We start from the raw sequence: 55,191 nt of genomic DNA, 5'->3' as shown, positions 1-55,191 counted from the left end.
CCCCGCGATCAACCGATCCCAGGGCTCAGTGGCTGTGCGCCTTCGTGGCCACGACGGGCGCGCCATCCGACCACTTGCCGAGGCCGACCATGAAGATGGTCTCCGGTTCGGGCATCTGCACATGGTCGGTGTCCAGCATCACCGGCGAGCCCGGCAGGTTCGCGCCCCAGCTGGCAGCCTCGGCCTTGGGCACGTGGAACATCAGGTGCGGATGCCAGGCGCCAGCCGCGTCGTTCAGATACTGCTGGCGCGACATCATGTAGGACATGGCGCCCGGCTCCGGCGTCGGCAGCTCCTTGCGGGCGACGGCGGCCTTGGTGGCCTCGAGCATCTGGGCCTTGGACTGACCGGCCAGGGCCAGCGCCGTCCGCTTGACGGTGTAGGGCAGGATGGATCGCGCGGCCGGCGGATTGTAGCAGATCGGACCTCGCATCCGGGCGTTCCAGAACTGCGGGAAGTCGAACGGCGACATCCACGACCGCTCCACCAGGCAGACGAAACCGTTCTTGCCCTTGACCGCGGTCTCGTAGCCGCCGCGCCCGAGCACGAGCACCGTCGCGGCGTCCGAAATCGCCGGCGGGGCGGCGCTGCGGGCCATGGCGATCTCGGCGTTGCGGTCGGCCATCAGATACTGCGCGACCGGCGCCATGGTCGCATAGGCCGCGGCGTGGCCTTCAGTCCAAGCGCCGAGCGCCAAGGCCGCCAACAGACCTCGCCCGATAGCACCCTTGGTGTTCCCGATCATCGCGTCCTCCCCGTCCGGATTCGCGCCCGGATGTTCGGACGCAACATCTACAGGACGAACGGCAGGCCGGTCTTCCGACAACGCCGCGCTCAATATCGACGCGCGCTGAGGTCTCAGGCCCAATCGGCGTATCGCGCGGGGAATGAAAAATCATTCACCTTCGAAAGCGTAGACACCGCGGCCCCAAGCCCTAGGTTGCCGCGCATGAAAACACCCTTGCTCCCCGCCGCCGCCGCGCTGGCCCTCATGACCCTCCCCGCCGCCGCCCAGCCGGCCTTCCCGCCGGGCATCGACCTGGCCGGCATGGACCGCGCGGTCGCGCCCGGCGACGACTTCTTCGCCTATGCCAACGGCACCTGGCTGAAGACCGCCGAAATTCCCGCCGACCGCTCATCGTGGGGCACCGGCGCGCAGCTCACCGAGAAGACCACGGCCGAGGTCGCCGAGCTGGTGAAGACGGCGCGGGCCGCAAAGCCCGGCACGGAGGCGCGCAAGGTCGGCGACGACTACACAGCCTTCATGGACCAGGCGCGGATCGACCGGCTGGGGCTTGCGCCCCTGCGGCCCACGCTGGCCCGCATCGCGGCGATCAAGGATAAGCACGGCCTCGCCGCCGAGTTCGGGCGCGAGCTGCGCGCCGACGTCGACCCGGTCAACAACACCAATTTCAAGACCGACCACCTGTTCGGCCTGTTCGTGGAGCAGGATCTGCATAAGCCCGGCGTCTATGCGCCCTACCTGCTGCAGGGCGGCCTGGGCATGCCCGACCGGGAATACTACCTGGCCGACACGCCGCGCATGGCCAAGGTGCGCGAGGCCTACAAGGCCCACCTCGCCAAGGTGTTCACCCTGATGGGCCGCAAGGATGCCGACGTCGCAGCGGCCCGTGTCTTCGACCTGGAGACCAAGATCGCCCGGGCGCATGCGCCGCGCGCCGATTCCGAGGACGTCCTGAAAGCCGACAACCGCTGGCCGCGCGGCAGCTTCGCCAGCCAGGCGCCGGGCCTCGACTGGAGCGCCTTCTTCGCCGCCGCCAGCCTTTCAGCCCGGCCCGAATTCTACGTCTGGCACCCGAAGGCGACGGCGGGCGAGGCCGCGCTGGTGGCCTCCGAGCCGCTGGGCGCCTGGAAGGACTATCTGGCGCTGCGCCAAGTGGAGCACCATGCCGCGGTCCTGCCCAAGGCCTTCGACGACGAGCATTTCGCCTTCTTCGGCGCGGTGCTATCGGGCACGCCGCAGCAGCAGGAGCGCTGGAAGCGGGCGGTGACCTTCACCAGCGCGGGCCTCGGCGAAGGGGTCGGCAAGCTCTACGTCGCCAAATATTTCCCGCCGGCTTCCAAGCGAGCGGTTGAGGCCATGGTCAAGGACCTGATCGCGGCGTTCGACAAGCGCATCGACGGGCTCGACTGGATGGCGCCGGCCACCAAGGTCGAGGCCAAGAAGAAGCTGGCGACGCTGAAGGTGGGCGTCGGCTATCCCGACCACTGGATCGACTATTCCGGGCTCAAGATCTCCGCGGCCGACGCGCTCGGCGACCAGGATCGCGCCGAGGCCTTCGAATACCGCCGCAACCTCGCCAAGTTCGGCCACCCGGTTGACCGCGGCGAATGGGCCATGACGCCCCAGCTGGTCAACGCCGTGAACCTGCCGGTGCGCAATTCGCTCAACTTCCCCGCGGCCATCCTGCAGCCGCCGAACTTCAACCCGGCCTCGCCCGTGGCGGTGAACTTCGCCCATACGGGCGCCACCATTGGCCACGAGATCAGCCACTCCTTTGACGACCAGGGGGCGCAGTTCGACAGCCAGGGGCGCCTGCGCAACTGGTGGACGCCGTCCGACTTCGCCCACTTCCAGGCCTCCGGCCATGCGCTGGCGGCGCAGTATTCGGCCTACCGTCCGTTCCCCGACCTGGCGCTCAACGGCGAGCAGGTGCTCAGCGAGAACATCGCCGACATCGCCGGCCTCAACGCCGCCTACGACGCCTATCGGCTGGCCAATGGCGGCAAGGCGGGCCCGGCGGCCCAGGGCCTGACCGGCGACGAGCAGTTCTTCATCGCCTTCGCCCAGGGCTGGCGGGCCAAGTACCGCGAGGCCCAGCTGCGTCAGCAGGTGATCACCGACGGCCACGCCCCGTCCGAATACCGGGCCGACACCGTGCGCAATATGGACGCCTGGTATCAGGCCTTCCCGGTGCAGCCCGGGGAGAAGCTCTACCTCGCGCCGAAGGACCGCGTGCGCGTCTGGTAGCGCCGATCAGCGCGCCGCGGCGGCCGAGGCCTTCTGCGCGCGATCCCAGTCCGGGTGCTCCTTGAAATAGGGGTCGAGGCCGCGGGCGATCTCGCCGATCTGGGCGTCGCTCAGCCTGTCGATCTGGGCGGCGGCCGGGACCGCGGGATCGAAGCCCGCCACCGCCGCCGGGTGGGCCTCCATCCAGGCGGTCAGGCCCTCCATGATCCGGCGGTTGGCGACCCCGTGCGAGGTGGCGCTCTCCACGTCGGAGAGGATGGTGATCAGCGGCATGCGCGGGAACTCGGCGAACTCCAGCTCCGAGAGCTCGGCGCGGTACTCCAGCTCCGGGCCGCCCAGGCCGAACGGATGGTCGAACTCGTCGTGGTCGAGCACATGGCGGCCCTCGTGGATGTAGATCGAGTGGGCGAGCTGCAGGTCGCCATAGGTCTTCAGGAACACCCGCTCGAATGGCTCGCCGCTGGCCGCTGCGACGGCCCGCGCTTTGGCCGCGACCTCGTCCTGGGCCTCGCGCCGCAGCCGCGCCTGCAGGCCGGGCAGGAAGGCCAGCCGTTTGATCGAAAGCGCGTCGCGGTCCTTGGCCTCCAGCCCCGGCAGCTCCTCGGCCGCCTTCGCCGCCGCCGCCGGCGTCAGGTTGGCGAGCACCGTCAACGGGGCTGAGCTGTAGGCGCTGCGCACCTGGACGATGGTGTTGGGCTCGCTCCAGCCGCCGGTCGCGGCCAGACCGTCCCACAGCCAGCTCTGGTAGCCGTTGGAGGCCAGGTTATCGATCGAGAGGAACCGCACCGCGCCGCGGCGGCCGTATTGGACCACCTCGTGACGGGTGTCTTCCACCACATGGCCTATGTGCACGCTGGGGACGCCCGCGGTGTCGCCCGCCGTCCAGTGCAGGCCATAGGCCTCGGCCAACACCGTCTCGGGGGCGCCAGGGCCCAGCTTCGCCGCCGTTTCGGCCAGCAGACGCCTGGCCTCGCCGACATAGTCCACCCCGGCGTCTGTTCCGCGGGCGTGCTTGCGGTCGTAGGCCAGCGTCGCGGCGTCGAACCGCTCGCGGAAGTCGAAATAGGCGGCGACAGGCACGTAGTCCGGCGCGTGGCCGGCGGCCGCGGCCACCCCGTGTTCGCCGTCAAAGGCCTTGGCTTCGGCATAGAAGCCGCCGCGGATCAGCAGGCGCTCGAGGGCGATCTCGTCGGCCAGCGGCGTGCCCGATCCTAGCGCGGCGGCGAACAACCGAGCGACCTCGGCGTCGGCGATCTTGAAGCTGGTCGGGGCGTTCGCATCCGTGAGCCAGAAGAAGTCCTTCCAGGCCTGCAATGCGGCGGTAGAATCGGAAAGCTCGAGGGCGACGCCCAGCCTGAGCTTCGCCGCGGCCGGGGCCAGCGCACTGGTGGGCGTGAACCCGGAGATCGCCTGGCTGGCGGCGGCGATCGCGGCGGTGCGTCCCTCCTGAGGTCCGCCCGTCGCCAGGGCCAAGGCCACGCGGCCCTCCTCGACGAGGAAACCGTCGCGCTGGACGGTGTCGGCGCAGTCGCCCGCCCGCGCTGTCGCCAGGTCCAGCGCCGCCTGCGGCTGATCGGCCTCGCGCAGCACCCGCACCGCCATGGTGGCGATCCGGCAAAGCTCGGCGCCGGTGGACGTTGCGCGGCCCCGCTCCAGCGTCGCCTCGGCGGCCGGCGCGTCGCGGTCGATCAGCCACTGGATGCGGGCGAGGCCGCGCGCGGCGGGCCCCACATCGAGGGCCGGCGTCTGGGAATCCTCCAGCACCGCCCGGAACTGCGGCTCGGCGTCGGCGACGCGCATCTGGAAATAGGCGTCCGAGGCGCTCAGCAGGGTGGGGCGGGCGGATGGCGCGGCGGGCTCGGCCGCTGCGGCCGCGCTTCCGGCCAGGCACAGAAAGGCGGCGGCGAGGAACACGGGTCGGATCATGTGGCGACCATGCCGGGCGCGCCACCGCGGCGCCTAGTTAAAGCGCGGTAACACCGGCGCGGCGCGGCCGCACCCACCACCACAGGCCCAGCACATAGGCCAACACCGCCAGATAGGCGGCGGTGAACACCCAGATCGGCAGCGGCCAGTAGATGACGCTGTTGACCCAGCGCGCGATCAGCGGATCGGCGTGGCCGCCGCCGGTCAGGTCGTCCTGCCAGATCGTCAGAAAACAGGCCCGCCCGAGCGCCGCCTGCAACGCCACCACGGCCAGCGACGCCAGGTGCAGCGCGCGCCACCAGCGCACCCGCACCCACCGCCAGCCGAGCCAGCCGCCCAGCGGTATCGCCACCAGGCCGAAGACGTTGAAGCCGATCACCGCCAGGTGCGCCGCTAGCACGGCCTGTCCGAGCCCGAGGTTCATGGACCGAGCCTAGGCGACCGGCGGGCTCGGCGCATGCGCTTCCAACAAGCTTGACTGTAGTGCCGAAGCCTCCGACATCGCTGACCATCGAAGAGGAGGGCGTTTGATGCGCAAACTGATCGTACTGGCCGCGGCCGCCGCCGCGGTCCTGGTCGCCGCCTGCAACACCGTGTCGGGCGTCGGCAAGGACGTCCAGGCCGCCGGCAAGGCCGTCTCCACCACCGCCGAGGACGCCAAGCACTAGCGTTTCGAGCGGGGGGCCGGGCGCTGGGTCAAGAATAACCGCGGCCGAAGCGCCCAGGCCCTTCCGCCGCGGCGTGGCCGGGGCCATATGGCGGCCATCATGCAAGAGATTTCCCATGCCCTGGCGCCCTCGGTGTTCCGCGGGGTGAAGGGGCGTTGCCCGGCCTGCGGCCAGGGCCGGCTGTTCTGGAAGTACCTGAAGGTCAACGGCCGCTGCGAAGCCTGCGACCAGGACCTCGCCCGCTATCCCGCCGACGACGGTCCGGCCTATCTGACCATCCTCCTCATGGGCCACCTGGTCGTGGCGCCGATGCTGATCTTCCCGATCATCTGGCGCTCGAACCCGCTCTATTCCCTGCCGATCATCATGGGCGGCCTGGCCGCCGTGACCCTGACCGCCCTGCCCCGCGTCAAGGGCGGCTGGGTCGGGCTGATGTATGCGCTCGGCGTGAAGGATACGGACGCCGCGCTGCATACCGCCGACGCCGTGGACTAGCTTTTCTCCGCGCACACCCCGCCGGAACCTCCGCTGTGGGCCGCGGGTTGACTACGGCCAAGTCGGGGCGCGACACGAAGGAGAGCTACGTGGGCCTTGGCACCATCCTGATCATACTTCTGATCCTCGCCCTGATCGGCGCCCTGCCGAGCTGGGGCTATTCCCGCAGCTGGGGCTATTTCCCTTCCGGCGGCCTGGGGCTGATTCTGGTGATCATCCTGGTTCTGGTCTTCATGGGGCGCATCTAAAGGACCTGCTTGGCGCTCGCCCCTTTGGCTTGTGCGCATAGGCCGCTAGCATCCCCCGATTGACGGGGGACGCATGGCGGTCAGCCGAACGGCAAGTGAAGCGGCGCATGGCGCGGGAGCCATGTCGCCGCTTCGTCGCATCAAGGCGATCCTCGGCGGCTCGGCCGGCAACCTCGTCGAGTGGTACGACTGGTTCGCCTATTCCTCGACCAGCCTCTATTTCGCCGCCCACTTCTTCCCCAAGGGCGACGCCGTCGCCCAGCAGCTGCAGACCGCGGCGATCTTCGCGGCGGGCTTCATCATGCGGCCGATCGGGGCCTGGCTGATGGGCGTCTATGCCGACCGCGCCGGCCGCCGCGCCTCGCTGACCCTCTCGGTGGCGCTGATGAGCCTGGGCTCCTTCGCCATCGCCGTCCTGCCGACCTATGCCCAGATCGGGGTGGCCGCACAGCTTGGCCTGCTGCTGGCCCGGCTGATCCAGGGCCTGTCGCTGGGCGGCGAATACGGCGCCAGCGCCACCTACATGAGCGAGATGGCCGGACGGAAGCATCGCGGCTTCTGGTCGTCCTTCCAGTACACCAGCCTGATCGGCGGCCAGGTCGCGGCCCTGCTGGTGCTGGTGCTCATCCAGCACACCCTCTCCAAGTCCGCGCTGGAGGCCTGGGGCTGGCGCATCCCGTTCGCGGTTGGCGGGGCGCTGGCGGTGGTGGTCTTCTGGATGCGGCTGGGCCTGGAGGAGACCCGCGCCTACCTCGCCGAGACGATCGCCAGCGCCCAGCGCGGCCGCACGATGACCCTGCTGCGCGAGCACCCGCGCGAGTTCGCCATCATCCTGGTGCTGACCGCGGCCGGCTCGCTCAGCTTCTATGCCTACACGACCTACATGCAGAAGTTCCTGGTCAATACCGCGGGCTTCTCCAAGGACACCGGCACGGCGATCATGCTGGCGGTGCTGGTCCTCTACATGCTGATCCAGCCCGCCGTCGGCTGGCTCTCCGACCATGTGGGCCGCAGGACCACCATGGCGGTCGGCCTGGCGCTGGGCGGGCTGGCCACCTATCCGGTGATGACCGCCATCAGCCACGCCCACGCCGCGGGCGCCGCCTTCGGCCTGGTGATGATCCTGACGCTCTGCCATTCGGGCTATGCGGCGGTGAACGCGGTCATCAAGGCCGAGCTGTTCCCGGCTCACATCCGTGCGCTGGGCGTCTCCCTGCCCTATGCGCTGGGCAACGCGGTCTTCGGCGGCACCGCGGAATATGTCGCCGAATGGCTGAAGAAGGCCGGCGTCGAGAGCGGCTTCTACATCTATGTTGCGGTCGTGATGCTGGCCGGCGCGCTCACCGCGGCGCGCCTGCGCAACACCAATGTCACCAGCCTGATCGAGGAGGACTGACCTGGCCGTGGCCCTCGCCCTGCGCCCATTGGACCTCGCCGCGCTGGGGCTCTTCCTGGTCGCGTGGCTGTTCTACGAGCCGCTGTTGAAACAGCTCGCCCGGCGGGCCGGCGGCACGATCAACACCGACATGACCGTCATCCGCGCCGCCTGGATGCGCAACATGGTCGGACGCGAGAACCGGTTCATGGACGGCCAGCTGCTGGGCCAGACCCTGAACTCGGCCTCCTTCTTCACCTCGTCGAACCTGATCCTGATCGCCGCCATCTCCGGGGCGCTGTTCGGCGGCGAACGGACCTTCCGGACGGCCTCCAGCCTGGTGGTGATCCAGACCTCGTCGCGGGCCCTGTTCGAGGCGCAACTCGCCCTGGTGCTGATCTGCCTGGCGCGGGGCCTCCTCGACCTGATTTGGGCCATCCGCCAGCTCAACTACTGCATCGCCGCCATCGGCTCAGTGCCGGTGCAGGTGGAGCCGGAGCATCACCACACCTTCGGCGACATCACCGCGCGTCTGCTCAATCCGGCGCTGTCGTCCTTCAACGCCGGCGTCAGGGCCTACTATTTCGCGCTCGCCGCGGCCGCCTGGCTGTTCGGCGCCCCGGCCTTCCTGGTCGCCACCTTCGGCGCGGTGGGATTGCTGGTCTGGCGCCAGCGCCGCTCGCCGGCCGCCCGCGCCGTCGCCGACCTGCGCCGCCTGCTCGAACGGCCCTAGGACCCGAGGCCCAGTTCGACGCGCGCCTTCTTCGTCAGCTTGCCGGAGATCAGCGAGTGGGCGGTGGCCAGCCAGCCCTTGAAGTCCTCGTCGTCGGCCTGGGTGAAATCGACGGCCACCCACTGGCCCTTGGCGCAATAGGGCGCCTGGCGGCCCGGCCCGCCCGCCTCGGTCAGCACCACGAAGCCGATCTCGCTGACCTTGAACGAGATCGCCTCGTCACCGCAGATGCCGAACACCTTGCCGCCCACCTTGTAGACGTCGGAACCGCCCCACTGGACGACCCGCGTCACCGCCGGCAGGGCGAAGGCGATCTGCTCGATCCCCGCCCGGTCCATTTCAGGCGAGCCCCAGCTCATTTTTCTGCGCCTTGGTGAGATTGGCCGACACCAGGTCGTGCGAGGTCTTCAGCCAGCCGCGGACCTCCTCGGCGTCGAGCGCCGCGAGGTCGTGGAAGGTGATCCAGCCGTGGCGGCCGGTATAGCGCGAGGGCGTGGCCCGGCCGCTGGCGGTGAGCGCCTCGAAGGCGATCTCCGTCGCCTTGACGGTCAGGGTCCTATAGGCGCCGTCGCAGCCGACAAAGATCTTGCCGCCCACCTTGTAGATGTGGTCGTCGCCCCACTGCACGTTCATCGTCGCGCCCGGCAGCGCCAGGGCCGCGGCGTGCAGCTCATCCTTCGTCACGCCGCAACTCCTGTTTCAGGCCCCGACCCCCACCCCGATCGGGCAGGTGACGCCGGTGCCGCCGATCCCGCAGTAGCCCCCCGGGTTCTTGGCCAGGTACTGCTGGTGGTAGTCCTCGGCGAAATAGAACGGGCCGGCCGGGGCGATCTCGGTCGTGATCTTTCCGAAGCCCTGTTTCGACAGAGCCTGCTGGTAGGCCTCCCGCGAAGCCTCGGCCTCTGCGGCCTGGGCGTCGTTCACCACATAGAGGCCGGAGCGGTATTGGGTGCCGATATCGTTACCCTGACGCATGCCCTGGGTCGGATCGTGGCCCTCCCAGAACACCTTCAGCAGGGCGCCATAGGTCACCACCCGCGGGTCGAAGACCACCATCACGGCCTCAGCCTGGCCCGTGCGGCCGGAGCAGACTTCCTCGTAGGTCGGGTTGGGGGTCAGGCCCTGCTGATAGCCGACGGCGGTCACCCAGACGCCGGGGACCTGCCAGAACTTCTGCTCCTCGCCCCAGAAACAGCCCATGGCGAAATAGGCGGTCTCCAGACCGTCCGGATAGGGCCCCTTGAGCGGATGACCGTTCAGGAAATGGGTTTCGGCGGTGGGGATCGGGTGCGCGCGGCCCGGCAGTGCGGCTTCCGCCGTCGGCAGCTCGAGCGATTTCTTGGCGAACAGCATGGGGAATAGGTCTCCTGGTCGGCGCGTCCAACATAGGACGTGGCGATCACGTTTGCACCGGCCGCCGCTGGCTAGCTGACGTTCGGGAACTTTCGTGCCAAGGTCGGCATCGAACACGGTTACGGGAGGAGGTCCGCCATGGCGACGACCCTGAAGACGGTTCTGCTGGCGAGTGCGGTTCTGGCCGTGAGCGCGGCCCTGGGCGCGACGACCGCCCTGGCTTCGGGCGGCGGCGGGGGGGGTGGCGGCGGCACGTCGATGCCCAGCGTCTCGGCGCCCCAGTACGACCCGGCCGCCGAGTATGCCAAGGCGGTCACGGCCATGAAGGCCAAGCAGTACCGCGACGCCGCCCGCGCGGCCGAACACGTCACCGACGCCGCGCCGAAGAACCCCGACGCCTGGCACCTGCTGGGAGCCGCCAAGGCCGGCGACAACGACTGGAAGGGCTCGCGGCGCGCCTACGAGAAGATGGTCAAGCTGGCGCCCGACAATGTGGTCGCCCACGCCGGCCTCGGCCTGGCGCTGGCCAACCTCAAGGACGCCAAGGCTCAAGGCGAGGTCGACTGGCTGAAGGCCAAGGTGCAGGCCTGCGGCGACACCTGCGCGGACGCCGCGACGCTGAAGGCCATCACCCAGGAAGTGGAAGGCGCCGTGGGCGGCGCGCCCGTGACCAAGCCCAGCGCGGCCCTGACCGGCCCGATGCTGTTCGGCGGGCCGAAGTCCGGCGACGCGGCCTATGTGCAGGCCGTCAGCCTGATCAACGAGAAGCGCTACGACGAGGCGCTGAGGTCGCTGTCCCAGGCCCAGGCCGCATTCGGCCCGCATCCGGATATCCTCACCTACGAGGGCTACACCTGGCGCAAGAAGGGCGACTACGCCCGCGCCGAGCAGTACTACAAGCAGGCCCTCGCCATCGCCCCCAATCACATGGGCGCCACCGAATACTATGGCGAGCTGAAGGTGGAGCGCGGCGACATCGCCGGCGCCAGGAAGCTGCTCGCCAAGCTCGACAGGATCTGCGCCTTCGGCTGCGCCGACGAAGAGGAACTGCGCCGTTGGATCGAGCTCGGGCGCGATCCGCAGCACTAGGTTTCGGCCTTATCCTGGCCGCGGCGGGCGCGATCGCGCTGGCGGCCAGCCCCGCTGAGCCGCCGATCCGCGGCATGCGCTGGGCGCCCCGGGACGTCGATCCGGTGGCGACCTTCGCGCACGTCCCGACCGAGTGCCTGGCCTTGCCTGCCGATCCAGCCCGGCGCCTCAGCGTCGAGGTCGGCCGCGCGGCGTTCCGCACGCCGGTGCTGCTGGGCGGCCAGGCGGCCCGCGCCGGCGTCAATTGCGAAACCTGCCATAAGGCCGGACGCAGCAATCCGACCTTCCTGTTCCCCGGCGTCTCCGGCGCGCCGGGCACGGCGGACGTCACCGACTCCCTGTTCTCCACCCACCGCGGCGACGGCATCGACAATCCCAAACCCATCCCCGATCTCAGCGGGCCGAAGACCCGGCTGAAGGTCGATCAGAGCCGGGCGAACAGCCGGCTCGAGTACTTCATCCACGGCCTGGTCACCGAGGAGTTCGACGGACCCGAGCCGCCGAAGGCGGTGCTTGCGGGCTTGGCCGACTATGTCCGCGCGCTCAGCCCCGCCGCCTGTCCGAAGGCGGCGACCGAGCCGCTCAGCGTCGCCTATTTCCTCACCGATGCGCGGCGCGCCATAGCCGCGGCAAACGGCGAGCTCGCCGCCGGCGACGGCCCCGCCGCGGTGCTGATGCTGGCCTCGGCGCGCACCCGCCTGGGGCTGATCGACGAGCGCTTCGCAGGTCCTGCGCTCAGCCCCTCGCGCCAGCAGATCCGCGCCGCCGACCGCCGCCTCGCCGACCTGCAGGACGCCATCCGCGCCCACCGGCCGGACGTCACGGCCAGGCTCGATGGCTGGCTCTCGGATTCGCGCAGGCTGGAGGCCCAACTCTCGGCCAAGGCGGCGGCCTCGCTGTTCAATCCGGCCCGCTTGACGCAGGCCGCCCGGCGGCGCTTGCCCGGCTAGCCCTCCTCCTATATTCGCACGCCTTCCGACGGTGACGCCGTGGGGTGAGGTGGCCGAGTGGCTGAAGGCGCACGCTTGGAAAGCGTGTTTACGGGAAACCGTAACGTGGGTTCGAATCCCACTCTCACCGCCACGCAGTCTGGAGGGACCGGCTGCTAGCTACCAACGAAACGACCGGCAGGGCCACCCGAGAATGACCTTCCCGAAGGCACGCTGAACGCGTCCGAAGCGCCGGGATACAAACGGCGGCGCAGCATCGCCGAGTCGCCGAGGCGAAACGGCGCGGATCAAGCCTCCGATGGCCAGGCGCAAAGCGAGCAATCGTGGGGGCGAGGCGGTTCGCCGCCCCCTTCAGAGTTCCACCATCTCGAACTCAACCTTGGTCGCCCCGCAATCCGGGCAGCGCCATGACCCTGGGACCTCGCTCCAAGCCGTGCCGGGCGGCACGCCGCTGTCCGGATCGCCGAGCGCTTCGTCGTAGGTCCAGCCGCAGTTGGCGCACATCCAGCGCTTCATCGCCGGACGTCAGTCGAAAAGGACGTGGATGTGCCGAGGCTTGCGCAGCAGGAAGCCGCGAATCTCCGGCGGCGGCATGTGCGGATCAAGGCGAAGGTTCGGCAGTCGGTCCAGAAGCGCGTTTAACGCCCGGCTCATCTCCACGCGGGCCAGGTGCTGGCCAATGCAGACATGGGGTCCCGTGGCGAAGGCCAAGTGACGCGGCGGCTGCTCGCGGAAGATGTCGAAGCGGTCCGGGTCCGGATAACGCAGCGGATCGCGGTTGGCCGAGCCCAGCACCACGTCGACCACGGTGCCCGCCTTGAGCGCCACGCCGCCCAGCTCCACGTCCCGGGCCACCCAGCGCCAGGTGGAGGTGACCGGTCCGTCCCAGCGCAGCGCCTCGTCGATCGCCTTGGGGACCAGGCCGCGGTCGCGGCGAACGGCCTCCAGCTGCTCGGGGTTGGACAACAGGCAGGCCAGCAGCACGCTGGTCGCGCGATAGGTCGTGTCTCCGCCGGCGTTCATCAGCTGCCGCAGGAAGGAGATCAGGACCTCGTCCGGGATCCGCTGGCCGTCGGCCTCGGCGGTGGCCAGCACGCTCACCAGACCCGCGTCGGGTGAGCGCCGGCGCTCGGTCACCAGGGCTGCGAAATAGTCGCCGAGCTTGCGGCTTGCCTCCAGCCCGCTCTCCATGTCGACCACCATCACGGTGAGGCCGACGGCCAGCTTGTGGAAGGTCTTCACGTCCTCCGCCGGCAGCTCGAGCTGGCGATAGATGATGTTGAACGGGTAGTGCAGGGTGAAGTCCCGCACGAGGTCTGCGCGGCCCCGGCCCTCGAAAGCCGACACCAGTGTCTGCACCACCGGATCGACCAGGCTCTCGCCCCAGGTCGCCACGACTTGCGGCAGGAAGGCCTTCTGGAAGATGCGCCGGTAGGCCGGGTGCTCAGGCGCATCCATGGTGGAGATCGTGCGGCCGAAGCTCAGGCCGAGGTTGTGCTGGAAGGCCTCGTTGGTGAAGGTCTCGGGATCGGTGAGCACGCGGCTCACGGCCTCGTAGCCAAACACGCTGTGGTGGATGAAGCGGCCGAGCGTCGGGTCCGGCCGGTCCGTGAAGAGCTCGCGGTAGGCGCCCGGATGTACCGGCCCCGCCTCGCGAAGGGCAGCGATCCGCGGATAGGGATCGGCCAGGTCGCCATAGACCAGCTCCTCCGCCATGAACGGATCGAAGGCCGGATCGTCCATGTCGGCGATGCGCGGGATCGGCAGGACGGGGGCGTTCATGGCCGTTCCTCGTTTCGGGAGAGCCCCAGGGCGGAGCGGATCGCCTCGCAGATCGGCAGGATCGGGTCCGCCGCGGGGTCGCGTGTGTTGAACATGCGGTTGTGGCAGATCGCGACGGCAAGGCCGGTGTCGGGGTCCGCCCAGCCGATCGAGCCGCCGGCGCCCGGATGCCAGACGGCGCGCGGGCTCCCGACCTTGGGTCCGCCCAGCCAGTAGCCGCCCTGGCTGATCGGCAGCGGGATGCCGAACATCACCGGGTCCGGTTCGTCGCTCATGGCGCGCGGGACGCTGAACGAAGCCACGCGCTCGGCGGAGAGCAGGCGCACGCCGTGCAGTTCACCGCCGCCCGCCAGCATGGCGAAGAAGCGCGCCTGGCTGCGGGCGGTGAAGATGCCCCCGACGCCTGGGATGCAGGCGCGGCGCACGTCGGGCCGTTCGAACACCGCCGGAACCAGGGCGACGGCGGGCGGCATGGAGGCCGCGAACAGGCTGTCGGCCGGCGGCGGCGGATCGGAGGCGTTGGCGTCGCTGAGGCGGGCGATGCGCGGCTCCGCGGCCCGGGGGATACCCAGCCAGAGGTCGGCGCAGCCCAGCGGCTCAGCGATCTCCTGGCGGACGAAATCGGCGAAGGCGCGGCGCCTCGGGTCCGTGCGCCGGACGATCTCGCCCACGATCCAGCCGAAGGTCATCGACTGGTAGGCGGTCGTCTCGCCCACTGGGAACAGCGGCGGCAGGTCAGCGATGGCGATCGCCATGGCGTCCCAGTCGCACATCATTTCCGGGCTCACGCCGGCCGGCATCTGCGGCACGCCGACACGGTGGGTGAGCGCGTGGCGCACTGTGGCTGCACCCTTGCCGTGCGCTGCGAACTCCGGCCAGTAGTCGGCGATCGGCGCGTCGTAATCGACGAGGCCGCGCTCGGCCTGGATGTGCAAGGCGGTGGCGGTGATCGCCTTTGTCACCGAGAAGACGTTGAACAAGGTGTCGCCGTCGACGGGCTGTCCGATGGACGGATCGGCGAGGCCCGCCCAGACGTCCAGCACCTGCCGGCCGCCCAGATAGGCGCAGACCTGGATCCCCGTCTCGCGGCCGGCGGCCACGGCATCCTCCAGCGCGCGGCGCACCAGGAGCGGCGCCTCCGCCACGCGATCAGCCAAGACCTGGACGCCCATGTCGCCTCCTCCCGCCGACGGATTGGCTCCCGCTCGTGGCGATGGCATGACTGTATAGTGGGTGCTATACAACGGCAAGTTCGTCGCCCAATAAGTTAGATGATTAGGGGAGGGCTCCATGGCGGGAAGCGTAGGCCGGTTGGCCGGCAAGGTCGCGGTGGTCACCGGCGCCGGGCGCGGCATCGGCTTTGCCATCGCAAGCTTGCTGGTGCGCGAGGGCGCCAAGGTGGTTGTCAACGACCTGGGCGGCGGACCCGGCGGCGGCGGCCGCGATGAAGGCGTCGCCATGCGCGCGGCCGAGGCGCTGCGCGCGGAGGGCGGCGAGGTGCTGGCCGAGACCTCCAGCATCGATGGCTTCGAGGGCGCCGCCCGCCTGGTGGAGGCCGCGGTCAGCGGCTTCGGGCGCATCGACCTGGTGCTGAACAACGCCGGCATCGCTCGCCCCGGCGGGATCGCGGAGATGACGCAGGCCGACCTCGACGTCGTCCTGGCGGTGAACCTGAAGGGTTACGCAGGCATGATCCATCATGCCGCGCCGCACTTCCTGCGCCAGAAGGCGGGCGTGGTGGTCAACATGGCCTCGCCCTCCGGCTTCGGGCACCGCGGCAACACGGCCTATGCGGCCGCCAAGGAGGCCGTCGTCGGCCTGACCCGCTCTGCGGCTCGCGACCTCGGTCCCTTTGGCGTCCGCTGCAACGCGCTCAGGCCCATGGCGGGCGGCTCGCAGATGTCGACGCCGGCGATGATCGAGTCGCTGGCGACCTCGGCGCGACTGGGCATCCCCCCGCTCTGGAACCGCTGGCCCTCGCCGGACAGTCCGCCACCTGGGCCCGAACAGGTGGCGGCGGTCGCCGTCTGGCTGTGCACCGCCGGCGCTGCGGCAGCCAACGGGCGGGAATTCTATGTCGCCGGACAGGAACTCGGCCTGATGCCGGAGCCGGAGCTGCAGCGGGCAAGCTTCGAGCCGGGTGGCTGGACCCTCGACGCCCTCGACCGGCCGAGCGTGGCGGCCTACCTGCTGGGCGGGGTGCGAAACGCCTTCGCGGGGACTCAGCCGGCCAGCGCCTGAGGCGCTTCCATTAGCTCGCGGAAGGCCTGCAGCAGCCGGGCGCCGGTCGCCCCGTCCACCGCCCGGTGATCGCAGGTCAAGGTGACGGTCATCTGGGTGACGGTTACGACCGCGCCGTCGCGGGGCGCCAGCCGCGGCTCGGCGGCGGCCACCGACAGAATGCAAGCCTGCGGCGGATTGAGGATCGATCCGAAGGCGCGGACCCCAAACATCCCGAGATTGGAAACCGTGAAGGTGCCTCCGGTGTATTCGTCCGGCAGCAGCCGGCGGGTCCGGGCCCGGCGCGCCAGCTCGGCGATCTCGTCCGAGATCTCACGAACGCTCTTGGCCTCGGCGCTGCGCACGATCGGGGTGAGCAGTCCGCCCTCCACCGCCACGGCCACCGCGATGTCGGCGTGGGCGTGGCAAACCAGTCCCTCGGGCGTGTAGCTGACATTAGCCTCGGGGGTACGCGCTAGCGCGAGCGCGCAAGCGCGCACGACTAGATCGTTCAGCGAAATCCGCGTTTCGCCCTCCGCGTTCAGCGCCTGGCGCAGGGCAAGCGCCGCGTCGACGTCGACGTCCATGACGATCGGGAAATGCGGGACCTCGCGCGCGGACTCTGCGGTCCGGGCCGCGATGGCGCGGCGCAGCGGCGTCAGAGGCTCGAAGCGGTACGAGCCCCGGGCGATGCCAGCGGCCTCCAGCGCCGCCGCCTGCGCCTCCGACGGCATGCGAACCTTGGCCGATAGGCCGGCCGCCTGGGTCATGTCAGACTCCATGAAATGGCAATTCGTCAACGTAGGTATATAAGTTATTGCATTCGGTCCATAGCGTCGGTATGTAAAGTGACCGCTTGATAGCGGGCAACGAACAAGCCCGGTCGCAAGCCAGGCACGGAGGAAACCATGGGGAAGACCCTTACCGCGGCGCTCCTGGCGGGGGTGGCCAGTATCGCGTCGACAGCCGCGAATGCAGCGACCGCAGCCGCCGCTGACGGCCCGAGCGCCGGCCAGACCCAGGTAGAGCAGATCGTGGTCACCGCCCGCCGCCAGGAGGAGAACCTGCAGCGGACGCCGGTCGCGGTCACTGCCACCACCGGCGCCAGCCTGGATCGGGCGCAGATCACGCGCGTCGATCAGCTGCAGAACATCGCTCCGGGTCTGGTCGTCCAGCCCGCCGTGGCCCAGCCCGGCTCGGCCGCCTTCTCGCTGCGTGGCCAGGCTTCGCCGGACGGCCTGATCGCCGTCGACCAGTCGGTGGGCGTCTATGCCGATGGGGTCTATGTGGCCCGGTCGTCCGGCGCCCTGTTCAACTTCGTCGACGTGGAGCGCGTCGAGGTGCTGCGCGGCCCCCAGGGAACCCTGTTCGGGCGCAACACCACGGGCGGGGCGATCAACCTCATCTCCAAGAAGCCCACCGCGGAGTTCGAGGGCATGGCCCGGCTGCGCTACGGCAACTTCGGCGCCTGGGAAGCCACGGGCATGGCGAACCTGCCCATCGTCGGCGACCAGCTGGCGTTCCGCGGCGTCTTCCAGCACAGCCAGCACGACGGCTATGGCCACAACCTGGCCTTCAACCAGTCGATTGGCTCGGACAAGACCGACTTCTTCCGGGGCTCGCTGCTGATCGCGCCGCACGACCAGATCTTCCGGGCTCTCATCGAGGGCGACTACACCGACCGCCGGACCGGCGGCGAGATCGTCGGCCTGAAGTCGTTCACTCCCACCGGCACCAACGGCGCCTTGGTGGCGATCTGCTCAGGGCCGAACGCGCGGGCGACCTGCCCCTTCAAGGGGCCGGCCGGCGACAGCCTGGCCAACTATGCGGTCGACGTGATCGGCAAGGGCCACTTCTGGGACGTCTACAACAGCATGCCGGGCATCTACGGCAACGCGAAGACCGGCGGGCTCAGCGCCACGGTCGACATCGACCTGGCCGAGCACCTGAAGCTGAAGTCGATCACCGCCTGGCGCGCGATCCGCACCGCCGCGATCTCCGACAACGACGGCACCCCCTATGTCTTCTCCGGCGGCCTCGCGCTCACCGACGGCAACTTCATCAAGCAAGACCAGATCTCGCAGGAGCTGCAGCTTACCGGCGACATCCTCGACGGGCGGCTGAACTATATCGGCGGCGCCTTCTATTTCGCCGAGCACGGGCTCGACAAGTCGAAGAGCTACTCGGTGTTCCCGCTGAGCGCGGCGCTCGGCTACAACGAGGCCTATGTTCGCAACCGCAGCTCGGCCGTCTATGGCCAGCTGACCTACAAGATCACCGACGACCTGCGGTTCACCGGCGGCCTGCGCTACACGGACGACTATCGCTGGATCAAGCGGATGAACCGCGCCGAAAACCCCGGCAACAGCGGCAATTTCACCTGCAGCATGGCCGCCTCGACCTTGGACCCGGGCGTGTTCTGCCAGGCCACCAACGACAAGAGCTTCAACTACGTCTCCTACACCGCCGGCTTCGACTGGCAGGCGATGGAGGGCGTCTTCCTCTACGCCAAGACCAGTCGCGCCTATAAATCCGGCGGTTTCAACACCCGCGCGGTCACTGGCGGTCCGGCGGTGGGCTTCGCGCCCGAGAAGGTCACCGACTACGAGACGGGCGCCAAGCTCGACCTCCTGGACCGCCGCATGCGGTTCAACGCGGCGGCCTTCTACACCGACTACCAGAACGTCCAACGCAACGTGCCGGTGGTGGTGCCGGGCTCAACGGTGCTGTCGTCGGGCATCCAGAACGCCGCCACGGCCGAGATCAAAGGCCTGGAGGTGGAACTGACGGTGCTGCCGGTCCGCGGCCTGCAGCTCAGCGCCGCGGCGACCTTCCTCGACCCGAAGTACAAGACCTTCAACGTCCCGCTGACGCCCACGACCTCGCTCGATGTCAGCGCCACGCCGTTCAACTACGCGCCGAAGGTCGCCTATACGCTGTCGGCCGACTACACCACGCCGGTCGGACCGGGGGACCTCAACCTGCACCTGGACTACGCCTATCGCGGGACGACCTATTCGGTGGGGCCGCTGGTTGGCGCCGGTCTGTTCGGGGCGACCAACCCGGACACCAATCGCATCCCCGGCTACGGCCTGATCAACGGCCAGGCGACGCTCACCCTGCAGGGCGGGCGCCTCGAGCTCGGCATCTTTGGCCGCAACCTCGGAAACACGAAGTACTACCAGCGCTTCCTGGCGCTGCAGGACACGGCCCTGGGGATCACGGCCTACCTGCCCGGCGACCCGCGCACCTACGGCGCCGAGGTCACCTACCGCTTCTGAGGAGAACGGGACGGTCGGATACCCACCTCCCACCGGCTGTCGCCTGAGGCCGCTCCCGAAAGGAGCGGCCTCCTTTTTTCAGCTTACAGAGGCCGCGCCGTGAGGGGCGGCCTTTTTCTTCGCGGAAACGGTCGGCGGCTCAGGCCGCGGGCGGCGTCCAGACGAGGCGCAGCTCGGTCACGCCATTGACCATGCCGGTGGCGATGCGAGGCCGGGTCCCGGGCTCGATCCCGAACTCCGGGATCACCGCCAGCCATTCCTCGAGGAACACCCTGAGTTCGCGCCGGGCCAGGACCGAACCCGGACAGGTGTGCGGGCCCGCCCCAAAGACGGCATGGCGGATCGGCCGCTCGCGATCGAAGTCGACGGAAAGCGGATCGGCGTTCACGGCTTCGTCGAGGCCATGGAGGCAGTTTGGGACCTGCACCAGGTCGCCGTCCCGGAACCGCACGCCTTGGAAGACGAAGTCGCCGACGATCTGGCGACCGGTATTGGAGAGGCCGTGGCGGCGGATGATTTCTTCGGCGGCGTGCGGGATCAGCTCGGGCTCGGCGACGAGCCGCCGTCGGTGCGCCGGATGCATCGCCAGGAACCGGGCGGCGAAGCCCAGCATGGAGGCCACCGTGTCGAGGCCACCGAACAACAACAGCATGCAGGCGCCGAAGATCTCCTCCCGCGTCGCCGGCCGCTCGCCGATCCGGCCGGCGATCACCTGGCTGATCAGGTCCTCGCCCGGCGCCACGGTGCGCGCGTCGATCCATTTGGCGAGATAGCCCGCCATGTTCCGCTGGGCTTCGGCCCGGCCCTCGACGGAGGGGCCGCGAACCATCTGTTCGGCCCACGGCAGCAGGGTCTCGGCGTCGGACTGCGGCAGATCCACCAGCTCCAGGAAGACCACGATCGGCAGCACCCGAGCGAAGTCGGCGACGAACTCGCAGACGCCCGCGGGCGCGAGGTCGCGGACCCGGTTCCGCGCCACCTGACGCACGCGTTCCTCGAGCAGGTTGACCACCTTGGGCAGGAAGGCCGGCGTGATCAGGCGCCGGTACGGCGTGTGCTCCGGTGGGTCCATGGTCAACATGGTCGGGAACATGTGCGGCTGCGGCGGCAGCAGGATGTTGCGGTGGGAGAAGCGGGTGTGGTCCAGCTGGACCACTTCGATGTCGGCCGCGCGTGTGACGATCCAGTGACCGCCGTTGCGCGGCGTCCAGAAGATCGGCGGCCCACGATCGCGCAGCCGCAGCCAGGCCTCCTGCGCGTCCTCCTCGCCCTCGATCAGGTGGAAGAAGTCGACGTCGCGGACCAGCTCGGCCGGGATGTGCGCGGGACGCGCGGCGGGCTCCAGAACAGCGGCCTGTGACATGCGGATCTCCTCAGCCGACGGAGTAGCCGCCGTCGACGACCAGTTCGTGACCCGTGATGAAGCTGGAGGCATCGCTCGCCAGGAACAGGATCGCGCGGGCGAGTTCGATGGGCTGGGCGATGCGCCCGAGGACGACGCGGCCCGGCATGGTGATGGGCCCCTTCACGACCAGTCCTGACGCCCGGATCGCGGCGCCGCCCTCGGTGTCGACCCCGCCCGGCAGCACCGAGTTCACGCGGACGCCATCGCCGGCGAACTCCACCGCGCAGGCCCGCGTGATGGCGTCGACGCCGGCCTTGGAGGAATCGTAGTGGGTGTTGGCGAACACGGTCGGCCGCTGGGCGCTGACCGAGGAGACGTTGACGATCGAGCCGCCGCCGGAGGTGCGCATGGCGCGCACCGCCTCTCGGGTGCAGAGGAAGGCGCCGCGGGTGTTGACCGCGTGCATGTGATCCCACTGCTCGACGCTCATCTCCATGAAGTCGGCCTTGGGGCGGAACGCGGCGTTGTTGACCAGTACGTCCAGTTTCCCGAACGCCTCCAGCGCCGCGGCGAACATGGCCTTCACCGAGGCCTCGTCGGCGATATCGACGTGGACCGCCAGCGCGCCCGCGAGCTCCTGCGCCACGGCCTCGGCCGCCGGCAGGTTGATGTCGGCCAGCACCACCTGGGCGCCCGCCGCGGCGAACAGGCGGGCGGTGGCCTTGCCGACCCCGGAACCGGCGCCCGTCACGATGGCCGTCTTGCCGTCGAGCGCGAAGGGGGAAAGCGCTTCGGCGTGGGGATCCTCGGCCATGGCCCTACTCGATGGTCCCGACCAGCTCGCCGACCGGATAGATTTCGCCGGGCTCGGCAGAGATGCGCAGCACCCCGCCCACCGGCGCCTCGATCTCGGTGACGGTCTTGTCGGTCTCGATGGCGTAGACCAGAGCGCCGGAGGAAACCTGGGCGCCGTCGGCGGCCAACCATTCGGTAAGTGTGGCCTCGGTCATGCTCATGCCGAGCTTAGGGATGCGCAGTTCGGTGCTCATGGTCAGTCCAGCGTGGCTCGGATGGCGGCTTCGATCTCGTCGGCCTGGTAGATGAACGCCTTTTCGAGGGCGGGCGAGAACGGCACCGGCGCAAAGCGTGAGCCCACCCGGCGCACCGCGCTCTTCAGGTCGCCGAACAGCTCTTCGTGGATGCGCGAGGAGACCTCGGCGCCGACCCCGAAGTTCTTGACCGCCTCGTGCACGACGACGGCGCGCTTGGTGCGGCCGACGGAGTTCAGCACCGTCGTCTCGTCGAAGGGGGCGATGGTGCGCAGGTCGATAACCTCGACGGAGATCCCCTCCCCGGCCAGCTTCTCGGCCACCGCGGAGACCTCGTTCATCGGCCGGCCGTAGGTGATCACCGTCACGTCGTCGCCGGCGCGGGCGATCTTGGCCTCGCCGAGTTTCGCCCGATAGCCGGGCTCCGGCGCCGGCCCCTGGGCGCGGTAGCTGGGGATGTTCTCGATGAACAGGCAGGGGTCGTCGTCCTCGATGCAGGCCATCAAGAGCGCCTTGGCGTCGGCGGGATTGGAGGCAGTCACCACCTTCAGGCCGGCGGTGTGGGCGAACCAGGCCTCCAGCATGTCGGAGTGCTGGCCGCCGTTGCCGGTGCCCGCCCCGGTCGCCGTGCGGATGGTCAGGGGCACGGCCGTCTGACCGCCGGACATGAAGCGGATCTTGGCGGCGTGGTTGACGATCTGATCCATCGCCACGGTGGTGAAGTTCATCAGCATGATTTCGGCTACCGGCCGCATACCGGCCAGCGCGGCGCCGACCGCCGCGCCGATGATCGCCTGCTCGGAGATGGGCGTGGAGCGCACGCGGGCCGCGCCATACTTGGTGGACAGCCCCTTGCTGGCGTTGAACACCCCTCCGCCCTCGCGGTCGGCCACATCCTCGCCGAACAACAGCACCTCCGGATCGGCGGCCATGGCCTCGTCGAGCGCCATGTTGATGGCCTGGGCGAAGGTGATCTTCTCGATCAGCACGGCCGGGTTCACGGGGGCGTTCATGCGGCGAGCTCCGCCTTGAAGACGTCGCGGCGGATCTCCGCGGCGTCGGGGAAGGGACTTTCCAGCGCGTAGGCGACGGCTGCCTCGAGCTCCGCCTCGATCGCGGCTTCCATCGCCGCCAGCTGCGTCTCCGAAACCTGCAGTTCGATGAGCCTGGCGCGGAACGCCGGCACCGGGTCGGCCGCGACGGCGGCCTCCATCTCGGCCTTCGGGATGTAGGCGGAGGGATCGCCGAAGTAGTGGCCCATGAAGCGGAAGGTCTTGGCTTCGATGAGGGTGGGCCCCTCGCCGGCCCGGGCCAGCGCCACCGCCTCGCGGGCGGCCGCGTGCATCAGGGCGGGGTCGTTGCCGTCGACGGTGACGGCCCGCATCGCGTAGCTCACCCCGCGGTCGGCGATGGTCGCGGCGGAGGTGCCGTCGGCATAGCGGGTGGATTCCGCATAGCCATTGTTCTGGCACACGAAGATCACCGGCAGTTTCCAGACCGAGGCCATGTTGAGGCTTTCGTGGAAGGCGCCGATGTTGCTGGCTCCGTCGCCGAAACAGCAGACCGTCACCCGCCCGTCGCCGCGCACCTGCGAGGACAGCGCCAGGCCGTTGGCGATCGGCAGGCCGGAGCCCACGATGCCGGTCGTCACCATGACGCCAGTCTTGGGATGGGTGATGTGCATGGGGCCGCCCTTGCCCTTGCAGGTCCCGGTGGCGCGGCCGGCGTACTCGGCCCAGAGCTCCCGCACCGGGACGCCCTTGGCGAGCTGGTCGTGGACGCCGCGATAGGTGGTCACCAGATAGTCGTCCGGGCGGAGCGCCGTCATCAAGGCGGCCGAGAGCACCTCCTGGCCGCGCGGCGAATAGTAGGCGATCGCCAGCTGGCCGCTCTTGATCAGGGCGCGGAACCGCTCGTCGGTGCGGTTGATCAGCACCGTGCGGCGATAGATCTCCAGAAGGGTGTCGCGGTCCGGGGCCGCGTCTGCGGGCTTGGCCATGGGTTCAGGTCCCCTCAGTTGAGCGCGGCGCCCGCCGCATGGCGGGCCGCGATGTAGCCGAAGACGAAGGAAGCGGCGATGCTGGCGCCGGCCCCGGGATAGGTGCGGCCCATCACCGACGCCGTGGAATTGCCGGTGGCGTAGAGGCCCTCGATGGCCGAGCCGTCCTGCCGCAGCACGCGGGCGTGCTCGTCGGTGACCAGGCCGCCGAAGGTGCCGACGTCGCCCGGATAGACCTGCACCGCATAGAAGGGGCCGCGCTCGATGGCGCCGAGGCACGGATTGGGCTTCACGGTGGGGTCGCCGAACACCCGGTCGTAGGCGCGGTCGCCGCGGCGGAAGTCCTTGTCCTTGCCGGCGCGGGCGAAGCTGTTGAAGCGATCGACCGTGTAGCGCAGCGACTGCGGATTGAGCCCGCATTCGGCCGCCAGGCCTTCGATGGTGTCGGCCCGCTTCATGTAGCCGGCCTCGAACCAAGCCTCCGGCGTCTTGCCGCCCAGGGCGCCGGCCCAGGGATAGCGGTCCCGGTGGCGGCTTTCCATGATCACCCAGGCCGGCACCGCGCCGCGGGCGTACATCCGCTGGCCGTTCTCCATGTAGGAGGCAGACTCGTTGGTGAACCGCTCGGCGTCCTTGTCGACCATGATCAGGTGCGGCTTGGCGAGGTCGAGCACGTGGAAGGCGCGGAAGCCCTGCGGCGTGATCGAGGTGACCAGCCAGACGGCCTGGTCCATGTGGTCCACGGCTGCGCCATGGTCCATGGCGAAGCGGATCGCCTCGCCGGTGTCGCCGGGATTGGCGTTGGTCCAGTCGGTCGATGCGGGCTGCGGGCCATAGGCCTTGCGCATCTCGGCGTTGCGGGCGAAGCCGCCGGCGTTGATCAGCACCCCGTCGCGCGCCTCGATCCGGCGGCGCTTGCCGTCTATGCGAGCGACCACGCCTGTGATGCGGCCGTCTTCTTCGACGAGCTCCTCGACCGGAGTCTCTAGCCGGATGTCGACCTCGGCGCGAAGCGCGGCCTGCAGCATGCGGCCCTGGATCGCCGCGCCCATCCCCACCAACTGCTTGCCGGTGGCCTTCATGCCGGCCATCCGCAGCGCCAGCCGCATGGCGGCCAGGAAGCCGCGCGGCGAGCGCTTCATCAGCATGGTCCACCGGCTCTCCGGCCAGCGCAGCGGGATGTCGTAGGGCCCACGGCGCAGCTTGGCGTTCCACTCGCCGAGCTCGCCGGCGTCGAACAGCTCCATGGCCAGCGAGCGGCTGCGCGGACAGCCGCCGGGCAGCTCGTCGTAATAGTCGGACCAACCCTCGCAGCGACGGAACGGCAGGCCCTTGCCCTCCAGATAGGAGACCACCTGCGGACCTACGCGCAGGAAGGCATCCTTGCGCTCCGGCGACGAGCCGGGCCCCGCCTCGCCGACTGCGGCGTTGAGGTAGGCCAGGCCCTGCTCGTAGGAATCCTCGACGCCGTCACGCGCCTGCAGCGGGTGGTTGGGCACCCACAGCACGCCGCCGGACATCGCGGTCGAGCCGCCGACCTTGTCGGTCTTTTCCAGCACCACCACCGACCTGCCGAGGTCACGCAGCACTAGGCCCGCGCACATCGAGCCGCCGCCGGAGCCCACCACGACAAAGTCCGCGCTCTCGTCCCACCGCGCCATGGCTCAGGCCTCCGCCAGGAAGTCGTGCAGGGCGCGGTGGAAGTTCGAGACCGCCCGCTCCTGCACCGGATTGGGACGCGAGCCGGCGAAGCCGCGCGATTTCATCCCGCGCTGGATGTCGCCCATGTTCTGATAGTCCTGGCAGAGGATGCGGCCCCAGAAGCCCTCGTCGGCGTGGTCCTGACTCCACTGCTGCTCGACCGCCGGCGCCTCGCCTGGCGGATAACGCTGCAGGGAATAGACATCCCAGATGCAGCTGTCGGGATCGTCACCGTTCGGCCGGGCGCGGTAGCCCAGGAGGCCGGTCGGGCTCTGCAGCATGATCTGGTTGGGGAACAGGTGCCAGTCGATGCCCGCGGCGTAGATCTCCTGCGGGGTGATCGGCGGGAAGCCCGCCCCCGAGCGCTCGGCGTCCTCGCGGATGAAGCCGGCGAAGGCGGTCAGCACCTCGACCGGCGTCTTGCCCTCCGGCACCTCCTGCATCACCCGCCGGGCGGCATGGACGGCGCGTACCGAGGAGCCCGCGTTCAGCGTCGCGGCCATATCCTCCATGTAGGCGAGGATGCCGGGGCGGATATCGTCGCGCAGCGGGCCGCCGATGCGCCGCGAGCCGGAGCCGATCGGCAGGGCCTTCCAGTAGGCGAACATGGCGTGGCGGCCGTGCTCGTGGCTCACCGTCACGTCGTCCATGTACTCCAGCATCTGCCGGTGGGTGGTCTGGACGTGGTAGCCCTCGTTGAAGGCCTCCAGCGCGACCTTCCAGTTGCAGGGCAGGATGGTCGACTTGCGCCACTGGTAGCGCAGGCCCCCCAGATCGAAGGGGTCGAGCATCGCCTTGGCCGGCGCGAGCCAGTCGGCCAGAGGCGCGCAGTCGGGATCCATGTTGACGTAGACCCAGCCGCTCCAGGTCTCGACGCGAACCGCCGTCAGAGCCACATCCTCGTCCGAGAGGGCGCCCGCCCAGTCGTCGCGGTCGACCACCAGGGTGTTGTTCCCGGCGAGGTCCCACTGCCAGCCGTGGAAGCGGCAGTGGAAACGGGCGGTGTGGCCGCAGCCGCCGGTCAACCGGCGGCCACGGTGCGGGCAGACATTGTGATAAGCGCGGATCTGATCCGGGGCTGTGCGCACCACTACGATGGAATCGTCGGCGATGTCGTAGGTGTAGTAGTCGCCGACCTTAGGAATTTCCTCCTCGCGGCAGGCCATCTGCCAGGCCCGCGGCCAGAGCCGCGCCTTCTCCAGCTCCAGGAACTCGCGCGAGATGTAGTCGGCGGCCGGCACGTAGTCGTCGCGGACGAACTCGGCGCCGGCGCTGGCCGGGAATGGCGCGTTCATCGGTCGGTCTCCTCCCGGCGTTTCTTATATAGCAGATGCTACACTACGCCGAAGAGAGCCGTCAAGAAAGAGGCAACTTAGTTAGATGATTATTCGCGGCCGATGAGGCCATGCATCACGAAACGGGCGATGGCGGACGGCAGCGCGGCCTGGTCCTCGACTTCCGCGAACAGCCAGTCCTGCAGCAGCGCCGCGGCGACCACGGAGGCGAAAGCCAAACGTCCGCCCAACGCCGGATCGACCTCGGGCGTGACGCCGCGCCGCTTGTACATCGAGCGCAGCGAGGCCTCGGCCTCCTCGAAGTAGTGGCGAAGGCCCCGCGGCCGGTCGGCGCCCTCGCCCGCCCCGCTCTCGTAGGCGCGAGTGGTGATCAGCGACAGGATCAGCTGGCGTTCGTTCAGCAGCAGACCGTAGAGCGCCTCAACATAGGCGCGACCCAAGTCCACCGGGTCGGCGTTGGCATTGGCAGCGATCCGCTCCTCGATAATGCGCCGCATGAAGGCGTCGAACGGCTCCGAGATCGCCTGCTCGAACAGCTGGGCCTTGGAGGTGAAGTAGCGGAACAGCAGCACCTCGCTGGCCTTCGCCCGCTTGGCGATGTCGCGGGTCGTCGCCTTGGCGTAGCCGCGCTCGGCGAACAGCTCCCGCGCGGCCTGCAGGATCAGGGCGCGGACCTCGGCATGGCCGCGGCGGCGCCGTTTGAGCCGTGGCTGGTTCATGGCCGCCTTTGTCACCGAGCTCTCGCCCACCTGCAATCTCTCTGCACTCGCTAATATTGATCTAACTTAGCTTACTATGTTAACTGAACCTAGACGTGAACGGAGCCAAATGGAATCGCGCCTTGGACTCCTATGATTACATCATCGTGGGCGCGGGATCGGCGGGCTGCGTGCTCGCCAACCGGCTGTCGGCAGACCCCAAGGCGCGCGTGCTGCTGCTGGAGGCCGGGGGCGGCGACGCCAGCCCGCTGATCGCCATGCCGCGGGGCTTCGCCCGCCTGCTGGCCGACCCTAAGCACGTCTGGACCTATCAGGTCGCCAAGACCGGCGGCCACAACACCCCGGAATACTGGGTGCGCGGCAAGACCCTGGGCGGCTCCAGCTCGGTCAACGGCATGGTCTATGTGCGGGGCCTGCCGGGTGACTACGACGCCTGGGCGGACGAGGGCTGCGCGGGCTGGAGTTGGAACGACCTCGCACCCTGCTTCCAGGCCATTGAAGACCACGCGCTTGGCGAAGGCGGCGGGCGTGGCGTGGGCGGGCCGCTGAAGGTGACGCCGCATCCGACCCGGCCGGCGCTGTGCGAGGCCATGTTGGACGCCGCCGCCGAGCTCGGCCTGCCGATCGCCCGAGACCTCAATGCCGGCGACGGCGAGGCCTTCGGCTACCAGCCACGGACCATCTGGCGCGGCCGTCGGCAGAGCGCGGCGGCGGCCTTTCTGCGGCCAGCGGAGCGGCGGCGGAACCTGCGGGTCATGACCGGGGCCGAGGTGCTGCGGATCGAGTTCGACGGCCGCCGCGCCATGGGTGTGCGCGTCCGCACCGCGGGCGGCGAGCAGAGCCTGCGGGCCGGCCGCGAGGTGATCATGGCCGCCGGCGCCCTGCATTCGCCGAAGCTCCTGCAGCTCTCGGGCGTGGGCCCGGCGGCGCATCTGAAGGGTCTCGGGATCGAGGTCGTGGCCGATGCGCCCGACGTCGGCGAGAACCTAAGAGAGCACCGGTTGCTCGCCCTGCAATTCCGCGTGCGCCGCGGCAGCCAGAACGCGGCCTTCTCGGGCCCCAGGCTGCTGGCGACCGCCCTGCACTATTTCCTGCTGCGGCAGGGCGCCCTGGCCTCGGCCGCGTTCGAAGTCGGGGGCTTCGTGAAGACCCGCCCCGGACTGGCGCGCCCTGACGCCCAGCTCGGCATGGGGCCGATGTCGCTGGACCGCACCGTGCCTGGGTTCAATATCGAGCGGGCGCAAGGCGCGCTCTGCGGCGGCTATCCCATGCGGCCGCAGAGCCGCGGCCAGGTGGCGATCACCGCGGCCGACCCGGATGCGCCGCTGGCGATCAGCCCGAACTACCTTTCCGAAGAGGCCGACCGGCTGACCTCGATCGGCATCGTGCGCCTGATCCGCAGGCTCTACGCCCAGCCGGCGCTGAAGGCCTTCGTGGTCGAGGAAACCTGGCCGGGCGCTGGCCTGCAGCGAGACGACGAGATCATCGACGCCTTCCACCGGATCGGCGCGGCCGGCTACCACGCCGCCGGCACCTGCCGGATGGGCGCCGACGCCCGCTCGGTGGTCGATCCGCAGCTGAAGGTGCGCGGCGTCGAGGGCCTGCGCGTCGCCGACATCTCGATCATGCCCAGCTTGGTCTCGGGCAACACCAATGCGCCGGCCATGGCTATGGCCTGGCGCGCCGCCGATCTGATCGCCGCCTGAGGGAGACACCTGTGAGCCCCGACCTGGAAACCACTGTACGCGAGCTCGCAGACCGCCAGGCGATCCGCGACTGCCTGACCCGCTACTGTCGCGCGGTCGACCGGATGGACCGAGACCTGTTGCTCGCCTGCTACCACCCCGACGCGCTGGACGACCACGGTCTCTTCGTGGGCGGACCGGAAGCATTCGCCGACTGGGTGTTCGACCTGCAAGGGCGGATGCAGACCTCCACCCAGCACATCATCACCAACCACCTCTGCGAGTTGGCGGGCGATGTGGCCCACGCCGAGACCTACTGGATGGCCGCCTCCATGAACCGCGAGGGCGACCCCTTGAGCCTGGGCGGCGGCCGCTACATCGACCGGCTGGAGCGCCGCGATGGACACTGGGCGATCGCCGCGCGCAAGTGCGTGCCGGACTGGGGCGGCAAGCCCGGCGGGTCCTGGCTGCCTCCGGAAGTTGCCGCCCTGATGACCAGCGGCGGCAAGCCGGCGCGCGACCGCACCGATCCGTCCTACGAGCGGCCGCTCACGGTGGCGGCCGAGCGGGTGGGGTTCGTCGCGGCCTTCTAGGCCTGCGCCGCCTTGGCGGCGGCGAGCACCTTCGGCCCCTGCGGCGGGTCGATGCCGACCTGCAGCCCCTGGGTCAGCCGCGCCATGAACATGTAGGCCCCGATCGTGTAGATCGCCTCGACGATTTGCCGTGGGCTGTAGTGGCGGGCGGCCTCGGCGAAGACCGCGTCGGCGACCTGCACATGGCGCACGCTCTCGCGCCCGAACCGCAGCAGGGCCCGTTGCGCCGGGGTAAAGACTGGGTTCTCCCAATCGTCGGCCGCGATGGCCGCAACGGTGGCGGCCGGCGCGCCCATGCTCTCCAGGATCGCCACGTGCTGCACCCATTCGTACTCACCGCCCTGCAGGTGGGCGACGGCCAGCACCAGCAGCTCGCGGTCGATCTCGGGCAGCTCTAGGCTCGTGAACAGGGCCCGCGTCAGCTGCGAGAAGGCCGGCATGCAAGTGGGGGCCAGCGCCAGGTATCCGAACACCTGGGTGCGGCCGGCGGGGCCCTTGAAGGACTCAGCGATCGAGCCGGTGAAGGTGGCGGGGTCCGCCGGGGGCACGCGCGCCATTGGCTCTCTCCTTCGCAGGCGGTGATCTTAAGGACGGCTCAGGCCGCTTGCCACTGGGGCTCGGCGTTGAACTGGATGTAGGCCGCTTCGAGGGCCGCGCGGCGGTGCTCGATGTCGGCCCTGAGTGCGGCCAGGCAGCCGGCGATCATCTGCCTCTCCCGGGGCTCCTCGCCGTTCCGACGAGCTTCCAGGATGACTCCGATCTCGGGCAGGCCCGCGCCCAGGCGGCGCAGCCGTACGATCAGCTCCACATCGCGCCGCGCGGCCGCGTCGTAGTAACGCTTGTTGCGCATGTCGCGGCGGGCGGTGATGAGGCCACACTCCTCGTAGAAGCGCAGCGCCCGCGCGGTGACGCCATAGACCCGGATGAGGTCCGACAGTGTGTAGGTTGGGCCGATACGCAGCGTGCTGGCAGACATTTCTCCTCCTTGGGATTGGAGCGGCGGGGTCATGAGGCGGCCGCCTCGAACAGGGCCTTCAGATCGGGTTGGCTGACCTTCAGCGACGGCGTCCTTGGCAGCTCGCTCACCTGCAGCAGCCGGACCGGCACCTGGTAGGGCAGCAGCCGCTCGCGCAGGAAGCTGCGGATCTCTTCGACCGCCGGTGCGGCGCTGCCGCCCCGGATGGTGTAGGCGGCGGCCGGCACCTGGCCGAGCCGCGCGTCGGGCAGGGCCACCACCGCGGCCTCGCGGATGGCCGGATGCTGCTCCAGGACGCGGACCACATCGTCCGGCAGGACCTTGAAGCCGCCGCGGATGATGGCGTTGTCGAAGCGCCCCTTGATCCACAGGAAGTTATCGGAGTCGAGCACGGCGAGGTCCGTCGTGCGCAGCCAGGACTTGCCGTCGCCGAGATGGCGCGCCTTCAGCTCCAGCAGGCCCTCGTGGCCAAACGGCAGCGCGGCGCCACTCTGGGGATCGACGATGCGGGCCGAGATGCCGGGCATCACCCGGCCCACCGATCCCCGCTTGTCCTTCGGGTGGGCGCGAAAGTCGGCCAGCGTCCAGCCCGCGACGCCGCCGGCGAACTCCGTCGCGCCGTAGTTCTGCAGCACCGGGATCGCGTAGCGCTCGTAGAACTCGTCGGCGAGATCGGGGTCGAGCGGCGCGGTGCCCGCGCGGAAGGCCACCAGGCTCGCCAGATCCTCCTTCGGCGCTTGGGCGTCGAGGATCATCCGGAGCGCCGAGGGCGGCGCGCTCGCCACCTTCGGCCGGTGCCGGCGCACGGCGTCCACGAAGCCCTCCACCGTGAAGCGGTCGAGCAGGCACCCCTGCCGGCCGGCGGAGACGCAGTTGAACAGGGAGAACACGCCGCCGATGTGGGCGAAGGGAGCGTTCAGGATCTGCACGCCCGGACGCAACCGCGGCGGGTCGCCGGGCTTGCGACCGTCGAAAACGCCCGCGTCGAGAATCGCCTGCTCGAAGGTGGCGGTCTTCAGCGGAATGCGCTTGGGCGCGCCGGTGGTGCCGCTCGTCAGCATTTCGATGGCGACGCCCGGCGCCTCGCGGTTGAGGTCCTGGCCACGCACCGTCTCAAGTCCCGGCGCCGGGCGGACTGGTGCGTCGGGATCATCGATCAGCACCAGCCCAAGGCAGCCGGTCGCCAGCGCTGCGTCGCGCACCTCGGCACGGGCCCAGTCCGTCTCCAGCCCCACCACCACCGGCGGCCTCAGGGCCTCGATGTCGGCGGCCAGCCGGACATCGGGCAGGCTGGGATTCAAGGTGACCACGCAACGGTTCTTCGCGACGAGGCCGAGCAGGGCTGCGGCCGTCAGCGGATGGTTGCGCAGCATGGCCGCGACCCGGACGCCCTCGCCCAGGCCCGCCTCGTTCAGGGCGGCATCGAGGGCGCCGATGACCCCGTCGAGCTCGCCCCAGGTGCGCCAGCGGCCGGCGTGTTCCAGGGCATTGGCCTGCGGGTCGACCCGCAGGACTCCTTCGATGAGGTCCGCTAGCCGTGACATCAGGCCCCCACCTCGTCCTGCACCCATTCGACCAAGCGGGCGGCCTCGGCCATGTCGGCCGTCTCGCAGGCCGCCACGTACTCGCCTCGCAGGCGTCGCACGAGGTCGGCCACCGTCGGCACATCCTCGATCAGGTCGATGCCCTGGCCGGCGCTCCACAGGTTGACCCAAGGCCGGACGCCGTCGGGCAGATGGTCGTGGCGCATGCCCTTGCCGACGGGCTCGGGCAGGGCGTCGGGGTCGAGGCCCACCCGGCGCATGGATTCCGCCATCCAGTTGGCGGGCACGCCTGCGATCCTGCCGGTGTACATCAGCCCGGCCGAGCCCTGGCTGACCAGCAGCTCCTTGTAGGCCTCGGGCGCGTCGGATTCGCGGGTGGCGATGAAGCGGGTGCCGAGATAGGCGAGGTCGGCGCCCAACACCTCGGCGGCGCGGATGGCGGCCCCGGTGGAGACCGCGCCCGCCAGCACGATCACCCCATCGAAGATCGCGCGGATGCGAGGGATCAGGGCTAGGTGACTGATGGTCCCGGAATGGCCGCCGCCACCCGCGCCAATGCAGGTCAGGCCGTCGGCGCCCGCCGCGATCGCCTTCTCCGCAAAGCGCAGGTTGGTGACGTCATGGAATACCTGGCCGCCCCAGTCGTGGACGCGGCCGATCAGTTCGGTGGGGTCGCCGGTGGCGCTGATGATGATCTCGACCCCGTACCGGCGGCAGACATCCAGGTGCAGCGCCAGTTCGTCGGCCGGCATGCGGGTGGCGAGGTTGACCGCGATCGGGGCGATGCGCGCAGCCGGGTCCTCGCCGCGGGCGCGGTCGAGGTCGGCCCGGATCTCCGCCAGCCACGCCTCGAAGCGCTCCAGGCTGCGGGCGTTCTGCCGCGGCAGGCCGCCGATCACGCCGGCCTTGCAGGCCTCGCGCACCAGGGCCGGTCCCGTCACGAGGAACATCGGCGCGCAGATGGCGGGCAGCGTCAGCGACGCGCGCAGCTTGGGATCGAGCGGCATCGGACCGGTCTCAGGCTCCGCGATGGCGCTTGGCGCGCAGGAGCTCTCCGTGGCGCTTCCACATCTCGGTGACCCGAGCCTGCAGTTCGATCGGGACCGGCGGCAACACCATCGGTGAGGCGCGGCTGGGCAGGGCGATGGTGGCGTCGGCCTTGACCGTCTGCTCGCCGCGCTGGTTGGTCATCGCCACCATGACGTCGATCAGGTTGCGGCCGCCCTCCTGGCGTTTGGCCACCACCTCGCCGGTGATCACCTGGGTGTCGCCCATGTAGTTGAACTTGCGGATCTGGTCGTTCTGGCGAACCACCCAACCGTCGTCGCCGCACCAGTCGGTCAGATAGTGGAAGACGTAGTTCTCCCGCATCACCCCGTAGTCGTAGGCCATGGGATTGCCGATCGCCTGGGCCCAGGCCGGGTCCCAGTGCAGGCGCTGGGCGACGTCAGGGACGCCGTGCTCGTTCTTCACATAGAAGGGCGCGATCCGCTGCCGGTTCTTCCAGGCGAGTCGGCCGACGCAGGGGGCGTAGGGCACGAAGCCGTATCCTCCGGCATGAAAGCAGACCACGTCGGTGACGGTCAGCGGGCCCTTGGCCATTTTGCCGAGACTGTCGCCCACCTGGAGGTCTTCGAAGTAGCGAGCCTCGGCGCCACGCACGCTCTCCTGGGCGTAGATGGCGTCGATCTCGGCGATGTCTTCATCCGTGTAGGTCTGGGGCTCGATCTGGGCGTACTTGCCCTTGTCAGCGGCGGTCTTGCGCTCGGTCAGGATGCGGATGATCCGATAGACGCCGACCACCTCGCCGCGCTGGTTGAACTTCACATCGCGGCGCACCTGGACGACATTGCGGCCGGCGAACTCCGAAGGGTTCACCTGCAGGGTCTCCTCGCCCTTGAAGCTGTAGATCGTGTCGCCGGGATAGACCGGATTGTAGAACGTCCACTCGCCGCCCGAGACGAAGACGTGGATGCCGCGGAACAGGCTTTTGGTGCGCGCCTTCAGGTCCGGATCCATCGGATCGCCGAGCAGCGGCTTGTTGATCACCCCGGCCATCATCGAAGGCGCGATGACCGAACCCCAGCGAGTGGTCTCGCCATACTCGGGATCGCAGTGGAGCGGATTGTCGTTGCCGCAGCCGACCGCGAAGTTGCGGATGTTGTCGGGGGTGGCGGTCTGGATGTACTCCCGCTCCCGCGCAGCGATGTCGGCCCCCAGCAGCAGGCCCGCCCGCTCAATGTCCTCGTCGCTCAGCGTATAGGCCGTGGCCTTCTCCCAGTCCTGCTTGACGACGTCCGCGACAGCGTCCTGGGTCATTGCTTCCTCCGCCGTTTATTCGTATAACTTAGTTAGATAATATACATGCAACTGACGGATGCAAGCGCGACGTGCGGGCGCAGGGAGAGGAAAGGTCACAGTCTTGGAAACATTGGATTTTGACGGTGTCCGGCTGGATCTGGACGGGTCGCTGGCCACTCTGACCCTCTCCGACCCGGAGCGGCTGAACGCCCTATCCCTGGCCATGGTCGAGGGGGTGCAGGCGGCGCTGCGCGAGGTCGCCAAGCCGCGTCGCGCGGTACGCTGCCTGATGCTGACCGGAGAGGGCCGCGCCTTCTGCGCCGGGGCCAACCTGGCCCGCCGCGGCGACACCGGCGAACGACGCCCGGCGAGCCCGGTGGAAAGCGTGTTCCATCCGATGATCCGGCGGCTGCGCGACGTCGAGGTCCCGGTAGTGGCCGCCGTGAACGGGCCTTGCGTCGGGATCGGCGTCGCCCTGGCCCTGCTCGCCGACTATGTCATCGCCTCGGATGCGGCCTACTTCCTGGTTCCATTCCGCAACCTCGCCTCGGCCCCGGACAGCGGGCTGACGTGGCTGTTGCCGCGCGCGGTGGGACCCGCCCGGGCGCGCGAGCTGGTAATGCGCGCCGAACGCCTGCCGGCCGCCCGCGCGCTGGACTGGGGCCTGGTGAACGAGGTCGCCCCGGCGGCCGAGTTCAACGTCGCTGCGCAGGCCGCGGCCAGGGGCTTCGCCGACGGACCGACCGTCGCGCTGGGCCAGATGCGTCGGCTGATGCAGGAGAGCGCGACGTCCAGCTTCGACGCCCATCTCGAGGCCGAGGCGCGGGCGGTGCAGAGGACATCCCGCACCCAGGACAACGCCGCGGCCATCAAGGCCTTCGGCTCGAAAGCCCCGGTCAGCTTCACCGGCGCCTGAGCGCGCCGCTAGTCGAGGATCTCGATCACGCTGGTGGAGCCCACCTGCTGCAGCCAGACCTTGCCGGCGTTCTCCATGTGGGCGGCCCAGTGGGCCTCGGCGCCCGGCCCGTCGCCGGCCTCGATGAGCTCGACGAGCTTGCGGTGGGAGGCGAGGCCGAAGCGCAGCTGCTTCTGCCGCTCGGGCAAACTGACCGGCGGCCGATGCGCCTGGGACGTCAGCAGGGACTTTTCGAACACGCCCTTCATGGCCAGCGCCAGGATCGCCAAGGTTTCGTTGCCGCACTGCTCCATCAGGATGCGGTGGAAGTCGGCGATCGCCTGGGTCACCGCCACCACGTCGCCGGTCAAGCCGAACTCGGCCTCAACGTGCGGCCGGAGCACGGCCGCGGCTTCCTTTGGCCGCCGCTCGGCCGCGAGCCTGGCGGCCGGTGGCTCGATCAGCATGCGCGCCTCGTAGACGTCGCGGATGGTGGCGCCGCGAGTTTGTAGCGCCAGGCCCGCCGCGCGGGCGACGATGTCGGAGTCGGGCTGGCTCACGCGGGCCCCGCCGCGGGCGCCGCGCGAGACGCTGATCAGGCCTTCGGATTCCAGAATCCGGATGGCTTCGCGGATCGTCGGGCGTGAGACCTGGAAGTCGGAGATCAGGTGCGCCTCCGACGGCAGGCTATCGCCGGTTCGCAGCTCCCCGGTAACGATCGCGCGGCGGATTCGCCCGGCCACCAGCTCGGCGGTCTTCGGGACCCGCACCTGAGTCGTCAGGTTCGCAGAGTAGGTTCGGTGGGTGTCCTCGGCCATGTGAACATCTAACCTGTTAAGCGGAATTTCTCGTCGACAATTTCACCGCACCTAAGGCGCGGGTCCAGTCCCGGCTGCGATTTCCTCCAGCAGGACCGCCGGACGCAACACCTCGCGCCAGAGGAGGGACCGCTTGAGGAACAGATGGGCGGTGTTCTCGGCGGTCACGCCGGTCGCGCCGTGGATGAAGATGTTGTCGCGCGCGCCGCGACTGGCGGCGTCCTCGCATGCCCTGGCGGCGGCCAACGCCTGGAACGTTGCATCGGGAGCGGTGTCGCGCAGCGAGACGGCGGCGAAGAACAGCTGGGCCCGGGCCCGTTCGCAGCGCACCGCCATGTCGACGCAACGGTGGCGGATGGCCTGGAAGCTGCCGATGGGGCGCCCGAACTGCTCGCGCAGCTTGGCGTAGGCGACACTGGCCGCCAGCGCCGCCTCGGCGATCCCCAGCGCCTGGGCCGCAACGAGCAGCCGGTAGCGGCCAATCGCAGCCGGATCGGCGCTGGCCGCCAACACCTTTCCCGCGGCGGGGACCAACTGGGCCGAGACGGTGGGATCGAGGAAGGGTTCGGCGGCGCCGGCCGTGTGCTCGAAGAGCGAAAGGCCCTCGCCGTCGCCCAGGAGGCAGAGGCTGCCCCGGGCAGCGCCGAGCCGCCAGGCCCGCCCGTCGGCACGCGGTATCGCCAGCGCAACCGCCTGCTCGCCAGCCACGATCGCGGCGGCTAGCGGCGGCGCGGTCTCCGCCACAAGCCGCGCGGCGACGGCGCCGGCGACCAGCGAGACCGGCCCCAGGAAGCGACCGACCTCGCGGAACAGCACCACCTCTTCGGGCGCCGCGGCCGCGCTGCCACCGATTGCCTCGGGCGCCCCGAAGCCGATCCAGCCGAGCTCGGCTGCGAGCGCCCCGAGCCGATCTTCTTCCGCCGCCGCGTCGAGGCCGCCCGCAAACCACCGTTCCAAGGGCGTCTCGCGGCTCAGGACGTCGCCGGCCATGTCGGCGAGCTGGATTTCATCGGCCTGCAGCGTGAGGTCCATCAGCGGCTCCTCGGCAGTTCGAGGACGCGGTCGGCGATGATCTCGCGCTGAATTTCCGCCGTGCCGCCGCCGATCGAGAGCACGATCCCGCCCAGCAGCATCTCCGCCCACGGGTTCGCTGTCAGGTCGCCGCAGAGCCCCTCGGCGCCGGCGATCTCCAGGGCCAGTTCCTGCACCGATCGGGCCACCTCGTTCGTGAGCAGCTTGGTGATCGAACCCTCCGCGCCGGGCGCGTCACCCCGGGCGTAGCGGGAAAGGTTGGCGTAGTTGAGGGCCCTGAGCGCCGCGACCTCCGCCCGCCGGTCGGCGAGCTTTCGGCGCGTCTCGTCGTCGGCCCAGGCGCCGCTCGCCTTGGCCGCCGTCACGGCCTCCTCCAGCCTGAGCGTGATCTCGGTCATCTCGCCCACGAACGACGTGCCGCGTTCGAAGCCGAGCGTCGCCATGGCTGTCGACCAGCCGCCGTTCACCTCGCCCACCACGTTCGATAGGGGAATGCGCACCTCGTCATAGAAGACCGAGCAGAACTCCGCCCGCCCGTTCATCTTGCGGATCGGGTGGATCTCGATGCCCTTCGCCGCCATCGGACAGATCACCCAGGTCAAGCCCTTGTGGCGGGCCGAGTCCGGGTCGGTGCGGATCAGCAGCTCCTGGTAGTCGGCGTGGTCGGCGCCCGTCGTCCAGGTCTTCTGGCCGGTGACCACCAGCTCGTCGCCGTCGACCACGCCGCGGGTGCGGAGCGAGGCGAGGTCGGAGCCGGCGTTCGGCTCCGAGAAGCCCTGGCACCACAGCGCCTCGCCGGTCAGGATCGCCTGCAGGTGCGCGGTCTTGTGCGCCTCGGTCCCGAGCGCGATCAGGGTGGGTCCCGCGTGGTTCAGGGCGACAAAGCGGAAGCCCATTGGTGGGCCGCCGGCCCGAGCGTACTCCTCGTACCAGATGATCTGCTGCAGGATGCTGAGCCCCCGCCCGCCGTATTCGACGGGCCAGTTGATCCCCGCCCAGCCGGCATCGAACAGGGCCCTCTGCCAGGCGCGATCGAAGGCCGCTCCGGCGGTCGGATCGTGCGGCCGACCGGCGTGGGGGACGTGCTCGGCCAGCCAGGCGCGCAGGGCGCCGCGGAACGCCAGATCGTCCGCGCTCCAGGTCAGGTCCATGCTTCAGGTCTTCCGCCGGGCGCTGGGATCTGGATCCCAGACCGGCGCACGCTTGGCGCCGAACGCCGCTGGGCCCTCGGCGAAATCCGGATGGGCCCAATGCAGGCGGATCAGGCTCCAGCCGGCCTCCAGCGCATGGCTGTAGCCCTGCTCCATGGCGCCCCAGATCGCCTGCTTCGAGAGCGCCAGCGCTTGGGGCGAGTTCTTCTTGATGGAATGGGCGAGCTCCAGCGACCTGGCCATCGCGTCTTTCGCGGTCGGCTCCAGCAGGTCGACCAGCCCAAGTTGGTGCGCGCGGGCGGCGGGCATCCGGTAGTCGCGGCCGACCAAGGTCATGAGCAGCGCCGCGCCCATGGTCATCCGCCGCGCCAAGCCAATATTCTCCAGCGCGCCGACCTGACCGACGCTCGCGTGGGTGTCCATGAATGCCGCGGTTTCGGACGCCACCACGATGTCGCTGTCGACCACGAAGTGAAGGCCGCCGCCGGCGACCAGGCCGTTCACCGCGCAGATCACCGGCTTCCACACCTTGTTTTGGTAGGGTGTGAGCCGCACCGCTTCCTCCAGCGGCCGGTTCCGCAGCGCGCCGCCCGCCTTGTCGGTCGACAAGCCAGAGACGGAGGCTCCGGTGCAGAAGTGCCGCTCGCCCGCGCCGGTGACGATCGCCACGCGCACGGCGGGGTTGGCCTTCACCTCGTCCCAGATCAGCTCCAGGTCGTCGTGCATGGTCCGCGTGATCGCATTGCCTTCATGCGGACGGTTGAGGGTGATTACGGCCACCCCGTCCTCGCACGCGTAGGCCACGTCACTCAGCTTTCCCGCGTCGAACGCCTCGTGCGGCATGCCAGCCTCCCTCGCGCATTTTAGCGCTTAACATCTATAACTAATCTATCTATGTTGGCTCGCATAGCCCCGGTGCGAAGTCACCGTCCGCCAGCTCCGGCCCGCGGGCAAGGGGCGCGAAGGCGGAGGACCTGGGCGATGGATCTGGAGCTGGGCTCGGAATACGAGGCCTTCCGGACCGAGGTCGCGGCCTTCCTGCGCCTCGCCTGGCCGCCGAAGCATATCCAGGACCTGCCGAGCGCCGTCGCCCAGTTCCGCCAGGCGGCCATCGCGCGCGGCTACCTCTATCGGGGCTTCCCCAAGCGCTACGGAGGTTCCGAGCAGCCGGCCGACCCGATGCGCGCCCGCATCATCCGCGAGGCGTTCGGCCGGGTCTCCGCGCCGAAGGAACTGGAAGGCCCCGGCGTCTCCATGCTCGCCCCCACCCTGCTCGGCCGCGGCGCCGAGTGGCAGAAGGAGCGTTTCATTGGCCCGACCCTGCGCGGAGAGATCGTCTGGTGCCAGGGGTACTCGGAACCGGGCGCTGGCTCCGACCTCGCCTCGCTGAAGACCCGCGGCGTGCTGGAGGGCGATGAGTGGGTCGTCACCGGCCAGAAGCTGTGGACCACCATGGCCCACCGCGCCGACTTCATGTTCGCGCTCGTCCGCACCGAGCCGGAGGCGCCCAAGCACAGCGGCCTCTCGTACCTGCTGATCGACATGAAGCAGCCGGGGATCACCGTGCGCCCGCTGAAGCAGATGACCGGCGAGCGCGAGTTCAACGAGGTGTTCCTGGACGGCGTCCGCACGCCGAAGGATTGGATCGTGGGCGGGCGCGGGGAGGGCTGGGATGTCTCGCGCACCACCTTGAAGCACGAACGCGACACGGTGGGCGGGGCGACCCGGACCGAAGCTATGTTCGGCCGCCTGGTCGAGCTCGCCCGCGCTGCCGAGCGCGACGGCGATCCCGCGCTGCAGCGCGACGACGTCCGCCAGGAGCTCGCCCGCATCGAAGCCTATGTCCTGGCCCAGCGCTATTCGTCTTACCGTCAGGCCTCGATGGAACTGGCCGGTGCCGCCCCAGGGCTGATCGGATTGCTCAACAAACTCAACGGAACCCTGATCGGCCACCGCATCGCCAATCTCGCCCAGGATCTGATCGCAGACGCCGGGCTTTCCATGCCGCCCGTGAGCCGCGCCGAAAACCGCGGGCCTGAGAAGTGGGTGAACCAGATCATGGGCTCGCTCGGCGTGGCCATCGCCGGCGGCGCGTCCAACATCCAGCGCAACGTGATCGCCGAGCGTGGGCTGGGCCTGCCGCGCGACGCGGGAGACCGGGCGTGAGGTTCCTGCTGTCCGACGACCAGATGGCTCTGCAGGCCGCCGTGCGCGACTACGCCTGCGAGCGCGCCGACGCGGGCGCCAGGCGCAGCGCCTTCGAGGGCGACAGCGGCTTTGATGCTGAGTTCTGGCGCGACCTGATGGCGCTGGGCGCCGGCGGCATCGCCGCGCCGGAAGCCGCGGGCGGCCTAGGCGCGGGCGTGCTGGAGCTGGCGCTCGCCGCGGAGGCCTTGGGCTACGCCGGGGCGCCAGGACCCTTCCTCGGCCACGTGCTGGCGATCCAGGCGATCTCGCTCTGCGGCAGCGAGGCTCAGAAGGCGCTCTGGCTGCCCCGGCTCGCTGCGGGCGAAGCGCTAGGGACCGTCGCCCTGGCGGAGGCCGGCGAGCGGGTGCGTCCGGATCGCTGGGCTGCGAAGTTGCGCAAGGGCGCGCTGACGACCGAGAAGCGCGACGTGCTCTATCCCGAGCTCGCTGACGTCACCGTGGTGGGCGTCGCCGGTGGCTTTGCCCTGGTGGAGAAGGCGGCCGCCGACCAGACATTCGAGCCGCGAGACGTCGCCGACCGGACCCGGCGGTTGAGCCATGTGAGCTATTTCGCCACCCCGGCCGAGCCGATGCCAGCCGATGCGGATCAGGCCGACCAGGTGGTCGACGCCGCCCTGGTGTTGCTCGCCGCAGACGCCTTCGGCGGCGCCCAGCGTCTGCTGGACATGGCGGTCGGGTACGCCAAGACGCGCGAGCAGTTCGGCGGCCCGATCGGTCGCTTCCAGGGGCTGAAGCATCAGCTCGCCAACCTGGCCGTGGACATCGAACCGGCCCGCGGCCTCTGGTGGTACGCTGCCTATGCCCACGATCGCGGCGCGCCCGACCGCTCGCGGATGGCGGCGCTGGCCAAGGCGCACCTGGGAGATGTCTTCATGCAGGCCGCACGCACAGCCGTCGAAGCGCACGGCGGCATCGGCTACACCTGGGAATACGACGCCCAGATCTGGTTCAAGCGCGCCATGTTCGACTTCGCCTACCTGGGCGCGCCGTCGCGCCACCGCGAACGCGCCGCCCAGCTGGCGGGTTGGTGAGCCGATGGCCCTGCGGCCCACCATTCCCGGCGGCTGGCGCGACGTGGCCTCGGCCCTCGATCGCAGCGTGGCGAGCGCACCCGACGCCGAGGCGCTGGTCGGTCGCTTCGCCCGGTACACCTACGCAGAGCTGGACGTGGCCATCGACGCCGGCGCAGCGGCCCTCGCCCAGCTGGGCGTCAAGGCAGGTGACCGGGTGGCCGCCTGCGCGGCCAACCATCCCGACATCGTCATCGCCTTCTTCGCCGTGCAGCGGCTCGGCGCCGTGTGGGTCGGGATCAACCGGCCTTTCGCCGCACCGGAGAAGGCCTTCCAGCTGAAGGACTCCGGCGCCTGCCTGCTGCTCGCCGACGCCGCGACCCGCGCCCAGGTCGAGCCGCTCAGGGCCGAGTTGCCGGATCTTCGCCGCATCGTCGACCTGGAGCCCGGCGAGACGCCGAACGAATGGCTTCGACTCCTCGCCGATCACGCCGGCGCCCGCCGCGCCAAGACTGAGATCGACCCGCATGCGCCCGCCGCCATCGCCTACACCAGCGGCACCACCGGCTTTCCGAAGGGCGCGGTGCATAGCCAGCACAACATGGTCCTGGTGGCGGCCACCACCCATGCGGGGCTGCGCGGCGCGCACCTGACCAGGGACCTTCGGCGCGGCGTGACCCTGCCGCTCACCATCCTCAACCTGATGATCCTGGAGGCGGTCGCCCCGCTCTCCGGCGGCGGCGCCAGCGTCTGCATGGATCGCGCCGACGCGGTGGGCATAGCCGAGTGGGTGAAGGCCGAGCGCATCGAGTGCTTCACCGCCGCTCCGGCCACCGTGTTCGACCTCCTGACGCGTCCTGAGATCGTGGCCGGCGATCTCGCCAGCCTGAAGTTTGCGGCGAGCGGCGGGGCCAATGTGCCGGACGAGCTGCGCGAGCTGCACCAGGCCCGCTTCGGCCGGCCTCTGCTGGGCGGCTATGGCCTGACCGAGGCGCCCACGGCGGTGGCGGGCACCACCATGGACCGACCCTTCGTGGCCGGCTCCTGCGGCCGCGGCTTCGCGCACCTGAAGATCGGCATCCTGGACCCCGACGACCAGGAGGTTGCGACAGGCGACACCGGCGAGATCTGCGTTCGCGCCGCCGACAGCGGCCCTTGGGCCGGGGTCTACACCCCGATGCTGGGCTACTGGGGGCGACCCGACGAGACGGCGGCGGCCCTGCGCAGCGGCTGGCTGCACACTGGCGATCTTGGCGCCTTCAACGCCGCTGGGGATCTCTTTATCCGTGACCGGCTGAAGGACCTGATCATCCGCGGCGGCGCCAACATCTATCCGGCCGAGGTGGAACGCGTGCTGGCGGCCGATCCGCGGGTGCGCGACGCCGCCGTGGTCGGCAAGCCCGACCGGCGCTTGGGCGAGGTCGTCGCGGTCTTCGTCGAGCTGGCGCCCGGCATCGCGGCTGACGATGCCCTGGAGGCGGAGCTGCGCGCGCTCTGCGCCGCCCAACTCGCCCGCTACAAGATTCCAGAGCTCTGGACCTTTGTCGGCCAGATGCCCCGCAACGCCATGAACAAGGTGGTGAAGGCGCGGCTGAAGGAACTCGTCTGATGAGCCGGGCGCCCGCCCACGGCGGCCAGGGCCGGTGGCTGCTCGCAATCCTCTTCCTCGCCTACATGTTCGCCTATCTCGACCGGCAGGTGGTGGGCCTCCTGACCCCGGCCCTGAAGGCCGACCTGCATCTCAGCGACGTGCAGGTGAGCCTGCTGCAGGGCCTGGCCTTCGCCGGCTTCTATGCCGTGGTCGGCCTGCCGCTCGGCGAACTGGTCGACAGGGCGAGCCGCCGCACGGTGCTCGCGCTTGGCATCGCCGGCTGGAGCCTGGCGACGATCGCATGTGGCCTGGCGCACGACTTCTGGCCGCTGTTCATCGCCAGGCTGGGCGTCGGCATCGGGGAGGCTTGCCTGGCGCCCGCCGCCGTGTCGCTGGCGGCCGACGCCTTCGCCCCCGATCGCCGCGGCCGCGCCATGGGCGTGATGCAGGCCGGCACCCCGATCGGCAGCGCGCTGTCGCTGCTGGTGGGCGGCGCGGTCCTCAGCCTGTTCGCGCCTCACGGGCTGCTCGCCGGCCGCGCGCCGGGCGGGCTTGCCCCCTGGCAGATGGTGTTCCTCACCATCGGCGCGCCCGGCCTCGTGGTCGCCCTGATGGCCGCCCGGCTGCGCGAGCCTGCGCGCCTGGAGCCGCCGCGCGAACGGGGCGCGGGCCTCCGCCAGGTGCTGGCCGCCGCCCCGCTCACCTTCCTGCTGTTCTACGCCACCTACAGCCTGGTCTTCGTGGTGGGCTATGGGACCTCCGCCTGGGGCCCGACCATCCTGATGCGCATCTATGGCGCGAGCCCCGGCAAGGCGGGCCTGATCTTCGCGGGCCTGCTCTTGGCCAGCTCTCCGCTCGCGGGTGTGGCGGGCGGCGTCCTGTCCGACGCGCTCGCCCGCCGGCGGCCCGGCGACGGGCGGATGCTGATCCCGGCCCTGCTGCTGCCGGCGGTGATCGCAGCTCTTGCGGGCTTCCTGGCCGCCCACAGCCTGTGGTCGACAGTCGCATGGCTGGGCCTGGCGCTCTTCTTCACCAACCTGATCGCCACAACCAGCTTCGCGGCTCTGCAGGAGCTGGCGCCCAACCGGCTACGCGGCAAGGCCGTGGCCCTTTACCTCCTGATCGGCAACCTGGTGGGCCTGGGCGGCGCGCCCACCCTGGTGGCCCTGGTCACCGACCGGGTGCTGCACGACGAGATGCGGCTGCAGACCTCCGTGGGTCTCGTGGCGCTGGGCGCGGCCGTAGCGGCGCTGGCGCTCGCCCTCCTGCTGCCCCGCCGCTACCGCGCCGCCCGGATCGCCCGGCCTGCGCTCGCCCCCGCCTGAAGGACCGCCCCATGAGCCTCGCCGCCCCTGCGCTGGACGACGTCTTCCGCCGAAACGCGCCGCTGATCGGCGGCGAGTGGCTGGCTGCGACCTCCGGCGGCGTCCAGCCGCACATCGACCCCTCCACCGGCGAGGCGCAGGCCGAGGTGCGGGTCGGCGGCGGCCGCGAGATCGAGCTCGCCGTCGAGTCCGCATTGCTCGCGCAGGCGGCCTGGGCGGCGCTCACGCCCGACCGGCGCCGCGACGCGCTCATCCGGCTCGCGGAGCTGGTCGAGGGCGACCGGCTCGGGTTCGGCCGCATCGGGGCGCTGGAGAGCGGCATGCCCATTGCCGGCTCCGGCGGCGTCGACCTGGCGCTGGCCTGGATCCGCCACTACGCCGGCTGGGCCGACAAGGTGGAGGGCTCCACCTTCGAGCCCTTCGCCGCCCGCGGTTGGGGCGTGGCCCGTCCCGAGCCTTACGGCGTCGTGGGCGCCATCATTCCGTGGAATGCGCCGTTGATCGCCATCTCCATGAAGGTCGTCCCGGCGCTCGCCGCCGGCAATGCCGTGGTCCTGAAGCCGCCGACGCTGACGCCCTTCGCGGCCCTGCGCTTCGGCGAGCTGGCGCTGGAAGCGGGCCTCCCGCCCGGCCTGCTCAACGTGATCCCCGGCGACGCCCCGGCCGGGGAGGCCCTTGTCCGCCACCCCGCGGTGGGAAAGGTCAGCTTTACCGGCGGCGGCGGTGTCGCGCGCCAGGTGGTGGCCGCCTCCGCGGAAACCCTGAAGCCGCTCGCCCTCGAGCTCGGCGGCAAGAGCGCCAACCTGATCTTCGCGGACGCGGATCTGGACGCGGCGATACCGATGGCGGTGGCCATGGGCTGCGTCCAGCTCTCCGGCCAGGGCTGCGTCCTGCCGACGCGGCTACTGGTGCAGGACGCCGTCTATGACGAGGTGGTTGAGCGCGCCACCGCCATCGCCGCCGGCTTCCGCATCGGTCCGGCGATCGAGCCCGAGACCCGCATGGGCCCGGTGATCAGCGCCACCGCCTGCGCCCGCATCCTCTCGGTCATCGAACGCGCCAAGGTCGAGGGCCAGGGCCGGTTGGTCCACGGCGGCCGACGCCTGGGCGGTCCGCTCGCCGGCGGCTATTTCATCGAACCCACCATCTTCGCCGACGTCTCGCCCGCGGCCAGCCTCGCCCGCGAGGAGGTGTTCGGCCCGGTGCTGTCGATCCTGCGGTTCTCTGAGACGGAAGAGGCGGTGCGGATCGCCAACGACAGCCCCTATGGCCTGGGCGCCTATCTGCACACCCGAGACCTCGACCGTGCGCTCGCCGTCGCCGGCCGGATGCAGGCGGGCTACGTCTCCGTCAATGGTTTCGCCGGCATGAGCCCCAATGCCCCGTTCGGCGGCTGGAAGCAGAGCGGCTATGGCCGCGAGGGCGGCCGCGCCGGCCTGGAGGAGTTCCTGCAGACCCGCTCGATCTGGGTGCGGCAGCAAACAGCCTAGGCGGCGCGCGCCGCCAGGATCAGGTCGGCGGCCTTCTCCGCGATCATCAGGGTTGGCGCATTGGTGTTGCCCGAGGTGATCCGCGGCATCACCGAGGCGTCCACCACCCGAAGGCCCGCAAGGCCGTGCGCCTTCAGCTGCGGGTCGACCACGGCCACGCCCTTGGCGCCCATCCGGCAGGTGCCGACCGGGTGGTAGCCCATGCCCATCCGCTCGGTGACGTAGTCGCGCCAGCCCGCGTCGTCCGCCGGGGGTTCTGCGGGCTGGTTGGCCCGCAGCACGTGGTCGGCAAGCGGCCGCTGCGCGAACACCTGCTCGCAGATGCGGGCGGCGCGGGTGAGGGTTTCCAGATCGCGCTCGTCCTGCAACATCCGATGCTCGATGAGCGGCCGCTCGCGGGGGTCGCGGCTCTTCAGCCGGATACGGCCCCGCGCATGCGGACGGCAGATCTGGCCGGCGATGGTCACGCCGGGCTGGTCGTGCAGCTTCGGCGGCCGCGCGCGCAGGTCCAGCGCCAGCGGCATGAAGCTGAAGCAGATGTCCGGCTGGACGGTATCCTGCGCTGCGCCGCTCATCCCGTAGGCCATGGCGTGCACCGCCGGCGAGGTCAGCGGACCACGACGGAACAGCGCGTAATTGGCCGCCGCGAGCGCCGAGGGAACCAGGCCCCGGGGGCTATTGTAGGTCGGGAGATCCACGAGCTTGCTGACCGCGATGGTCGCGTGCTCCTGCAGGTTCTGTCCCACAGGCAGGTCGGCCAGGGCCTTGACGCCCACCTCGGCGAGCTCCTGCGCCGGTCCCAGGCCCGAGCGCAGCAGCAGCGCCGGCGAACCGATGGCGCCGGCGCAGACCAGCACCTCGCGGGCGGCCAGGTAAGTCTCGAGGCGATCGCCGCGCCGCACCCGCACGCCCGTGGCCCGACGGCCGGCGAAGGTCACCACTTCCACTTCAGCCTCGGTGATGACCGCCAGGTTCGGCCGCTTGAGCGCAGGTTTCAGATAGGCATCGTAGGCGCTGCAGCGGCGCCCGTTCTCGGTAGTGCTCCAGATCAGGAAGCTGCCGAACTGATCGCCATTGCAGTAGTCCTCGCGGGGCGGCATGCCGGCCTCGCCACAGGCCGCCAGGAAGGCCCTCGCCAGGGGATGCACCGTCCTGAGCGGCGAGACCGCCAGCGGCCCGTGCGCCCCTCGGGCCTGCGAGGCCGGCCCCAGGAACCGCTCGGACTTGCGGAAATAGGGCGCCACGTCTTCAAAGCCCCACCCGGGGCAGCCGTCCGCCGCCCAGTCCTCGAAGTCGCCGCGCAGGCCGCGAACATAGACCATGCCGTTGATTGCGCTGGAGCCGCCCAGCATCCGGCCGGCCGACCACATCTGCTTGCGCCCGCCGCGCGTGTCGTCGGCTTCCACCTCGTAGAGCCAGTCGGCGGCGGGATTGCCCATCAGCTTGAAGACCCCCGCCGGCACATTGACCAGCAGCGAGCCACCCTTGGGCCCTGCTTCGATCAACAGCACCCGGCTCCTGCCGTCCTCGCTGAGCCGCGCCGCCAGCACGCAGCCGGCGCTTCCGCCGCCCACGATCAGGTAGTCGAACTGAGCCTCTGCGCCCGCTCCGCGCTTGGTCACCGGCGGTCTCCATCCTGGATCTATTTAGATAACCTATTTAGAGGATTAATTCCAAGTTGGCGAGCAAGGCGCCTGACCGCCCGGCGGAACTTTCGAACGGGCTCGTGGGCGTAGCACCGCCCGCATCAGCACCGCGCGGTTCGCCTTTTATCGCGGCTTGCCAACACCGATACGAACCGGCCTCGTCAGCAGCACAGTGGAGAGCGGTTGCGGTCTGATTGCCTCCACCGTCACCGCGCCGGTTCAGCCCCAGTTGGCCGCCAGGGCCTGGATGATCGCCGGGCCGATCAGGATGATGAACAGCGGCGGCAGGATGAAGCTGATCATCGGCACCGTCAGGGTGGCCGGCAGGCGCGCGGCCTTCTCCTCGGCCTTCATCAGCCGCGTGTCGCGGAACTCGGCGGCCAGCACCCGCAGCGCCTGGGCCAGCGGCGTGCCATATTTCTCGGTCTGGGCGAGGGTATTCACCAGCCCGCGCACCGAGGGCATGGCCACGCGGCGGGCGAGGTTGGCGAGCGCCTCGCGCCGGTCGGGCAGGAACGACAGCTCGATGGCGGTCAGGCCCAGTTCGTCGGCCAGCTCCGGACAGCTCTCGCCGATCTCGCGACCGACGCGGGTCATCGCGGCGTCCAGGCTGAGGCCTGCTTCGGCGCAGATCACGAACAGGTCCAGCGCGTCGGGCAGGCCCTTGAGGATGGCGTGCTGGCGACGCAGCACCACGTTGCGCAGCAGCAGGCTCGGCGCATAGCTGCCCAGCAGCATGGCCCCGGAGGTCACCAGGAGGCGCATGATCTGGCCGGAGATGTGCAGGACGCCGGGCGCCAGCGCATAGGCCGCGAAGCCCACCACCAGCGGGCTCGCGAGCCGCAGCGTCAGGAACACGGTGGTGGCGTCGGGCGCGCGCCAGCCGGCCTGGGTCAGCTGCTCGCCGACCTTGCGGGACTCCTCGCTGCGGTCGAGCTTCAGCGTCTGCAGCAACCGCCGGGCAAAGCCGATGGAGGGCGCCCGCCCAGGCCGGCGCGGCGCCAGCCGTTCGGCGCGCAGCTCCTTGCGGCGCTTGGCGTGGCGGCGCGCGCGGGCGGTGACGAGGTCCTTCGGCGACAAGGCCCGGATCACCGCCAGTATGGTCAGGAAATTGCCGAGCCCGGCCACCAGGGCAATCATCGCCCGGCCCTTGTCGTCGATCGGGAGCAGGTCGAGGCTCATATCTCGAAGCTCACCATCTTGCGCATGATGGCCCCGCCGACGACCAGGCTGGCGACGCCCGCGCCCACCATCAGCCGGCCGAGCGGCGCGGTGAACAGCAGGCGCATGTAGTCGGCGCTGACCAGGTACATCAGGACGGCCATGATGAACGGCAGGGCGCCGATGATCAGGGCGCTGGCCGTGGCCTCCGAGGCCATGGCGCGGATCTTCAGCCGCATCTGCTGCCGCCGCCTGAGGATCTGCTCGAGGTTGTCCAGGGTCTCGGCGAGGTTGCCGCCGGTCTCGCGCTGCACCGACAGGCTGATGACCAGGAAATTGAACTCCGGCAGGCCAAGGCGCCGGGCGGTGTGCCACATGGCCTCCTCCAGCGGCTGGCCCAGGCGCACCTGGTCGGCGATGCGGCGGAAGTCCTCTCCCACCGGCGAGACGATCTCGCGGCCCACCACGGCGATGGTCTCGCTGGCCGGCAGGCCGGCGCGCAGGCCGCGGACGATCAGCCCGATGGCGTCGGGGAACAGCTTCAGGAAGGCGTTGCGCCGCCGCTTCATCAGGAGCCCGATGACGGTGTGCGGCAGCCACAGGCCGGTGGCGGTCGCCTCCAGCAGGCCGAGCAGGGCCGGGACCCCCAGCATGGCGGTGACGGCCAGGCCCGCCAGACCCACCACGCAGCAGGCCAGGCCATAGTGGGTGAAGGTGATCGGGTGGCCGGTGGCCTCCAGCCGGATGCGCAGGGCCGCGGGCCGCGGCAGGAGCTTGCGCATCAGCCGTTCCAGCCGGCCGTCGGACTGCTGGCGGAAGGCGCGGCGGGCCGCGGCGCCGGGGCCGGCGGTGCGATCCTGCGACAGGCTCCGCGCGCGCTTGACCAGGCCGCTGCGGGCCGCCTGCGGGTCGAACAGGGCGGCCGCGAACAGCCCGCCGGCGCCGGCCATCATCGCCAGGATCAGCCAGCTCAGGCTCATCCCATGGCCTCCAGCAGCATGCGGTCCAGGCCGTAGTACTCCGCGCGGCTGGAGAAGGCGGGCCTCAGCCCCGAGGATTCGAAGCGGCCCTTCAGCCGGCCATCGGGGCCCTCGCCCTCGAACTTGAAGGCGAACAGCTCCTGGGTGGTGATGACTTCGCCTTCCATGCCGACCACCTCGGTGATCGAGGTGATCCGGCGCAGGCCGTCGCGCATGCGGCTGATCTGCACGATCAGCTGGACCGCCGCGGCGATCTGGGTGCGCACCGCCTTGGACGGCAGGTTCACCCCGGCCATGCCGATCATGTTCTCCAGCCGGGTCAGGGTCTCGCGCGGGCGGTTGGCGTGGATGGTGCCGAGCGAGCCGTCGTGGCCGGTGTTCATGGCCTGCAGCATGTCCATGGCCTCGGGTCCGCGCACCTCGCCCAGGATGATGCGGTCGGGGCGCATACGCAGGGCGTTCTTGACCAGGTCGCGCATGGCGATCTCGCCGCGGCCCTCGAGGTTGGCCGGACGGGTCTCCAGGCGCACCACGTGGGGCTGCTGCAGCTGCAGTTCGGCGGCGTCCTCGATGGTCACCACCCGCTCGTCGGCGGAGATCATCTGCGACAGGGCGTTGAGCAGGGTGGTCTTGCCCGAGCCGGTGCCGCCGGAGACCAGGATGTTGAGCCGCGAGCGGGCCGCGATCTTCAGCACGGTCGCCATCTCGGCCGAAACATTGCCCTGGCGGACCATGCGGTCGAGGTCGATGCCGCGCTTGGCGAACTTGCGGATGGAGATCGACGGGCCGTCCAGCGCCAGCGGCGGGATGATGATGTTGACGCGGCTGCCATCGGCCAGGCGCGCGTCGACCAGCGGGGTGGACTCGTCGATGCGGCGGCCCATCTGGCTGACGATGCGGCCGGCCACCGCCAGCACGTGGGCGTCGTCGCGGAAGGACGCGCCGGTCAGCACCAGCTTGCCGCGCTGCTCGATGTAGATCTGCCTGGCGCCGTTGACCATGATGTCGGTGATGGTGTCGTCGGCGAGCAGCGGCTCCAGCGGCCCCAGGCCCAGCATGTCGTCCAGCAACAGGCCGGCGAGCGCGCGCTGTTCGCGCTGGTTGAGCTGGATCTTCAGCTCGGCGAGGATCTCCTGCACCGGCCCGGCGAGATCGCGGGCCAGCTCCTCGCGGTCCATGCGGCTGGCGACCTCGGAATCGATCCGCTCCAGCACACGCGCCTGCACGGCGGCGGCGGCCTGGCGCAGCTTGTCGTCGGCGGTGTGCGCCAGCGCCGGGCGCGGCTCGACCAGCGTCAGCTGCGGCGGCTCGGCGGCGCTGGGCGCGATCTCGGCGAGATTGGAGGCGCCCAGCCGCAGCGCCGTGGCCGTCCGCTCGGGTCGCGGGTCCTTCTCCAGGCCTCGTCTGCCGAACACGACTACCTCCCGAGGATCTTCTTCAGCCAGGAGCCCTTCTCGACCGGCGGGGCGGGGACGCCGCCGGACAGCCGCCCGGCGAAGCCGCCCAGCGCCACGGCGGCGGGGCTCGCGCGCCCGGCGAACAGCGGCCGCGCCTTCTCGGCGGCGGCCAGGGCGGCCTTCTCGTCGAACGGCAGCACCAGGTCGAACCCGGCGCCCACGGCCTTTTCGAACTCCGCCTGCGGCAGTTCGCCGGCCACGCCGCCGACGCGGTTGGCGACCAGGGCGATCTCGCCCTGCGGGCGCAAGCTCCTGAGCAGGCCAAGCAGCCGCTGGGCGTCGCGCATGCCCGCCAGCGACAGGTCGGTGACCACCACCGCCAGGTCCGCCCGCGCCAGGGCCTCGCGGCTCAGCCGGTCCATGTGGCGCGGCACGTCCATCACCACCGCATCGCAGTCGGCGCAGATGACCCCCAACAGGGTCGACAAGGCCGCGGGTCCGACGTCCAGGTCGTCCTCCAGCGGCTCTTCGGCGGCGAGCACCCGCAGCCGGTCGGAGTGCGTCGCGGTGGCCGAGCCGATCAGCAAGGCGTCGATGCGGTCGGGGCTGGTCAGGATCTCGCGCAGGCCGCGGCCGGGCTCCAGATCGAGCTGCAGGGTCGCGGCGCCGAACTGCAGATCGAGGTCGGCCAGCACCGTGCGCAGCCCGCGCTCGTGCGAGAGCTCCCAGGCGATGGAGACCGCCAGGCTGGTCGCCCCGACGCCGCCGCGGGCGCCGACCAGCGCCAGGGTCGTGGCCGTCGAGGTCGCCGCGGGGTCGGGGGCGTCGGTCTGCTCGGCGCGGCGCAGCGCCTCGTGCAGCGCGACCGGATCGAGCGGCTTGACCAGATAGTCGCTGACACCCATCCGCATCAGGGTCCGGTAGAGGCCGATGTCATTGGTTTCGCCAATCGCGATCACCCGGGTGTGCGGTTCGCAGACCTCCGCCAGGGCTTCCATCTCGGCCTTGACGTCCGCGGCGCCGGACACGTCGGCCAGCAGCACCGCCGGCGCGGGCGCGTCCCGGAGCAGGTCGCGCAGGGCCGCGGCCCCGCCCTCGCGCACGGCCGAGGCCGGCCAGCCGAGCTCGGCGGCGGCCCGCCGCACGGCTTCGCGCGAACTGGCGTCGGTGACGCCCGCCAGGAAGGCCGGCGTCAGGGCCGTGCGGTCGCCGATCAGCGGCAGGTTCATCAATGGCCTCCGGTGTCGTGGATGACGAGCGCGGGCTGGGCCTGGGATTCCCCGCCGGACAGCGGCTTGTCCTGGCCCGTGCGGTGCCGTGCGGCGGCCGCGAAGGCGGCATCGCCGGAGGCCGGAGTCGGCCGCGCGCCGCCATCGAGGTCGCGCGGATCGGCGATCATCGCCCGCAGGTTGGCCTGGTTGGCGCAGCCCAGGTCGGGGATCACCGGCTCGTCGGCGCTGCCCAGCGGCCGCTGAACGCAAGGGCTCAGGCCCGCCGCCCCGACGGCGGGGGGCGGGCCGTGGTCGGTGGCGCAGGCGGCGAGGCCGGCGGCGGTCAGCAGGGCGGGGATCCAGGCGGGGCGCATCGGGCTCATCCCTTCGTCTCCGGCGCGGGCGCCACGGCCTGGACCGGCGCCGCGGCCGGCGGGCTTTGGGTGTCGGCCAGGTGGTCGAGGGGCGTCGCCAGCGGCCGGCTCACCGGCTTCACCAGATAGGGCGTGACGATGATCACCAGCTCGGATTCATGGCGCTGGAACTGCTTGGAGCGGAACAGCTGGCCGAGCACCGGAAGATCGCCGAGGCCCGGATACTTGCTGAGGTTCTGGGTGACGTTGTTCTGCATCAGGCCGGCGATGGCGAAGCTCTGGCCGCTGGCCAGGTCGACGGTGGTCTCGGCGCGCCGCGTGGTCAGCGCCGGGATGGTCACGTTGTTCAGGGTGATCGCGCCCGCGCTGGAAAGCTCGCTCACCTCGGGCTTGACGTTCAGGCTGATCCGCCCACCGTCGAGGATGGTCGCCACGAACGCCAGGCTGACGCCGAACTGCTTGAACTGCACCGTGACCTGGTTGAGGCCCTGAGGGACCGGGATCGGGAACTCGCCGCCGGCCAGGAAGCTGGCCGTCTCACCGGAGCGCGCCGTCAGGTTCGGCTGCGCCAGCACCGTGACCAGGTTCTTCTCTTCGAGCGCGCGGATGGCGGTGTTGATGTCGTAGCGGCCCGCCACATGGTAGCCGCCGATCACCTGGCCTGCGCCATTGGTCGGCACGATGACCTGCCGCGTCGGATCCTGCGGCGTGGGCGTGGTGAGGAAGGGCAGCTTGCCGGTGAAGATGCTGAGCGCCGCGCCGGCGCTGTTCTGCACGGCGGACTGCCAGTCGACGCCCAGCTCCTTCGTCGCGTCGCGCCCGACCTCGACGATCTTGACCTGCAGGTTGATCTGGTCCGGCGCGTCGAGCACCAGGCGGTTGACCACCCGGCCGGCCGTAGCCTCCTTGTCGGTCCCGCGGACGAATTCGCCGGCGATGCGCAGGAGGTCGTCGCCTTCCCGTTCGGAACGGACATTGCCGGTCAGGACGATGGCGCCGCCATCGGAGGTGACATGGATGTCGGCGTCGGGCGACTGGCTCCGCAGCAGGCCGCGCAGGCGCGTCTCGTCGAAGCCCACCGTGATCCCCAGGTTGGCGATCATCTGCTCCTTGGCGTCGACCGCGAACAGGCTGGTGGCGCCAGGCGCCTTGCCGATCACATAGACCAGCGTCGGCGACTTCACGTGCACGTCGGCGATCTTCGGGTCGGCCACGAACACCGTGGCGGCGGGGCGGCTCAGCCGCACCAGCCGGCCGCCGCCGGCCGCCAGCCGGACCTCGGAGTCAGCCGCGCCCACCAGCTCGGCCGTGGCGTGCGCCGGCCTGGCGGCCTGCGCCGCGAAGCCGCCGGCGACCAGCGCCAGGATCAGGGCCAGGCGCTTCACGACTGGCCTCCGCCGGCCACGGCGACGGTCGAGGACTGGCCGCCGCGGATGACCTCGACCTGCGGGGCCTTCGCCGCCGCGGCGGTCGCCTTGCGCGCCGCGGGTCGGACGGCGGCCATCTGGGTCGCGTCGCGGTCGGAGGTGCGGGTGACGACCCGATGCTCAGCCGGCTGCGACCCATCCGCCAGGCTGCGCAGGCTGAGCGACAGCTTGCCCAGCTCGCCCACCACCGCGACCACCTCCGCGCCCTTGGGCGTGACCTCCAGGGTGGCGGTCTGCGGCACGGCGATATCCTTCTTGGGATCCTTGGGATCCTTGTCCTTGGCGTCGTTGGCGCGCTGGTCGAGGCCGACCACGCGGACGTCGCTGAGCACTGTCTCGCTGACGAAGCGCTTGGCCTGGCCGCCTTCGTCCAGGTTTCGGCTGAGGATCAGGTCCACATGGTCGCCGGGCATGACGAAGCCGGCGACGGCGGTGGAGGCCGAGACGTTGATGGTCACCGCCCGGTAGCCCGGCCGCAGCACCGCGGCCATGAAGCTACGGTCGCCGGGCTGCACGACGCCGTCGCGGGTCAGCGGCTGTCCGGCGGCGATGGAGCTGCGGGCCACGGCGCCCTGCACCTGGGCGATCTGGCTGTTGGCCTGGGTGAAATAGGCCGCGTTGACCGCCTCGGTCGGCCAAGCCTGCCATTGCACCTGGTCGGGCCGCAGGATGGTCCCGGCCGGAACGGCGGAGCGGACGACCAGCACCCGGGTCTGCGGGGCCGTCACCGCCGGTCCCTGGGCGCGGGCCTGAGTGGCCGCGCGCATCTCCGCGCCCTGCAGCCACTGATGGGTCAGCACCACCGTGCCCCCGGACATCAACAGCGCCAGGCTCAGGAATTTCAGTCGACGGGCGCTAAGCAGGAGCACGGGCGGCTACAGCATCGGTTGCAGGTGGAGGAGCGCGACCCAGACGCCGCCGGCGGCGAGCGCCACGCCGAACGGCATGGGCTGGCGCAGGCCCCGGGTCGGATCTCCCTCCGGCGCGGCGGGCATTCGCCGGCGCAGGGGCGAGAGCATCACCGCGGCGATGCCGAGACCGGCAAGCCCGGTGACCAGGGCGAACTGGGAGATGAGAGCGGGTCCCGCCCAGAGGGCTGCGACCGAGGCCAGCTTGACGTCGCCGCCGCCCACCAGGCCGCGGGCGAACAGCAGCG

The 55,191-nt window shown here is 70.3% G+C and carries 54 protein-coding genes and 1 tRNA gene (1 of these 55 running past the window's edge); 19 read left to right on the top strand and 36 right to left on the bottom strand.

All coding sequences use genetic code 11. The features are described 5' to 3' along the window. Positions 1-25: 25 nt before the first annotated feature. Complete coding sequence (locus tag VGT80_RS01940; RefSeq protein WP_327452393.1) at positions 26-745, bottom strand: hypothetical protein; 720 nt, start codon at positions 743-745, stop codon at positions 26-28. 204 nt (positions 746-949) lie between these two features. On the opposite strand from VGT80_RS01940, the gene VGT80_RS01935 reads away from it, so the two are divergent. Beyond that, positions 950-2,992 carry a M13 family metallopeptidase gene (locus VGT80_RS01935; protein ID WP_327452391.1) on the top strand — a complete coding sequence of 681 codons (2,043 nt, stop codon included), beginning with the start codon at positions 950-952 and terminating at the stop codon, positions 2,990-2,992. Positions 2,993-2,998: 6 nt separating this feature from the next. Here VGT80_RS01935 and VGT80_RS01930 read toward each other — a convergent pair whose 3' ends face one another. Both VGT80_RS01930 and VGT80_RS01925 read right to left on the bottom strand, forming a co-directional pair. Further along, on the bottom strand, positions 2,999-4,918 hold the full coding sequence (locus VGT80_RS01930) for a hypothetical protein (protein ID WP_327452389.1): 1,920 nt from the start codon (positions 4,916-4,918) through the stop codon (positions 2,999-3,001). Between the two features lie 37 nt (positions 4,919-4,955). Next, complete coding sequence (locus tag VGT80_RS01925) at positions 4,956-5,342, bottom strand: DUF2784 family protein (RefSeq protein ID WP_327452387.1); 387 nt, start codon at positions 5,340-5,342, stop codon at positions 4,956-4,958. A 106-nt stretch (positions 5,343-5,448) separates the two neighbouring features. On the opposite strand from VGT80_RS01925, the gene VGT80_RS01920 reads away from it, so the two are divergent. From VGT80_RS01920 to VGT80_RS01900, 5 genes are all read left to right on the top strand, one after another. Then, on the top strand, positions 5,449-5,586 hold the full coding sequence (locus tag VGT80_RS01920; RefSeq protein WP_327452385.1) for an entericidin A/B family lipoprotein: 138 nt from the start codon (positions 5,449-5,451) through the stop codon (positions 5,584-5,586). A 99-nt stretch (positions 5,587-5,685) separates the two neighbouring features. Continuing rightward, a complete protein-coding gene (locus VGT80_RS01915) occupies positions 5,686-6,081 on the top strand; it encodes a DUF983 domain-containing protein (protein ID WP_327452383.1) in 396 nt (131 codons plus the stop codon). A gap of 89 nt (positions 6,082-6,170) precedes the next feature. Then, positions 6,171-6,329: a DUF3309 family protein gene (locus VGT80_RS01910; protein ID WP_327452382.1), complete on the top strand. Its 159-nt coding sequence runs from the start codon at positions 6,171-6,173 to the stop codon at positions 6,327-6,329. Between the two features lie 121 nt (positions 6,330-6,450). Then, positions 6,451-7,725 carry an MFS transporter gene (locus VGT80_RS01905; RefSeq protein ID WP_327452380.1) on the top strand — a complete coding sequence of 425 codons (1,275 nt, stop codon included), beginning with the start codon at positions 6,451-6,453 and terminating at the stop codon, positions 7,723-7,725. A gap of 7 nt (positions 7,726-7,732) precedes the next feature. Then, complete coding sequence (locus VGT80_RS01900) at positions 7,733-8,437, top strand: DUF599 domain-containing protein (RefSeq protein WP_327452378.1); 705 nt, start codon at positions 7,733-7,735, stop codon at positions 8,435-8,437. On the opposite strand, the gene VGT80_RS01895 is transcribed toward VGT80_RS01900, so the two are convergent. From VGT80_RS01895 to msrA, 3 genes are read right to left on the bottom strand one after another with little or no spacing between them, the layout of a single operon-like run. Next, a complete protein-coding gene (locus VGT80_RS01895; protein ID WP_327452376.1) occupies positions 8,434-8,796 on the bottom strand; it encodes an MmcQ/YjbR family DNA-binding protein in 363 nt (120 codons plus the stop codon). The genes VGT80_RS01900 and VGT80_RS01895 overlap by 4 nt on opposite strands. After that, positions 8,777-9,121, bottom strand: a complete 345-nt coding sequence (locus tag VGT80_RS01890; RefSeq protein ID WP_327452374.1) for an MmcQ/YjbR family DNA-binding protein — start codon at positions 9,119-9,121, stop codon at positions 8,777-8,779. Before VGT80_RS01890 ends, VGT80_RS01895 begins: the two co-directional genes overlap by 20 nt. Positions 9,122-9,136: 15 nt before the next feature. Further along, on the bottom strand, positions 9,137-9,790 hold the full coding sequence (gene msrA, locus VGT80_RS01885) for a peptide-methionine (S)-S-oxide reductase MsrA (RefSeq protein ID WP_327452372.1): 654 nt from the start codon (positions 9,788-9,790) through the stop codon (positions 9,137-9,139). 138 nt (positions 9,791-9,928) lie between these two features. Between msrA and VGT80_RS01880 the strand changes: the two genes are divergently transcribed. The 3 genes from VGT80_RS01880 to VGT80_RS01870 all read left to right on the top strand — a co-directional run bounded on the left by VGT80_RS01880 (position 9,929) and on the right by VGT80_RS01870 (position 11,962). Then, positions 9,929-10,879, top strand: coding sequence for a tetratricopeptide repeat protein (locus VGT80_RS01880; protein ID WP_327452370.1), 951 nt, complete (start codon positions 9,929-9,931; stop codon positions 10,877-10,879). Positions 10,880-10,953: 74 nt separating this feature from the next. Next, positions 10,954-11,829: a hypothetical protein gene (locus VGT80_RS01875; protein ID WP_327452368.1), complete on the top strand. Its 876-nt coding sequence runs from the start codon at positions 10,954-10,956 to the stop codon at positions 11,827-11,829. 43 nt (positions 11,830-11,872) lie between these two features. Beyond that, a tRNA-Ser gene (locus tag VGT80_RS01870) sits at positions 11,873-11,962 on the top strand. A gap of 218 nt (positions 11,963-12,180) precedes the next feature. On the opposite strand, the gene VGT80_RS01865 is transcribed toward VGT80_RS01870, so the two are convergent. Genes VGT80_RS01865 through VGT80_RS01855 form a run of 3 tightly spaced genes read right to left on the bottom strand, consistent with a single transcriptional unit; the run spans position 12,181 to position 14,783 of the window. Next, a complete protein-coding gene (locus VGT80_RS01865) occupies positions 12,181-12,345 on the bottom strand; it encodes a rubredoxin (RefSeq protein WP_327452366.1) in 165 nt (54 codons plus the stop codon). A gap of 9 nt (positions 12,346-12,354) precedes the next feature. Then, the gene (locus VGT80_RS01860; RefSeq protein WP_327452364.1) at positions 12,355-13,611 is read right to left on the bottom strand and encodes a cytochrome P450; all 1,257 of its coding nucleotides are present in this window, start codon (positions 13,609-13,611) and stop codon (positions 12,355-12,357) included. After that, entirely contained in the window at positions 13,608-14,783 is a 1,176-nt protein-coding gene (locus VGT80_RS01855; RefSeq protein ID WP_327452362.1) for a serine hydrolase domain-containing protein, read from the bottom strand. The genes VGT80_RS01860 and VGT80_RS01855 overlap by 4 nt, the downstream gene beginning before the upstream one ends. A 118-nt stretch (positions 14,784-14,901) precedes the next feature. Here VGT80_RS01855 and VGT80_RS01850 point away from each other — a divergent pair, with 118 nt between their 5' ends. Beyond that, positions 14,902-15,852 (top strand): SDR family oxidoreductase, encoded by a 951-nt coding sequence (locus VGT80_RS01850; RefSeq protein ID WP_327452360.1) that lies wholly within the window; start codon positions 14,902-14,904, stop codon positions 15,850-15,852. On the opposite strand, the gene VGT80_RS01845 is transcribed toward VGT80_RS01850, so the two are convergent. Next, positions 15,834-16,601 carry a 2-oxo acid dehydrogenase subunit E2 gene (locus VGT80_RS01845; RefSeq protein WP_327452358.1) on the bottom strand — a complete coding sequence of 256 codons (768 nt, stop codon included), beginning with the start codon at positions 16,599-16,601 and terminating at the stop codon, positions 15,834-15,836. The genes VGT80_RS01850 and VGT80_RS01845 overlap by 19 nt on opposite strands. Positions 16,602-16,739: 138 nt before the next feature. On the opposite strand from VGT80_RS01845, the gene VGT80_RS01840 reads away from it, so the two are divergent. Then, positions 16,740-19,112, top strand: a complete 2,373-nt coding sequence (locus VGT80_RS01840; RefSeq protein WP_327452356.1) for a TonB-dependent receptor — start codon at positions 16,740-16,742, stop codon at positions 19,110-19,112. Positions 19,113-19,251: 139 nt separating this feature from the next. Here VGT80_RS01840 and VGT80_RS01835 read toward each other — a convergent pair whose 3' ends face one another. The 8 genes from VGT80_RS01835 to VGT80_RS01800 form a co-directional block, all read right to left on the bottom strand. Continuing rightward, positions 19,252-20,475, bottom strand: a complete 1,224-nt coding sequence (locus tag VGT80_RS01835; RefSeq protein ID WP_327452354.1) for a cytochrome P450 — start codon at positions 20,473-20,475, stop codon at positions 19,252-19,254. A 10-nt stretch (positions 20,476-20,485) separates the two neighbouring features. Next, positions 20,486-21,271 (bottom strand): SDR family NAD(P)-dependent oxidoreductase, encoded by a 786-nt coding sequence (locus VGT80_RS01830; RefSeq protein ID WP_327452353.1) that lies wholly within the window; start codon positions 21,269-21,271, stop codon positions 20,486-20,488. A 4-nt stretch (positions 21,272-21,275) separates the two neighbouring features. Continuing rightward, positions 21,276-21,506: a biotin/lipoyl-containing protein gene (locus VGT80_RS01825; RefSeq protein ID WP_327452352.1), complete on the bottom strand. Its 231-nt coding sequence runs from the start codon at positions 21,504-21,506 to the stop codon at positions 21,276-21,278. A 2-nt stretch (positions 21,507-21,508) separates the two neighbouring features. After that, a complete protein-coding gene (locus VGT80_RS01820) occupies positions 21,509-22,519 on the bottom strand; it encodes an alpha-ketoacid dehydrogenase subunit beta (RefSeq protein ID WP_327452351.1) in 1,011 nt (336 codons plus the stop codon). Further along, the gene (locus tag VGT80_RS01815) at positions 22,516-23,505 is read right to left on the bottom strand and encodes a thiamine pyrophosphate-dependent dehydrogenase E1 component subunit alpha (protein WP_327452349.1); all 990 of its coding nucleotides are present in this window, start codon (positions 23,503-23,505) and stop codon (positions 22,516-22,518) included. The genes VGT80_RS01820 and VGT80_RS01815 overlap by 4 nt, the downstream gene beginning before the upstream one ends. 14 nt (positions 23,506-23,519) lie before the next feature. Next, positions 23,520-25,166 carry an FAD-dependent oxidoreductase gene (locus tag VGT80_RS01810; protein WP_327452347.1) on the bottom strand — a complete coding sequence of 549 codons (1,647 nt, stop codon included), beginning with the start codon at positions 25,164-25,166 and terminating at the stop codon, positions 23,520-23,522. A gap of 3 nt (positions 25,167-25,169) precedes the next feature. Continuing rightward, on the bottom strand, positions 25,170-26,501 hold the full coding sequence (locus VGT80_RS01805; protein WP_327452345.1) for an aromatic ring-hydroxylating dioxygenase subunit alpha: 1,332 nt from the start codon (positions 26,499-26,501) through the stop codon (positions 25,170-25,172). 89 nt (positions 26,502-26,590) lie between these two features. Beyond that, positions 26,591-27,220 (bottom strand): helix-turn-helix domain-containing protein, encoded by a 630-nt coding sequence (locus VGT80_RS01800; RefSeq protein ID WP_327452343.1) that lies wholly within the window; start codon positions 27,218-27,220, stop codon positions 26,591-26,593. A 122-nt stretch (positions 27,221-27,342) separates the two neighbouring features. Between VGT80_RS01800 and VGT80_RS01795 the strand changes: the two genes are divergently transcribed. Beyond that, a complete protein-coding gene (locus tag VGT80_RS01795) occupies positions 27,343-28,926 on the top strand; it encodes a GMC family oxidoreductase (protein WP_327452341.1) in 1,584 nt (527 codons plus the stop codon). Positions 28,927-28,937: 11 nt separating this feature from the next. After that, positions 28,938-29,498 carry a nuclear transport factor 2 family protein gene (locus VGT80_RS01790; RefSeq protein ID WP_327452339.1) on the top strand — a complete coding sequence of 187 codons (561 nt, stop codon included), beginning with the start codon at positions 28,938-28,940 and terminating at the stop codon, positions 29,496-29,498. Here the strand turns inward: VGT80_RS01790 and VGT80_RS01785 are convergent. Genes VGT80_RS01785 through VGT80_RS01765 form a run of 5 tightly spaced genes read right to left on the bottom strand, consistent with a single transcriptional unit; the run spans position 29,495 to position 34,337 of the window. After that, positions 29,495-30,055, bottom strand: coding sequence for a carboxymuconolactone decarboxylase family protein (locus tag VGT80_RS01785; protein ID WP_327452337.1), 561 nt, complete (start codon positions 30,053-30,055; stop codon positions 29,495-29,497). The two genes, VGT80_RS01790 and VGT80_RS01785, sit on opposite strands and share 4 nt — an antisense overlap. Positions 30,056-30,093: 38 nt before the next feature. After that, the gene (locus VGT80_RS01780; protein ID WP_327452335.1) at positions 30,094-30,474 is read right to left on the bottom strand and encodes a MerR family transcriptional regulator; all 381 of its coding nucleotides are present in this window, start codon (positions 30,472-30,474) and stop codon (positions 30,094-30,096) included. Between the two features lie 29 nt (positions 30,475-30,503). Next, complete coding sequence (locus VGT80_RS01775; protein ID WP_327452334.1) at positions 30,504-32,018, bottom strand: class I adenylate-forming enzyme family protein; 1,515 nt, start codon at positions 32,016-32,018, stop codon at positions 30,504-30,506. After that, positions 32,018-33,025, bottom strand: a complete 1,008-nt coding sequence (locus tag VGT80_RS01770) for a nitronate monooxygenase (protein ID WP_327452333.1) — start codon at positions 33,023-33,025, stop codon at positions 32,018-32,020. The genes VGT80_RS01775 and VGT80_RS01770 overlap by 1 nt, the downstream gene beginning before the upstream one ends. 10 nt (positions 33,026-33,035) lie before the next feature. Further along, positions 33,036-34,337 carry an FAS1-like dehydratase domain-containing protein gene (locus tag VGT80_RS01765; RefSeq protein WP_327452332.1) on the bottom strand — a complete coding sequence of 434 codons (1,302 nt, stop codon included), beginning with the start codon at positions 34,335-34,337 and terminating at the stop codon, positions 33,036-33,038. 112 nt (positions 34,338-34,449) lie between these two features. On the opposite strand from VGT80_RS01765, the gene VGT80_RS01760 reads away from it, so the two are divergent. After that, the gene (locus tag VGT80_RS01760) at positions 34,450-35,235 is read left to right on the top strand and encodes an enoyl-CoA hydratase-related protein (RefSeq protein ID WP_327452331.1); all 786 of its coding nucleotides are present in this window, start codon (positions 34,450-34,452) and stop codon (positions 35,233-35,235) included. A gap of 8 nt (positions 35,236-35,243) precedes the next feature. Here VGT80_RS01760 and VGT80_RS01755 read toward each other — a convergent pair whose 3' ends face one another. From VGT80_RS01755 to VGT80_RS01740, 4 genes are read right to left on the bottom strand one after another with little or no spacing between them, the layout of a single operon-like run. After that, positions 35,244-36,032: a FadR/GntR family transcriptional regulator gene (locus VGT80_RS01755; RefSeq protein WP_327452330.1), complete on the bottom strand. Its 789-nt coding sequence runs from the start codon at positions 36,030-36,032 to the stop codon at positions 35,244-35,246. 51 nt (positions 36,033-36,083) lie between these two features. Continuing rightward, positions 36,084-37,064: an acyl-CoA dehydrogenase gene (locus VGT80_RS01750; protein ID WP_327452328.1), complete on the bottom strand. Its 981-nt coding sequence runs from the start codon at positions 37,062-37,064 to the stop codon at positions 36,084-36,086. Continuing rightward, on the bottom strand, positions 37,064-38,215 hold the full coding sequence (locus tag VGT80_RS01745) for an acyl-CoA dehydrogenase family protein (protein WP_327452327.1): 1,152 nt from the start codon (positions 38,213-38,215) through the stop codon (positions 37,064-37,066). Before VGT80_RS01745 ends, VGT80_RS01750 begins: the two co-directional genes overlap by 1 nt. A 3-nt stretch (positions 38,216-38,218) precedes the next feature. After that, entirely contained in the window at positions 38,219-39,058 is an 840-nt protein-coding gene (locus tag VGT80_RS01740; RefSeq protein WP_327452325.1) for an enoyl-CoA hydratase/isomerase family protein, read from the bottom strand. A 138-nt stretch (positions 39,059-39,196) separates the two neighbouring features. Between VGT80_RS01740 and VGT80_RS01735 the strand changes: the two genes are divergently transcribed. Genes VGT80_RS01735 through VGT80_RS01715 form a run of 5 tightly spaced genes read left to right on the top strand, consistent with a single transcriptional unit; the run spans position 39,197 to position 45,839 of the window. Then, positions 39,197-40,381, top strand: a complete 1,185-nt coding sequence (locus VGT80_RS01735; protein ID WP_327452323.1) for an acyl-CoA dehydrogenase family protein — start codon at positions 39,197-39,199, stop codon at positions 40,379-40,381. Further along, on the top strand, positions 40,378-41,454 hold the full coding sequence (locus VGT80_RS01730; protein ID WP_327452321.1) for an acyl-CoA dehydrogenase family protein: 1,077 nt from the start codon (positions 40,378-40,380) through the stop codon (positions 41,452-41,454). Before VGT80_RS01735 ends, VGT80_RS01730 begins: the two co-directional genes overlap by 4 nt. A gap of 4 nt (positions 41,455-41,458) precedes the next feature. After that, positions 41,459-43,042 carry a class I adenylate-forming enzyme family protein gene (locus tag VGT80_RS01725; protein ID WP_327452319.1) on the top strand — a complete coding sequence of 528 codons (1,584 nt, stop codon included), beginning with the start codon at positions 41,459-41,461 and terminating at the stop codon, positions 43,040-43,042. After that, positions 43,042-44,349 (top strand): MFS transporter, encoded by a 1,308-nt coding sequence (locus VGT80_RS01720; RefSeq protein ID WP_327452317.1) that lies wholly within the window; start codon positions 43,042-43,044, stop codon positions 44,347-44,349. Before VGT80_RS01725 ends, VGT80_RS01720 begins: the two co-directional genes overlap by 1 nt. An 11-nt stretch (positions 44,350-44,360) precedes the next feature. Beyond that, complete coding sequence (locus VGT80_RS01715) at positions 44,361-45,839, top strand: aldehyde dehydrogenase family protein (protein WP_327452316.1); 1,479 nt, start codon at positions 44,361-44,363, stop codon at positions 45,837-45,839. Here the strand turns inward: VGT80_RS01715 and VGT80_RS01710 are convergent. The 9 genes from VGT80_RS01710 to VGT80_RS01670 all read right to left on the bottom strand — a co-directional run. Next, on the bottom strand, positions 45,836-47,461 hold the full coding sequence (locus VGT80_RS01710) for a GMC family oxidoreductase (protein ID WP_327452315.1): 1,626 nt from the start codon (positions 47,459-47,461) through the stop codon (positions 45,836-45,838). The two genes, VGT80_RS01715 and VGT80_RS01710, sit on opposite strands and share 4 nt — an antisense overlap. Positions 47,462-47,704: 243 nt before the next feature. Then, complete coding sequence (locus VGT80_RS01705; RefSeq protein WP_327452314.1) at positions 47,705-48,667, bottom strand: type II secretion system F family protein; 963 nt, start codon at positions 48,665-48,667, stop codon at positions 47,705-47,707. Beyond that, the gene (locus tag VGT80_RS01700) at positions 48,664-49,626 is read right to left on the bottom strand and encodes a type II secretion system F family protein (RefSeq protein WP_327452313.1); all 963 of its coding nucleotides are present in this window, start codon (positions 49,624-49,626) and stop codon (positions 48,664-48,666) included. Before VGT80_RS01700 ends, VGT80_RS01705 begins: the two co-directional genes overlap by 4 nt. After that, positions 49,623-51,041, bottom strand: coding sequence for a CpaF family protein (locus VGT80_RS01695; protein ID WP_327452312.1), 1,419 nt, complete (start codon positions 51,039-51,041; stop codon positions 49,623-49,625). Before VGT80_RS01695 ends, VGT80_RS01700 begins: the two co-directional genes overlap by 4 nt. Positions 51,042-51,043: 2 nt before the next feature. After that, complete coding sequence (locus tag VGT80_RS01690; RefSeq protein WP_327452311.1) at positions 51,044-52,252, bottom strand: AAA family ATPase; 1,209 nt, start codon at positions 52,250-52,252, stop codon at positions 51,044-51,046. Continuing rightward, a complete protein-coding gene (locus tag VGT80_RS01685) occupies positions 52,252-52,608 on the bottom strand; it encodes a CpaD family pilus assembly lipoprotein (protein WP_327452310.1) in 357 nt (118 codons plus the stop codon). The genes VGT80_RS01690 and VGT80_RS01685 overlap by 1 nt, the downstream gene beginning before the upstream one ends. Positions 52,609-52,613: 5 nt before the next feature. Then, positions 52,614-53,993, bottom strand: coding sequence for a type II and III secretion system protein family protein (locus VGT80_RS01680; protein WP_327452309.1), 1,380 nt, complete (start codon positions 53,991-53,993; stop codon positions 52,614-52,616). Beyond that, positions 53,990-54,904, bottom strand: a complete 915-nt coding sequence (gene cpaB / locus VGT80_RS01675) for a Flp pilus assembly protein CpaB (protein WP_327452307.1) — start codon at positions 54,902-54,904, stop codon at positions 53,990-53,992. Before cpaB ends, VGT80_RS01680 begins: the two co-directional genes overlap by 4 nt. A 6-nt stretch (positions 54,905-54,910) precedes the next feature. Beyond that, a protein-coding gene (locus VGT80_RS01670) for an A24 family peptidase (RefSeq protein ID WP_327452306.1) crosses the window boundary here: on the bottom strand, positions 54,911-55,191 show its 3' portion. Its footprint extends 214 nt past the window's final position; 281 of the gene's 495 nt are visible here — the last part of the coding sequence; its start codon lies beyond the right edge, outside the window; the stop codon is at positions 54,911-54,913.

The organism is Phenylobacterium sp. (assembly GCF_035944335.1).
Classification (GTDB): Bacteria; Pseudomonadota; Alphaproteobacteria; order Caulobacterales; family Caulobacteraceae; genus Phenylobacterium.
Note: the sequence above shows the minus strand (reverse complement) of the source record. Positions and strands in the feature narration are given on the sequence as shown.

What these genes read in the sequence shown, in the direction of transcription:
- VGT80_RS01940 (WP_327452393.1), bottom strand. Translation starts at nt 745, where the DNA reads ATGATCGGGAACACCAAGGGTGCTATCGGGCGAGGTCTGTTGGCGGCC.
- VGT80_RS01935 (WP_327452391.1), top strand. Translation starts at nt 950, where the DNA reads ATGAAAACACCCTTGCTCCCCGCCGCCGCCGCGCTGGCCCTCATGACC.
- VGT80_RS01930 (WP_327452389.1), bottom strand. Translation starts at nt 4,918, where the DNA reads ATGATCCGACCCGTGTTCCTCGCCGCCGCCTTTCTGTGCCTGGCCGGA.
- VGT80_RS01925 (WP_327452387.1), bottom strand. Translation starts at nt 5,342, where the DNA reads ATGAACCTCGGGCTCGGACAGGCCGTGCTAGCGGCGCACCTGGCGGTG.
- VGT80_RS01920 (WP_327452385.1), top strand. Translation starts at nt 5,449, where the DNA reads ATGCGCAAACTGATCGTACTGGCCGCGGCCGCCGCCGCGGTCCTGGTC.
- VGT80_RS01915 (WP_327452383.1), top strand. Translation starts at nt 5,686, where the DNA reads ATGCAAGAGATTTCCCATGCCCTGGCGCCCTCGGTGTTCCGCGGGGTG.
- VGT80_RS01905 (WP_327452380.1), top strand. Translation starts at nt 6,451, where the DNA reads ATGTCGCCGCTTCGTCGCATCAAGGCGATCCTCGGCGGCTCGGCCGGC.
- VGT80_RS01895 (WP_327452376.1), bottom strand. Translation starts at nt 8,796, where the DNA reads ATGAGCTGGGGCTCGCCTGAAATGGACCGGGCGGGGATCGAGCAGATC.
- msrA (WP_327452372.1), bottom strand. Translation starts at nt 9,790, where the DNA reads ATGCTGTTCGCCAAGAAATCGCTCGAGCTGCCGACGGCGGAAGCCGCA.
- VGT80_RS01880 (WP_327452370.1), top strand. Translation starts at nt 9,929, where the DNA reads ATGGCGACGACCCTGAAGACGGTTCTGCTGGCGAGTGCGGTTCTGGCC.
- VGT80_RS01875 (WP_327452368.1), top strand. Translation starts at nt 10,954, where the DNA reads ATGCGCTGGGCGCCCCGGGACGTCGATCCGGTGGCGACCTTCGCGCAC.
- VGT80_RS01865 (WP_327452366.1), bottom strand. Translation starts at nt 12,345, where the DNA reads ATGAAGCGCTGGATGTGCGCCAACTGCGGCTGGACCTACGACGAAGCG.
- VGT80_RS01860 (WP_327452364.1), bottom strand. Translation starts at nt 13,611, where the DNA reads ATGAACGCCCCCGTCCTGCCGATCCCGCGCATCGCCGACATGGACGAT.
- VGT80_RS01855 (WP_327452362.1), bottom strand. Translation starts at nt 14,783, where the DNA reads ATGGGCGTCCAGGTCTTGGCTGATCGCGTGGCGGAGGCGCCGCTCCTG.
- VGT80_RS01850 (WP_327452360.1), top strand. Translation starts at nt 14,902, where the DNA reads ATGGCGGGAAGCGTAGGCCGGTTGGCCGGCAAGGTCGCGGTGGTCACC.
- VGT80_RS01845 (WP_327452358.1), bottom strand. Translation starts at nt 16,601, where the DNA reads ATGACCCAGGCGGCCGGCCTATCGGCCAAGGTTCGCATGCCGTCGGAG.
- VGT80_RS01840 (WP_327452356.1), top strand. Translation starts at nt 16,740, where the DNA reads ATGGGGAAGACCCTTACCGCGGCGCTCCTGGCGGGGGTGGCCAGTATC.
- VGT80_RS01835 (WP_327452354.1), bottom strand. Translation starts at nt 20,475, where the DNA reads ATGTCACAGGCCGCTGTTCTGGAGCCCGCCGCGCGTCCCGCGCACATC.
- VGT80_RS01830 (WP_327452353.1), bottom strand. Translation starts at nt 21,271, where the DNA reads ATGGCCGAGGATCCCCACGCCGAAGCGCTTTCCCCCTTCGCGCTCGAC.
- VGT80_RS01825 (WP_327452352.1), bottom strand. Translation starts at nt 21,506, where the DNA reads ATGAGCACCGAACTGCGCATCCCTAAGCTCGGCATGAGCATGACCGAG.
- VGT80_RS01820 (WP_327452351.1), bottom strand. Translation starts at nt 22,519, where the DNA reads ATGAACGCCCCCGTGAACCCGGCCGTGCTGATCGAGAAGATCACCTTC.
- VGT80_RS01815 (WP_327452349.1), bottom strand. Translation starts at nt 23,505, where the DNA reads ATGGCCAAGCCCGCAGACGCGGCCCCGGACCGCGACACCCTTCTGGAG.
- VGT80_RS01810 (WP_327452347.1), bottom strand. Translation starts at nt 25,166, where the DNA reads ATGGCGCGGTGGGACGAGAGCGCGGACTTTGTCGTGGTGGGCTCCGGC.
- VGT80_RS01805 (WP_327452345.1), bottom strand. Translation starts at nt 26,501, where the DNA reads ATGAACGCGCCATTCCCGGCCAGCGCCGGCGCCGAGTTCGTCCGCGAC.
- VGT80_RS01800 (WP_327452343.1), bottom strand. Translation starts at nt 27,220, where the DNA reads ATGAACCAGCCACGGCTCAAACGGCGCCGCCGCGGCCATGCCGAGGTC.
- VGT80_RS01785 (WP_327452337.1), bottom strand. Translation starts at nt 30,055, where the DNA reads ATGGCGCGCGTGCCCCCGGCGGACCCCGCCACCTTCACCGGCTCGATC.
- VGT80_RS01780 (WP_327452335.1), bottom strand. Translation starts at nt 30,474, where the DNA reads ATGTCTGCCAGCACGCTGCGTATCGGCCCAACCTACACACTGTCGGAC.
- VGT80_RS01775 (WP_327452334.1), bottom strand. Translation starts at nt 32,018, where the DNA reads ATGTCACGGCTAGCGGACCTCATCGAAGGAGTCCTGCGGGTCGACCCG.
- VGT80_RS01770 (WP_327452333.1), bottom strand. Translation starts at nt 33,025, where the DNA reads ATGCCGCTCGATCCCAAGCTGCGCGCGTCGCTGACGCTGCCCGCCATC.
- VGT80_RS01765 (WP_327452332.1), bottom strand. Translation starts at nt 34,337, where the DNA reads ATGACCCAGGACGCTGTCGCGGACGTCGTCAAGCAGGACTGGGAGAAG.
- VGT80_RS01755 (WP_327452330.1), bottom strand. Translation starts at nt 36,032, where the DNA reads ATGGCCGAGGACACCCACCGAACCTACTCTGCGAACCTGACGACTCAG.
- VGT80_RS01750 (WP_327452328.1), bottom strand. Translation starts at nt 37,064, where the DNA reads ATGGACCTCACGCTGCAGGCCGATGAAATCCAGCTCGCCGACATGGCC.
- VGT80_RS01745 (WP_327452327.1), bottom strand. Translation starts at nt 38,215, where the DNA reads ATGGACCTGACCTGGAGCGCGGACGATCTGGCGTTCCGCGGCGCCCTG.
- VGT80_RS01740 (WP_327452325.1), bottom strand. Translation starts at nt 39,058, where the DNA reads ATGCCGCACGAGGCGTTCGACGCGGGAAAGCTGAGTGACGTGGCCTAC.
- VGT80_RS01735 (WP_327452323.1), top strand. Translation starts at nt 39,197, where the DNA reads ATGGATCTGGAGCTGGGCTCGGAATACGAGGCCTTCCGGACCGAGGTC.
- VGT80_RS01725 (WP_327452319.1), top strand. Translation starts at nt 41,459, where the DNA reads ATGGCCCTGCGGCCCACCATTCCCGGCGGCTGGCGCGACGTGGCCTCG.
- VGT80_RS01720 (WP_327452317.1), top strand. Translation starts at nt 43,042, where the DNA reads ATGAGCCGGGCGCCCGCCCACGGCGGCCAGGGCCGGTGGCTGCTCGCA.
- VGT80_RS01715 (WP_327452316.1), top strand. Translation starts at nt 44,361, where the DNA reads ATGAGCCTCGCCGCCCCTGCGCTGGACGACGTCTTCCGCCGAAACGCG.
- VGT80_RS01705 (WP_327452314.1), bottom strand. Translation starts at nt 48,667, where the DNA reads ATGAGCCTCGACCTGCTCCCGATCGACGACAAGGGCCGGGCGATGATT.
- VGT80_RS01700 (WP_327452313.1), bottom strand. Translation starts at nt 49,626, where the DNA reads ATGAGCCTGAGCTGGCTGATCCTGGCGATGATGGCCGGCGCCGGCGGG.
- VGT80_RS01690 (WP_327452311.1), bottom strand. Translation starts at nt 52,252, where the DNA reads ATGAACCTGCCGCTGATCGGCGACCGCACGGCCCTGACGCCGGCCTTC.
- VGT80_RS01685 (WP_327452310.1), bottom strand. Translation starts at nt 52,608, where the DNA reads ATGCGCCCCGCCTGGATCCCCGCCCTGCTGACCGCCGCCGGCCTCGCC.